Genomic DNA, 56,359 nt, shown 5'->3' with positions numbered 1-56,359 from the left:
TTGCACAATAGACTCAGCTGATTTTTGTATGCCAGCAGCATCCTCTTGATCCATTAGGTCGCGTCCAACAATGTCATACCAAGCCGGCATGACGTAACCACCGTTGACGGTGACTGGCATGCTTGGCGCACTCGGAAACACAAACCGAATACCAGGACAGCCTGTCAGATCCAGTTCGGGAATGATGGGAACAAAGTCATTGCCATCGGCACCTAAGCCATGCAGCCAAAGGACAGCGGCTGTTGGGTTCGGGGCGGTCTCTAGTTCAATGCAAGGTAGTAATTCCATGGGATGTCCAGTAGGTATTGGGTTTTTGATGCATATTTTAATAGGGTAACTCAAAACCCCCCTGGCTAGTCATGAGGGCTTACTGGGGTGTAAGATGTTTTCGTCGGTCTTAAATGTCTTGGAGATTTCGGATGAAACCTTTTTATATTGACTATCCTCAGGAGAAAATTGAGGAGCATCAACATGCTTATTGCTGTCAATATTGCAAGATTCCGACAACGGTAATCTTTGGTTTGCTGGAAAACCATGCGGAAGATTGCCAATACAGAATGCAGCAAAGTAAATGGGCTCAGCTAGAGGCCAAACTGAAGCCCCATAAAGCGCATTTCGATGAACCCCATGCTGACGAGGTGGATTAAATGAAGACCTATCCTATTGCCCTTGAGTTAACTGTTTGGTTTGATCTGGGTTTAAATCAATACGAGGTAGTGATCGATGAGGCCTCTAAGATTTCGATTAAGAGAACAGATGATGTTTTGCATAGCAGGGGACTAACGCCGTCTGAGGTGACAATTTTGCTTGATGCGATTGAGGCAGTCAAAGTGCCCGTTACCGAGGAGTTAGAGGCTAATCCAGAAAACAAAGCGAGCTCTAGCTATGAATTAATCATTGAATCAGCACATTTCTCACTAGAGTTTAATTGGGAAAATGTAGATGTAGAGGCCAGCAGTTCAAACGCCTTTGAATCTGTTGTAAAGCTTGCCAGCCTGGTGCAAAGCTTAGATCTAGATCATTAAGTCAATTTATCTTTCAACCACCACGAATTCACCTAAGGTAACTTTTTCTCTAAACTGAGAAAAAGAAAATAAGGCCCTTATCTTCTTAGTATTGATGACCTCAATCTTTCCCTCGGGAGTTAGATTGGCAAGATATTCGCCCTCCGGAAAGAGTGCCTCAGGAATAACTTCCTTCTCTTGGGCTAGAGCTTGCAGCACGAGACTTTTTGTAATTTTGATACGCATGCCGTATCTTAGGTTATAGAAATTAGCAGTATTTTGTAGTCTGCACAATTTCGAGAATCGGCTGCACCATTTCTGGGTTTTTATATGAATGCTACTTAAGACCTTCAGCAAGGGCTTTGCCTCCAGAGGGGTGGTAATTTTCTGCCAGTTATCGCACTTAAGTAGTGCAAGTCATCTATTTGTCACAATCCAAACCGGTGAGAGTAATGTAGCTACTTTATAGTCACTGTAATCATGACAGTTGGTAATATGAATTCCTCCTATCTATTTGTTTATGGCACTCTCAAATCGGATGCGATTAACGCTAGTGCACATCATTTTCACCGGCATGCTGATCTAATTGGGAATGCAAGATGGCAGGGGCATCTATACCTCGTAAGTAACTACCCTGGTGCAGTTCGAGCTGAGGCAAAAGATGGATTTGTTCTTGGCGAATTGTGGCTGCTCAAAAATCCAGAGTATGTCCTTATATTCTTAGATGAATACGAAGAATGTGCGCCCACCAGTCCACTTCCTCATGAATACCGACGCTCTGTTGAATTGGTAGAGATAAACGGGGAGATGATTCCAGCTTGGTTGTATATTTATGCGCTAGATACCAGCACCCTGCAACGCATTCAAACTGGGAATTTCATGAATGACAATCAAGAAATCATGCGCAGAGCGCTTGCTAACGCCAATATTCTTTTGGCATCCTGAATATGTAGTTCTTCAATCAGCCTGCCATTGAGCACTGCAATACCGGCGCCCGATTGAATAGCCACTTCATAAGCAGCAATTTTTTCTTGAGCTTCACTGATTTCAGTAGGAGAGGGGCCAAATATTTCATTGGCTAAGGCGATTTGATTTGGATGAATCAAGGTTTTGCCATCAAAACCCATATCCCTTCCCTGGATGCAAGATTGCTTGAGCCCTGCCTCATCAGCAAGGGACAGGTGAACACCATCCAGAACACAAAGACCATATGCTCTAGCGGCTAGCACGGAGAGAGATAGTGCCGTTTGAGTTTCTGCTCGGTTCGGGGTATGGCGAGCATGTAAATCCTTTACTAGATCTGAAGTACCCAAGACTAAAGACTCGAGAAGTGGATGCGCGCTAGCAATCTCCTGAAGTTTAAAGATCGCCATCGGGGTTTCAATCATGGCCCAGATGGTCATAGTGGCTGGGGCATTTAATTCCTTGAGTAGAGTAGCTACTGCTTGTATTTGTGCTGCCGACTCTACTTTGGGTAAGACAATAGCATCTGCTTTGCTAGCGGCAAAAGTCCTTAGATCATCTAAGCCCCAAGCGGTATTGAGTCCATTGATTCTGACAACAGCTTCGCGATAGCCAAACCCTGACTCTAATGCCGTGAGAATATTTGCTCTCGCTGCAGCTTTAGTATCTGGCGCAACCGCATCTTCCAAGTCCAATATCAAAGAATCAGCAGGAAGGATTTTGGCTTTTTCTAAGGCCCTGGTATTGGCTCCCGGCATATACAGCACAGAGCGTCTTGGGCGATGAATGTTAATCATTTGTGCTACTTTCTAGATTTAATAAGTCCACGCGAGTTTAAGTAGATTTAGCAAGGGATCTGGACCAAGGGCCATAGGACCCAGGAAAGGATGAATGTAGAGAATCAGAAAATATAAAACCCCGACAATCGTGAGGCCCAAGAATAATATTAAGAGTAGATGAATCTTTGCTGACTTTAGTTTAAAAAGGCATGAAAAGAATAAAAAGACTAGAGAGCTGCTAATTAAGCCCATCCAGGCAGGAGCTGCCAATGCAAAGCGGGCATTGTATACGCGACTGCGGCGTAGATCGGTAGCATCTGTTGCCAAGCGGAGCATTTGTTGATGTGCGTTTGATTGGCCTACGTTTTGAGGTTGCAGGTGAATAACGATATCTTCAATTTTTAATAATTCTTTATAAGCCTTAATGCTAAATTGATCTTTGCTTAATAAAGGCCACTCTTCGTCGACTACTGTTTGTGTATAAGCTCTTAAGGCGTCCCTACCCTTTTTCTCAACATCAGGCGGAAATGCGGAAAATAGACGATACATATTATTCAGAGTGCTTGCTTCTTTCGTAATGGCATCACTCACTCCGTTGTAGTTTTGCCAGACCAATACTGTGACAAAGGCAAAAACTAAGCTGAATACAACACCCATCGCGTTATAAATATAGCCGGCGTACTCGGAGTCATCGCCAAATAGCAAATGCGGAAGCATTTTTTGGAAAAGCCAAAAAACCAGATAACAGAGCAGTAGAACCACAAAGACAAGCTCAAATCTCAAGCCGATATCGGAAAATTGCAGTGCATGTCTTAATAAAGGAAGATCCATGATGGTGCCGTATCAATAAGGGTGAGGGGAGAGGGCTTAAATACAGGGTAGCTTAGCCTATAGCCTAAACTATTTTATGGCGGGAAAAGCAAAAAGATGCGACAGTTCCTGAGGGCTGTATTTAAGATTTGAGCGACTCATAAAACGAGCGCCAGAAGAAGTGACTGGAAGGAGTTAAGATGAGCCATTCTCGCCATGTAGGGAGTCTAAAAACCAATCGATCATTGAGTGCAAAAGATATGAGCAACTTCGCTTTCCAGTTTGACAAAGCCTACATTAATGGCCAATGGGTTGAGGCTGATAACAAAACTACCATTTCTGTTACCAATCCTGCGACAGGGGAGCTGATTGGTACGGTTCCCAATATGGGGGCTGCAGAAACCCGTCGGGCGATTGAGTCTGCAAATCATGCTTTACCAGCTTGGCGCTCAAAGACTGCTAAAGAGCGCGCACGAATTTTGCGTAATTGGTTCGACCTCATTATGAAAAATCAAGAGGCACTTGCTCAGCTAATGACTGCAGAGCAAGGCAAGCCCTTGGTTGAGAGTAGGGGTGAGATTGCATATGGCGCCTCCTTTATTGAATGGTTTGGCGAAGAAGCGAAGCGTCTCTATGGTGAAACCATTCCTGGTCACGCTAGTGATAAAAGATTGATTGTGATTAAGCAAGCCATTGGTGTTTGTGCTGCGATTACACCCTGGAACTTTCCATCAGCAATGATTACCCGCAAGGTGGGTCCTGCATTGGCGGCTGGTTGCACTATCGTCTTAAAGCCCGCTAGTCAAACACCATTCAGCGCTTTAGCGCTATGCCAACTTGCAGAGGAGGCAGGCATTCCACCGGGAGTATTTTCTTGTGTAACAGGCTCCGCAACTGCTATTGGTGGCGAACTATCTTCAAATCCAATTGTCAAAAAGCTCAGCTTTACGGGCTCAACCGAAATCGGCAAGTTGTTATTGGCGCAATGCGCAACAACTGTGAAGAAGGTTTCCATGGAGTTGGGTGGCAATGCACCGTTTATAGTTTTTGATGATGCTGATATTGATGCAGCAGTGAAGGGTGCCATTACTTCCAAATACAGAAATGCTGGACAAACTTGTGTATGCGCCAATCGCATCATGGTACAAGATTCTATCTACGATGTATTTATAGAGAAATTTGTTAGAGCAGTAGGCGCTTTCAAAGTTGGCAGTGGCGCTGAAGCAGGTACTGTGATTGGCCCGCTGATTGATGAGCGAGCTCTAGCGAAGGTTGAAGATCAAGTCAACGATGCCGTCAAAAAAGGTGGCAAAGTGGTGATTGGTGGCAAGCGCCATGTCTTAGGCGGTTCCTTCTATGAGCCTACTGTGGTTTCTGGCGCTACCAAAGACATGCTCGCTTTTAGGGAGGAAACATTTGGACCATTGGCTCCCATATTTAAGTTTTCCAGTGAAGCTGAGGCTATAGAGATGGCCAATGACACTCAATTTGGTTTGGCTGCCTATTTCTATAGTCAGAACATTGCTCGTATCTGGCGTGTAGCGGAAGCGCTTGAATACGGTATGGTTGGCATTAATGAAGGTTTGATCACAAATGAAGTAGCGCCTTTTGGGGGTGTTAAAGAAAGTGGCCTCGGACGTGAAGGATCGCGGCACGGCATCGAGGATTACTTGGAGCTAAAGTATCTTTGTATCGGCGGCATCAAAGCAGCGCAGTGAAGTGAAACACTTGAGAAACAAATCAAATAGAAGAGCTTAAAGATGAAGTCCTTAACGGTAGAAGATGCCATTACCTCGCGCAAGTCCGTGCGGGCGTTTACTAAAGAGAATGTTTCAAAAGAAACCATTACTAAGCTCTTCAATATTTCTGCTAGAGCGCCATCCGGTACCAATACCCAGCCCTGGAAAGCATATGTAGTGGAGGGAGGTGCTCTAGCAGATTTATGTGCGAAGGTATGCGCTGCCTATGACAGTATTGCTACTAATCCAGAGTTAGAAAAAGAATACCAAGCTGGGTATGACTATTACCCTAGTAAATGGTTTAGTCCTTATATTGACCGTCGTCGTGAAAATGGCTGGAGCTTGTATGGTCTTCTCGGAATTGCAAAAGGCGATAAAGATAAGATGCATGCACAGCACCGGAAGAACTTCGAGGCTTTTGGTGCACCTGTATGTATTTTCTTCACCATTGATAAAGATCTCGGTAGAGGCTCCATGCTCGACTATGGGATGTTCTTGCAAAGTCTAATGGTTGCCGCAAGAGGTGAAGGATTAGACACTTGCCCGCAAGCGGCTTGGAATCATTACTCCAAAATTATCCTGCCATTTATTGGTGCAAAAGAGAATGAGATGCTGGTTTGCGGCATGGCCCTGGGCTATGCTGATAAGACCGATATTGTGAATACCTTTCATACGCCTAGAGTTGCCGCAGAAGAATTTACTACTTGGCTTACTTAGTTAATTCTTAATACGAGCACTCTTGCGAGTTCTCTCGTAAAAGTTGTCGGGCTTAGACTTTACCCAAGTAATAAACTTGCCCATCTCTGGATGATTTTTTAGCGTTTCAGCGGTATTAAATTGTTGCGCTAATTCAGATTCTGTAAAAAGAGCATGTATTTGTTTATGACAAATCCGATGTAGATATTCGGTGATCTTTCCACCTTTCGACTTTGGAACTAAGTGGTGAGCATCTTTCTGTGAGTCCGGAATGAGCCTCTCGCAAATTGGGCAAACCAGCCCCTCCTGTCCTTTGAGATGGCGAGGTTTAAGTAAGATCAATTTTTGGCGCACTTTACCAATCATGGGATCTAATCATCAAAATGAATTTCAATAAATTGTGGCTCACCTAGTTTAGTAAATAAGTCTTACACTTGCATGGTGCCAAAGATTTCCAAAAATACCCTGACAGAAGCTGATTTTTCCCGCTTAATTGAGATGGCTTGGGAGGATCGAACTCCATTTGATGCTATTGAGAGTCAATTTGGACTATCTGAATCCGAAGTCATTGAGTTAATGCGCAGTCAGCTAAAGCGCTCTTCATTTAATTTATGGCGCAAGCGGGTTACGGGTAGGGTAACCAAGCATGTAGCCCTACGTAGCAAGTTGGTTACTCGTGCACACTGCCCAACTCAGTACAAACACAAATGAGTCAATCAAAGAGCTTGGTATTGATTCTGGGAGATCAATTAGATCTGCAGGGCGCAGCACTTCAGGGTTTTAATTTTGAGACCGATGAAATCATCATGATTGAGTCGACTCATGAGAGTCAATATGTTTGGTCTCATAAAGCCAAAGTAGCACTCTTCCTATCCGCTATGCGCCACTTTGCTCAGGCGCTTACAGATCTAAAGTATCCGCTCGTTTATATCAAAGAATCCAGACTATCCATTACAGATAACTTAAAAGAGTACATCCAAAAGAAAGGCATTCAACATCTGGTTTGCGTAGAGCCTGGTGAGTATCGACTCAAAATTGCCCTCGAGAAGCTGGCTCATGAACTTGACCTACAGCTGGATATGCGTGAGGACAACCATTTTTACTGCACTCATCAAGAGTTTATCGAATGGGTGGCAAATAAAAAAGAGCTCAGGTTGGAGTATTTTTACCGGTTGATGCGCAAGACTCATCAAATCTTAGTGGATGCTGATGGCAATCCAGAGGGGGGGCAGTGGAATTTTGATCAAGACAATCGCAAGTCCTATCCCAAGAAAGGTCCCGGCATTATTGATAAGCCTCTTTCTTTTCCGCATGATGATATTACGGCGGAGGTAATTGCTTATGTTCGCAAAGCTTATTCGGATCACCCTGGATCCTTGGATGCGTTTGATTGGCCAGTCACAAGAGAGCAGGCGCTAAGGGCGCTGGAATATTTTGTTGAGTATCGACTGAGAAACTTTGGCGTGTATCAAGATGCTATGTGGACTGATACTCCTTTTGGTTGGCACTCCATCCTATCAAGCTCCATGAACCTCAAATTACTCAATCCTAGAGAGGTGGTAAATGCGGTTCTCATTGCATGGAAAAAATACTCTCTAGATCTATCAACGGTAGAGGGCTTTATACGGCAAATACTGGGCTGGAGAGAGTTTGTACGTGGCATGTATTACTTAGATATGCCTCAGATGGCGCAGGATAACTATTACCAGCATGCCAATCCATTGCCGAGCTGGTACTGGACAGGCGCAACTGATATGGCGTGCATGAAAGATGCGATTGGACAAACGCTTCAATACGGTTATGCGCATCATATCCAACGTTTAATGGTTACTGGAAACTTTGCCTTGTTGGCAGAAGTACTTCCAACAGCGGTATGTGATTGGTATCTGGCTATCTATGTAGATGCGATTGAGTGGGTTGAGCTACCCAATACTGCAGGTATGGCATTGTTTGCTAATGGTGGAAGATTTACCAGTAAGCCTTATATTGCCAGCGGTGCCTATATCAAGCGGATGAGTAACTATTGCAATGGCTGCAGGTACAAGCCAGACGTGCGTTTTGGAGAAAATGCTTGTCCAGTCACTACGCTGTATTGGAATTTCTTAATCAAGCATCGTGATCAGTTTGAAGCTAGCCCACGAACTAGATTAATGACGGCAAACTTAAAAAGAATTAGTGATGATGATCAAAAAGCAATCACTCTTCATGCAAAGAAAATCCTGAACAATCTTGATGCGATTTAAGGCATAAGAATGAAAACAAGCTTCAAGGGAAATAAAAGCTTCTTGCCTACCAAGCTCTGTGTGGTTTGCAAGAAAGAGATGACTTGGAGAAAATCCTGGGCAAAGAACTGGGAATCAGTGAAGTATTGCTCGAATGCCTGTAAGCGAAAGAAATTAGATTAAAGGCTCGCCCTAATTTCAGCTGAGCGGTCCCAGAGATTTGGGATTTGCTTGGAAGAATATCCAGAAACAAAGTTCTTTGGGTTGCCGTTGGCCGGATCATAGGTATGACGCTTGACTGCGCCAATATTGGCGCCATACACATGAATGCTGATGGAGGTTTTGTCTGGAATAGCATTACTAACCACATGAATATCACCAATAGTCGGACTAACTGCTTCGATATCACCTTGGCGTAGAACGGTTTCCGGTCCATCCATCACTAATTCGCCGGATGCTAATTGCTTATAGCGTTGCCCTTTTTCCATTCCTCTGAGCATGCCAATCAGGCCCCAGATGCAATGATCGTGGATTGGTGTCTTTTGGCCGGGGCCCCATACAAAGCTGACCACTGAAAATCTTCCTAATGGATCTGCATGAAGTAAAAACTGTTGGTAGAACTCGGGGTGGGGAACAGTACAGAATTCCGGGAGCCAAGAGTCTGTCTGAATCAGGGTTTTCAGTAAATCAGAGCCCTTAGAAATCAAGTTTGATTCAGTAGATTCTTGAGAGACTAAATGGGTCATACCAATCACAAAATCTCTTAGGGGTGCGATGGTGTCTGTTTGATTATTCATTTATCTAGTCTCCTGCTGTATCAAAATTACATCTATTCATATGATGATACCAAGCATAAAAGCAAGCATCGCCATTACCGTTTAAAGAGTGGGGAGTGAATATCAGGGGTTATCCCTTAGGGAGCTTTACACACTAGCATGTTAGATTTTCTTTGCTGTATACAAATACAAAAATCATACCCGGAGACCCATATGAAAATTAGCGTTATTTCCAAAATAGTATTGGTAATTGCATCCTGCGTTGTATTTACTTCTCAAGTACATGCTCAGGCAGCAGCAAGTCCATTTGTCAGCGTGAAGCCTGATCAAGTGGTGTGGGGTGATGCTCCTGCTGGGGTTAAAACAGCAGTTCTATATGGCGACCCCACTAAGCCTGGAATGTATGTTGTCAGAAATATATTTCCTGAAGGAATTATGAGTTCCCCCCATTCACACTCTCAAGATCGTTTTGTAACAGTAATTAAGGGCACCTGGTATGCGGGAACCGATGCAAGTTGGGACCCGGCGACAACGGTTGGATTACCTGCGGGAAGCATGATGTTTCATCCTGCTGGGGTAGTGCATTTTGATGGTGCAATGAAGGGTGCAACAGAAATCCAAATTATTGGTATGGGTCCCGTCTCCACCACTCCGGTCTATCCCAATGAGCCGCGCTTTGGAAAGCCTCACAAACTCAATTAGAGAGCAAATCCTTGTTTATCAATCTTTTGATTTAATAAAAATAAAAATGCCACCCTCTTGGGTGGCATTTGTTCTTGCAAGGTCTAATTTTGGCTTTTATTTATTAAGCAGCTAACGCCTTTTCTGGCTCCACTACTGAAGAGCGAATCAGGTAATCAAAAGCGCCTAATGCAGCCTTCGCACCCTCACCCATAGCAATGATAATTTGCTTATATGGTACGGTGGTGCAGTCACCAGCAGCAAATACACCAGGCATTGAGGTTTCGCCTTTGTTATCAACGATCACTTCACCATGTTTTGATAACTCGATAGTGCCTTTGAGCCAATCGGTGTTCGGCAATAAACCAATTTGCACGAAGATGCCGTCAAGCTCAAGAGTGTGCTCAGAATGATCTGTGCGGTCTTGATACCGCAAGCTACTCACCTTCGTTCCATCACCCAACACTTCTTTGGTGAGTGCGCTCTTGATGATTGTGACATTAGGCAGGCTATTGAGCTTAGTTTGCAATACTGCATCGGCCCGTAATTTGCTATCAAACTCAATTAAGGTCACGTGACTCACAATGCCTGCCAAGTCAATAGCTGCCTCAACACCCGAGTTACCACCACCAATCACTGCAACACGCTTTCCTTTGAACAAGGGGCCATCACAATGTGGGCAGTAGGCTACGCCCTTATTGCGATACTCTTGCTCGCCAGGAACATTCATTTCTCTCCAGCGTGCACCAGTACTCAGAATCACAGATTTACTCTTGAGCACTGCACCATTGACTAACTCAATTTCGATTCCATCATCTGTCTTGCGCAATGCATTGGCGCGTTGCAAGTTCATGATGTCCACTTCATAGCTTTTGACGTGTTGCTCAAGGGCTTGAACCAATTTAGGCCCCTGGGTTTCTTGAACAGAAATGAAGTTCTCGATACCCATGGTGTCCATAACTTGACCACCAAAGCGCTCTGCAACAATGCCGGTGCGGATGCCTTTGCGGGCTGCATAGATTGCAGCAGCTGAGCCAGCAGGCCCGCCACCAACAATCAACATATCAAAGTTATCTTTGGCATTAAGCTTAGCCGCATCCTTTTGCGGGCTATTGGTATCGAGTTTTGCAACCAATTCTTCTACGGTCATGCGTCCTTGGCCAAAGGCTTCGCCATTCAGAATCACGGTAGGCACCGCCATAATTTTGTATTGGTCTACCAGGCCCTGGAAGAGGGCGCCATCAATCATTTCATGTTCGATATTGGGGTTGATAGCAGCCATCAGGTTCAATGCTTGCACTACATCGGGGCAGTTATGGCATGACAAAGATATAAAGGTCTGAAAATGCAGCTTGCCCTCAATTCCGCGAATCCGCTCGATGATGTCTTGCTCTACTTTTGGTGGGTAACCGCTAGATTGCAAAATCGCCAAGATAAACGAGGTCATTTCATGACCCATTGGCAGGCCAGAGAATGCAATGCGAGTGGCTTCTCCAGGTTTGCCAACAGTAAAGCTGGGAACGTTCTTTGATTGGCCCTCAGTTGATACCGTAATGTTGTCTGATTGTTCGGCCACTTCATTTAGGAGCTCGAGCATCTGCGCGGAGCTTTCACTAGCATCTAATGTGGCTGTTAAAACGATCGGGCTAACCATTTTCTCAAAGTAAGTCTTGAGTTGAGTTTTGATATTGGTATCTAACATGATGTTTCCTTAGTAAATTTTTTAGTGAGTCTATTGGGCAGGATCTGATCCTCTCCAATAGACTCTCCGAAGAGAGTCTGATTGGTAAAAGAAAAGTTTCCTATTAGATCTTGCCTACGAGGTCTAAAGATGGAGTCAATGTGGCTGCGCCTTCTTTCCACTTAGCTGGGCAAACTTCACCTGGGTGAGCGGCTGTGTACTGAGCAGCTTTAAGCTTGCGCAGAGTTTCGCTAACGTCACGAGCGATTTCGTTGGAGTGAATTTCAGCGGTCTTGATGATGCCTTCTGGATTGATAATGAAGGTACCGCGCAATGCCAAGCCAGCCTCTGGAATATGCACACCAAATGCGTTTGTCAAAGTATGTGTTGGGTCACCTACCAATGGAAATTTTGCTTTTCCTACAGCTGGTGATGTCTCGTGCCAAACCTTGTGTGAGAAATGAGTATCGGTTGTTACGATATACACTTCAGCACCCATCTTTTGGAATTCAGCATAGTTTTCAGCTGCATCTTCAATTTCAGTAGGGCAGTTGAAGGTAAATGCCGCTGGCATGAAAATCAGCACAGACCATTTGCCTTTGAGGCTTTCGTCGGTGATGGTAACGAACTTACCGTTGTGAAAAGCTTCAGTTTTGAACGGTTGTACTGCGGTATTAATAATGGACATGGTGTTCCTTTCAGGGGTTGAAAAAATTAACAACTGGACGAATTATGGGCCTCTTGCATAGATCATTCAAATGAATTAAAATGATGTTATTAATCGATTTAATAGATAACAGAAAAGGCTCAATATGGCTGCATTGCCCACCATAAAGCAATTACGTTACTTAATCGCACTTAGCGAGACATTAAGCTTCACTAAAGCTGCAGAAAGCTGCTTTGTTGGTCAATCCACCCTCAGCGCAGGCCTAAAAGAGCTAGAAGACACTCTGGGCGTTCAATTAGTGGAGAGGGATAAGCACTCTGTTTCGGTAACCCCGATTGGGCGTGGGGTGGTGGAGCGCGCCCAACGTTTGATCGTGCAGGCAGATGATTTGGTTGACTTTGTAGAGGGTTCAGCTGGATCCATGGTGGGTGTCATTAAGTTAGGCGTGATTCCGACGATTGCACCATTTTTGTTGCCAACATTATTGCCTAAGATGCGTGAGCAATTTCCTAAGCTCAAGGTTGTCCTGAGAGAGGACATGTCAGCCAATCTGATGGAGAAGTTAAATCGTCATGAATTAGACTTCGCGTTGATTGCTCTACCTTACGACACAGATGGCTTTCTCACTAAAGAATTATTTGATGATGAGTTCTGGGTTGTTGGTGGCAAGGATGATCCTGCGCTTAAAAATAAAGAGGTGCAGTTAACTAGTAAATTAACTGATCGCATTTTGTTACTGGAAGAAGGTAACTGCTTGCGTGATCATACGATCAAAGCATGTAAGAGAAGTTCAGCTGCTAATCATTATGGAATTGAGGCAACCAGCCTGCTCACTCTAGTGCAAATGGTGGAGTCTGATTTAGGTATTGCGCTGCTGCCAGAGATGGCAGTGAAGTCTGGTTTGTTGAAACAAACAAACCTCATAGCTAAACCCTTGGCTGCGCCAGCTCCTAAAAGAAGAATTGCTTTAGTGGCCAGACCATCGACTGCCAGGATTGAGGAATTTAACGCCTTGGTAAAGGTGATGAAGGTCTAAAAGTAAAAGCCACTCGAGAGTGGCTTTTGAATTACTGGTGGGTCGGGCGAGATTCGAACTCGCGACCAACGGATTAAAAGTCCGCTGCTCTACCGACTGAGCTACCGACCCGGTAAAACGAAGATTATAGCAAGAAGTTTATGGGTGTTCCTGGGGTATGGGTCGTCTGCCCGTGAGCCCTTGTACTTACAAGTACGTTATGAGTTGAGCCGCCTGGCTACTGGTGGGTTTTTAGAAAAATACTCCTTAATTCCTCTCAAAATAGCCTCTGCAATTCGATCCTGATAGCCATCATCGTTTAATCTGGCCTCCTCTTGAGGGTTGCTGATAAAGGCAGTCTCTACCAGGATCGAAGGAATGTCTGGAGCCTTTAAAACAGCAAAGCTGGCTTGCTCTACCTTGCCTTTATGAAGGGGCGCAAATCCCCCAATTTGCTTCAGAATGGACTGACCTACTTGCATCGAGTCTTTAATTTGAGCTGTTGTGGACATGTCCAGAAGTAAGTTCGCTACTTGCCGATCTTGGGTCTTGATATTGATGCCGCCGATAAGATCTGAAGCATTTTCTTTATTCGCCATCCAACGTGCCATTGAGCTACTTGCCCCCATTTGGGAAAGTGCAAATACAGAAGCCCCTTTAGCCCTAGATTCAATAAACGCATCCGCATGAATCGATACAAATAGATCTGCCTCCACTTTCCTGGCTTTTTGTACTCGTACATGCAGTGGTACAAAGTAATCACCATCTCTAGTGAGGTAGGGACGCATATAGGTTTCGCCCTCAATCTTTTCCTTAAGTCTTCTCGCAATGGAAAGCACGACATTCTTTTCTCGAGATCCTGCAGCGCCTATAGCACCCGGATCTTCACCGCCATGGCCAGGATCAATGGCAATTGTGATTAATCGTTTGTATTTAGCAGATGCTGGCACATCTTTTGTTTCCGGGATCGCTTGGGCTACTGGATTTTTTGGGGCTTCCTTTTCTTTCTTAGTTGCAAATTGTGCAATCAAATCAATTTCTTCATTTGCTTTTTCAAGGGCGCTCTCTTTTTTGGCGCTACTTCTTACTAAAGCCATTAAAGGATCAAGTGGAGTGGTAGGGTATAGATCAAAGACCATGCGGTAGTTGTATTCACCGACGGGATCAAGCGTGAAGAGTTGCGGCTTGATCGGTTCTTTTAAGTCAAATACCAAGCGCACAATGCCTGGCTGAAATTGCCCCACCCGGATCTGCGATACATAAGGATCATTTGGTTTTACTTTGGCAACCAAGTCTTTCAGAGTAGGGTTCAGTTCTAAACCTTGGACATCCACCACCAAGCGATCTGGGTTGGTCAGGATTTGCTGGGTAATCGGTAATGGAGTATCTGACTCTAAAGTAATGCGGGTGTAATCCTCTGAGGGCCAAATACGTACACCTAAGATTTTGGCGCCCCAAGCGATATCTACCTCAGTAAGCAATAGAGCAAAGCTCAAGAACTTGGCTGAGGTCTTGAGATGCTGTCTTCGAGAGTGGTTTACTTTTTTGCCACTCATGTATCTATTGGGCGCTGCTTTATATCAACCACTATTTTTTTGCCTTGCTCAGAAAGTGCATTTAATTCAATGCTACGTTCATTTTCTTGTAAGCCAGCTGTCAGCAAAATCTGAATATCAAAAGCGGGAAGGGTGCCCTCTGCTTTTTCTGGCCACTCGATTAAGCAAAATCCCGGCACATCAAAATACTCTGCAAATCCTGCCTCTTGCCACTCTAGTGGATCACGCATTCTGTAGAGATCAAAGTGATGGGCAGTAAAGGTTTGTTGATTGCTTTGGAGTTCGTAGGGTTCGCACAAGGTGTAAGTGGGGCTCTTCACTTTGCCCCCATAACCGAGCCCCTGAATCAAATGCCTAGCAAAAGTCGTTTTTCCTGCACCTAAATCACCTTCTAGGGAAATGTTGATATGCGCCTCTGGGGTTAGTCCCATCCAGTGCGCCAAGCTGGCAGCGAGATGCTTAGCTAGGGATGCAGTTTCTGCTTCCTGCCTACAATATTGCTTAAATGTTGCTTTGGGAGATGCCTGAGGCGTCTGATTTCCAGTCATTACCCTAGTTTATTCAATTATTGCGCTACATTCTGTATTGCCCATGCCTTTATCTGCCAACCCCTCTTCCTTAGATCAGCAAAAGCTTCGAGCTTGGTTGGGGGAGCAGGCTGAGATCTTTGGTTTTGACGATTTGCGGATTACTGACACCCATTTAGGTATTGCAAGTGAGCGCTTGCAAGAATGGCTAGCAGAAGGGCGTCATGGTCATATGGAGTATATGCAGCGCCATGCAGACTTGCGCTCCAATCCCCAATTATTAGTTCCCGGCACAGCGCGCGTGATTTGTGTCTCGATGAATTATCTGCCTCCCGAAAGCAATTTTGATGCCGAATGGAATCGGTTAGAAGATCCATCTCAAGCAATAGTCTCCATGTACGCCCGTGGGCGCGATTATCACAAAGTACTTCGCAATCGTTTGCAAGATTTTGCCAAAGCGATTGAAGAAAAAATTGGCGCCTTTGGGTATCGCGTATTTACTGATTCAGCACCATTAATGGAGGTGGAGCTCGCTCGCAAAGCAGGTTTGGGCTGGCGCGGTAAACACACACTACTACTGAACCGAGAATCTGGCTCTACTTTTTTCTTGGGCGAGATCTTAGTAGACGTGCCGCTGCCCATTGATGAAGAGCAGGCAGAGCATTGTGGTACTTGCCAATCTTGTATTGATGTCTGTCCTACCCAAGCCATTACCGCACCTTACCAATTAGATGCCCGTCGTTGTATCTCTTACTTAACCATTGAAAACCCTGAAGCAATACCAGCAGAGTTCAGAAGTGCGATGGGTAATCGAATTTATGGTTGCGATGATTGCCAGTTGATCTGCCCCTGGAATAAATTTGCCAAGCGTACCCAGTTGCCAGACTTTGCGCAGCGTCATGGCTTAGGGCAAGCAAGTTTGTTGCATCTTTGGTCTTGGACTGAAGCTGAGTTTGAGCAACGCCATGAAGGCAGTGCGATTCGGAGAATTGGCTATAGTCGTTGGCGTCGGAATCTAGCAGTGGCTATGGGTAATGCACTGGCTAGCCCTAAGACTGGTATTGCTGACAAAGAGTCAATTCGTTATGCCTTGAGTGGGGCTTTAAGTACTGCCGATGGCTTGGTAGCTGAGCATATTGAGTGGGCCCTAAGGGCTGACTAACGGCTTACAATTGAGTCATGTCATCATCCGACCAACCCTATATTGATCCAAGTGAAATAGCGCTAGAGGGTTCAGCGGCTGAGCGCTTTCAGAGTCGTGAAGATGCATTTTGGACTGGTATACGAGATGCGGCTGGCGCCCCAGCAATGGTACTTTTTGCTGGCATGGTGGGTTTTGGTGCAATGGGTAAAACCAATGGCTTTGATGTTTGGTTCACCACCTTTACTTCCTTGTTCATGTTTGCCTTGCCAGGGCAGGTGGTCTTGCTGGAGATGGCAATTACGGGTTCATCAGTTATCGCCATTGCTTTAGCGGTGACATTAACTTCTACCCGTTTCATCACGATGACGGTGACACTCTTTCCGCAGTTTCATCACAAAGACCGTAATCGCAGCTTATATGCTTCGGTGCATTTATTGGCGATGACTGCATGGGCAATCTCGATGCGTGAGTTTCATTCTATCGAAACTAAACATCGCTTAAGTTATTTTGTGGGCCTGGGTTTAATTTGCTGGCTGATTTCTGTGCCAGGAACTATCTTGGGGTTTTACCTTGCGGGCATGGTACCTCCAGCAATCACCTTAGGTCTCGTTTTTATTAACCCCCTTTTCTTTTTGCTAACCTTTACAGAAGTCAATCCTTGGATCAATCGTATTGCCTTAATGTTAGGTTGTATCTTTGGTCCGATTTTCTTCATCGTCGACCGTGATACTAGCCTGCTCACATCAGGTCTTGTGGCCGGAACAATTGCTTACTTTATTGACCGTAAGTTCTTGCGTAAAAAAGCAGGGATTATTGGGTGATGAGTGCGATGGACACCATGGCTAACGCACTCTCTGGCTGGGGTTTATGGATTGCCTTGGTAGGTGCTTGCCTTGGCACCTACTTCTGTCGCGCAATTGGCGTACTACTTTCGAATAGCATTAATCAAGACAGCGAACTGTTTCGTTGGATCGCTGCTGTTACCTATGCGATGGTTGCGGCTTTAACAGTGCGACTCATCGTTATGCCCTTGGGCTTGATGGCAACAGTACCCTTGTGGATACGTATTCTGATTTGCGCTTTAAGTATTGGTGTAATGGTGTCTAAACCAAGCAAGCGATTGGTTCCAGCTTTATTGACTGGAACCTTGCTAATGGTGGGTTATGGCGTTATTCGCTAAGTCCTCTTTAACTTGAACTAGAGATGCGCTGCTAGGATTCTAGCAATATGCACAGCTTCTCTTTGTGTGCCATCCGCAATTTGATGGCGACAACTTGTACCATCAGCTACTACCCAACTATCTGGTGATTTACGGATGGTAGGCAATAAACTAGTTTCAGCCATTTGTTTAGATACTTTAATATGCTCTGCTTCGTAACCAAAACTACCCGCCATACCGCAGCAAGAAGATTCAATGAGCCTGGGCTCTGCTTTAGGAATCAGTTTGAGTAGTTCCATGGCTGGGGTAACTGCTGCAAAAGACTTCTGATGGCAGTGACCATGAAAGAGCACGGACTTACTAGCTTCTTTGAGGTTGAGTTTCAGTGTTCCTGCTTTAGCTTCACCCGCTAAAAACTCTTCCAAGAGTTGAGCTTGTTTAGAAACGCAGATGGCCTTGTCGCCGAAGCCCATGACCAAGGCTTCATCCTTGAGTGTAAAGAGGCATGAGGGCTCTAGACCAATAATTGGAATGTTCTTGTCTGCATAAGGCGCAAGATGATCAATAAGCTCACTCAGCGTCTCTTTGGCTTTGTCAACCATGCCAGCTGCAAGATAGGTTCTGCCACAGCAAAACTCTTTTGAACAAATATTTGTATTTACTGCTTGTTTGTCTCTATTGTTTTGGCTCTTATTGGGTATGTGCACACGGTAACCTGCAGCTTGGAGAACTTTCAGTGCGGCGATGAGATTTTCATCTTCAAAATAGGCATTAAAAGTATCAGCCAGCAAGACCACGCCTTTGCCATTAGTGCTTTGGGCTAATTCTTCGGGCGAGAATTGATAGCCTTGTGCTGTTTGCTGGTTCCAGAAAGTCTTACTCTTCCAGATCGGTAAACTTCTTTGCGCAGAGATACCCATAATCCACTCTTGTAGCTTTGCTACTGGCGCAACGTGATTGCGTAGGTTTAGCAGTGCTGGTAGGAGAGGAATATTGCTAATAGTAGGAGCATATTTAGGCAAGTAAGCTACTGCCAAGTCCCGCAGGGAGTGACCAACCCGTTTCTTGTAAGCCGATAAGAACTCAATCTTCATCTTGGCCATATCTACGCCAGTAGGGCACTCACGACGGCAGGCTTTGCAACTCACGCAAAGCTCCATGACTTCTTTGATGGCATCACTAGCTAGCGGGGATGAATCGATCGTTGATCCACTCTTAATATCGAGTTGATTAGAAAGCGCCAGACGTAATGTATTGGCTCGTCCTCTAGTGAGGTGTTTCTCATCACGGGTCACGCGATAGCTTGGGCACATTACTTCAGCGTCAAACTTGCGGCAGTGACCATTGTTATTGCACATCTCCACTGCTTTTGCTAAACCCATAGCCGGATCACCGCCAGTACCAGGGGTTGTAGTTTCTTCTGTAACGGGGTCATTTTGCACATTCCAAGCAGACCAATCTAATGCAGGCTGTAATGGAATGACCTTGTAATTGGGTGGAAACCTAAAATTGATGGGGTCATCCATCCTCGGCGGATTAACGATCTTGCCGGGGTTAAATAATCCTTTGGGATCAAAAGCGTGCTTGATTTCCGAGAGGGCTTCAGTGATTTTGGGGCCAAATTGCCAGGAGATCCACTCACCACGACATAGGCCATCACCATGCTCGCCGCTATAAGCACCTTTGTACTTGCGTACTAACTCTGAGGCCTCTTCTGCTACAGCACGCATCTTTTGGGCGCCATCTCTGCGCATATCCAAAATGGGGCGCACATGCAAAGTGCCCACTGAGGCATGGGCATACCAAGTACCTCTTGATCCATGCTTGGAAAACACCTCTGTCAATGCTTGAGTGTAATCAGCCAAACTCTCCAGCGGCACAGCGCAGTCCTCAATAAAGCTTACTGGCTTGCCATCCCCTTTAAGGCTCATCATGATATTGAGACCTGCTTTACGCACTTCCCACAAATTCTTTTGCAAGGATGCGTCGGGCATTGGCACTACTGAGCCTGGTAAAACCAAGTCACTCATGAGCTCTTGCAGAGCTTTAAGCTTATCTAGTAGTGGGGCGTGCGCCTCACCAGAAAACTCCACCAAGAGAATTGCTTCTGGTGTTTGGGCGGTGTGATCAATGAGCGCAGTCTCAATCGTTTTCTTAAAGCTAGGATTGCTGCGCGCTAAATCAATCATGGTGCGATCAACTAGCTCAACTGCGGTAGGTCCAAGTTTGACAATGTGCTGAGCGCTATCCATGGCTTTATAAAAGCTCGCAAAGTTCACAATACCCAGTACTTTGTGTTGTGGCAATGGCGCTAATTTAAGCTGAAGAGATTTGAAGTAGGCTAGCGTGCCTTCGCTACCTACCAAGAGGTGCGCTAAATTAACACTGCCATCTTGGGTATAAGGTAATTCGCTTTGGGGATGAAAGATGTCGAGGTTGTAACCTGCAACACGTCGCAAGACTTTCGGAAAGCGCGCTTCAATCTCGGGCTGCAGTGTATTGGCTAAGTCTTTGACAAAGCCGCCGAGTTCTTTGGCAACGCCAGAGCTATTTGCGTAGTTCCCAAATTCACCAACTCTGCCATCTGCTAGCCAAGCTTTAATACCCAATACGTTATGAACCATATTGCCGTAAGCAATCGAGCGGCTGCCGCAAGAGTTATTGCCCGCCATGCCACCAATGGTTGCTTGCCCAGCAGTGGAAACGTCTACCGGATACCAAAGACCGTGTTGCTTGAGTGAGCCATTCAGGTGATCAAGCACGATACCTGGCTCAACTTCCACATAGCCTTTATCGAGATTGAGATCAAGAACATTTCTGAAGTATTGAGTGTTATCGATGACTAATGCTGCGCCAGTGGTTTGACCACACTGACTGGTACCGCCGCCACGGGGAAGAACGGGTACACCAAGCTCTGCCGCAATCTGAATGGCGCTCGCAATATCTTGCGCAGTCTTCGGCACAAATACAGCAACTGGCATAGCTTGATAAATAGAAGCGTCGGTAGCGTAACGACCACGACTTGCGCTATCGGTCATCACATCACCCGAGGTTTCTTGGCGTAAGCGTTTGGCTAGCTTTACCTGATCCACCATCAGCTCTTTAAGGTCAAGAGGTTTATTCATTTGACTGTCTCTGCTAGTTTGGATTCAGCTTTGAGTAACTGCACTACAACATCACGTTTATTTTGTACGTGCTGAATCATGATCTTCCGCATGCGACCGCTGTCTCTGGCTTTGAGGGCGTCAAGCATCTCTTGGTGTTCTTCAACCGCTTTTTCCCATTTAACACCATCTTGATTTGATCTAAAGCGCAGAGCTTCAATTTGCGCGTTCACTTGCGAGAACAGTTTGGCTAGTACGGGATTATTAGCTGCTTGATTAATTAAATGATGAATGCGCAGATTGAGTTTGTAATAAGAAGATAAATCACGTCGCGCATACGAAGCCATCATTTCATATTGGAGCGCTTCTAATTCAGAGAGGGCGGTATCGCTAATATTATTGGCGGCCAACTCGCCAGAAAAACCCTCCAGGTCGGCAATGACATTAAAGGTGTGAATGACATCAGTAATGCTGAGTTGCACAGCAATTGCGCCTCGATTGGCAATGAGTTCTACCAAACCATCAGCAGCTAAGCGACGGATCGCCTCGCGAATGGGGGTGCGAGAAACATTCAGGCTTTCGGCAAGTTCTCGTTCATTGAGTTTGCTGCCAGGGGCAATCTTGCCCTCTACCAACAGCAATCTGAGCTTTTGGAAGATAGCTTCATGTAAGTTCTGCGAATTAGGCTGTTCTATAACTGCCATACTGTAGCTCCCCGAGCTCTAAATTTGTATACAAAAACATTAATAAGCCATGATAAAGCATAAATATAGGCTTTAAACGCTAATTAAAGGGTTTATTTTAAGATTTTATAAAAATATTTTGTATACAAAATAGATAATTGGCAAAAATTGTCTTACACTAGCTAAATTATTCAACCTAAAACCAGCGAGACAAAATATGCTCAAACTCGATAACCACGCATCTGGACGCCATTTCTTACATATTCCTGGCCCAAGCCCAGTCCCCCCACGCGTTTTGCGTGCAATTAGCTATCAAACGATCGACCATCGTGGCCCTGAGTTTGGTCAGTTTGGTTTAAAGGTTCTTGATGGCATTAAAAAGATTTTTAAGACCGAGCACCCGGTCATTATTTATTCCGCTTCTGGAACCGGTTCTTGGGAGGGTGCTTTAGTAAACGTACTGAACCCTGGTGATAAGGTGCTCTTTTATGAGACTGGCCAGTTTGCGAATTTATGGCGTGCACTTGGCAAGCGTCTTGGCCTTGATGTTGAGGTGGTGGGTAAGACTGGACAAGACTCTTGGCGTTGGGGTGTAGATGCTTCGGTAATTGAAGAGCGTTTGCGCAAAGATACTGGGCACGAAATTAAAGCGGTTTGCGTCGTGCACAACGAAACTTCTACAGGCGTTACTTCAAATATTGCTAACGTTCGTAAAGCAATTGATTCTTTAAAGCACCCAGCTTTGTTGTTGGTCGATAGTGTGTCTGGCTTAGGTTCTGCAGATTATGAGCATGATCAGTGGGGCGCTGACGTGACTATCTCTGGCTCGCAAAAAGGTTTGATGTTGCCGCCCGGTATTGGCTTTAATGCTTTATCACCTAGAGCAATTGAGGTTAGCAAGGCCAACAAAATGCCGAAAGCATATTGGGCTTGGGATGAAATCCTCGAATCAAATAAAACGGGTTTTTGGCCAACCACCCCAAGTACTAATCTGATGTATGGCTTGCATGAAGCCATGGATATGATGATGGCTGAGGGTCTCGATACCATTTTTGCACGTCACCAACGTTTGGCTGCGGCCTGCCGTGAAGCTGTGAAAGCATGGGGCTTAGAGGTTCAGTGCCAAGACACCGATTGCTATTCTCCTGTGCTCACTTGTATCGCTACACCTGACGGAATGGATGCCGATGTACTACGTAAACATGCTTTAGAAAAGTTCAATCTTTCTTTAGGTACCGGTCTTGGCAAGATCAAAGGGAAGGCATTCCGCATTGGCCATTTGGGTGACTGCAATGAACTAAATCTCATGGCTGCCTTAAGTGGCGTAGAGATGAGCTTAGGTTCTATGGGCTTTAAACCGAAGGCAAGCGGGGTAGTTGCGGCTCAAGAGTTCCTTAAATAAGAAGTACTTAGGGCAAGTTAGCGCAAATGAGGATGGGTGGAGCTGGGTTCTTCAGGGTTAATCTGGCTACACCCCTTATAATTCAAGTACTTATATAGAAGTGCATTAATTAGACACAACATATTCGAGACAGAAAGATTAAACATGTTAGCTACCAAACCATACTTAACTCAAGCTGATGCGCAAAAGATTTTGGACGCCGCAAACCAATATGCTGCTGAAAATAATTTGGCAGTCACGATTGCCGTTTGTGATGATGGTGGTCATATGTTGGGCTTAATACGCCGTGATGGTTGTGCTCCTGTATCTGCTTATATTGCGCAAGAAAAGGCACGCACTGCAGCAATGGGTAAACGCGAGAGCCGTGTTTACGAAGAAATTATTAACAATGGCCGCACCTCTTTTTTATCTGCCCCACATATTTCAGGCATGTTAGAGGGTGGGGTCAATATCGATGTAAATGGATTTACCATCGGCGCAGTCGGCGTTTCCGGCGTTAAATCGACCGAGGATGCCGCCACTGCTAAGGCCGGCATTGCGGCCATCTTATAAGTTTTCTTTTGACGAATACTGCTACTGAAATAATTTCCTCCACAGGGGCTGACGATACAGTCGCCCCTAACGTTACTCTCGATGCCCCTCCAGCAACAATTACTTTTGCCGATTTTGGTTTAGATCCAAAGATTCAAAAGGCAGTACTTGAGCAGGGATACACCACCCCAACTCCGATTCAAGCGCAATCGATTCCGCATGTTTTAGCGGGAAGTGACTTGATGGGTGCTGCACAAACGGGGACTGGTAAAACAGCCGCCTTTGTATTGCCAATCATTCAAAAGATTTTGCGTCATGCTAGTAGTAGTGCTTCACCGGCCCGTCATCCAATTCGCGCCTTGGTGCTCACCCCAACCAGAGAATTGGCGGTGCAGGTGGCGGAGAATGCTGCAAATTACTCGAAGCATACTGATTTGCGTGCCGCTGTTGTCTACGGTGGCGTGGATATGAAAGAGCAAGTTGCGATTTTGCGTAATGGTGTTGAGATTTTGATTGCAACACCAGGGCGCTTGCTTGACCACATTGGCTCAAAAGTTGCCAATTTGTCTCAGGTAGAAATTTTAGTGCTGGACGAGGCTGACCGCATGCTAGATATGGGTTTTTTGCCAGATCTACAGCGCATCATTAATTTGATTCCAGCGCAAAGACAGACTTTGTTGTTCTCAGCAACCTTTTCGCCAGAAATTAAAAAGTTGGCACAAAGCTATTTGCGAACTCCGGTCACCGTAGAGGTAGCGCGTCAGAATGCTGCTGCTGATACGGTCAAGCAAGTGATTCATATGGTGGCTTCTGCTGATAAGCAGCGTGCCATTGTGAAAGTTTTAGAAGCCCGTACACGCCAAGGTTTATCGCGTCAATGCATCATCTTCACCAATAGTCGTTTGGGCTGTGCCAAGCTATCCCGTGCGCTTGAGCGAGATGGCATCAAAGCGGGCGCGATTCACGGTGATAAGAGTCAAGGTGAACGTACTCTGACATTAGATGCATTTAAGTCTGGTGCTATCGAAGCTTTAGTGGCAACCGATGTTGCGGCCCGTGGTTTAGATATTCCGGACATGCCTTGTGTAATCAATCACGAATTACCATATAACGCAGAAGACTTTATTCATCGTATTGGCCGTACAGGTCGCGCTGGTAGTACAGGCGATGCGATTGCTTTAGTGGATGCCAGTGAAAAGCGCTTACTTGACGATATCGAAAAATTGATGAAGCGTAAGCTCGATATCAAACCTTTGCCAGAGGGGGCTCCTTCACAAAGCAGGCCATCTTCAAGTGGACATTCATCTAGCAGTACACCAGCAAAAATGTCAGACCCATTTTTTTACAAACCTTACGAACCAACTGCTGTCCCTCAATCCGCTGAGAGCGCAAAACCTGAGCAGAAAAAAGTGGGGATTACTCCAGCTAAGCCAGCTGTCGGTGCTTTGCTGGGCGGATTCAAAAAGAAATAAAGTGGTAACTGTATTTGGAAGGCTAATCAGCTTTCCAAGCATGAGTGGCTGCTAAGAGCCACTCTGCAATGCTGACATTTTTACCATCAGGCAAATTTTTCAATCCTAAATGCTTTGCTGCTTTGCGTAATTCCGCAAGAGAATGCTGTCCATCTTCAGTATTAATCTGCGCTGCTAAAGTTTGCTTGCTTAATTTCTCGCCATGTTCATCGAGTACCAAGGGAAGATGCAGGTATTGCGGTGTTGAATACCCCAATACTTTTTGCAAATGAATTTGCCTTGCAGTGTTGCTGAGTAAATCTTCGCCTCGCACTATATGGGTAATCCCCTGCTGCGCATCATCCACGACCACTGCAAGCTGATAGGTATATAGACCATCGTTTCTACGTAGAACAAAATCACCTATTTGCTTATTGAGGTCTTGGCTTTGATGGCCAAGTGCTAAATCCTCAAACTCAATGTGGCAATCTCGCGGGAGGGCAAGTCGCCAAGCAGCTCCGGTGTTGAATAATTCTGGCGAATTGCTTTCCAGCAGATTTGGTCTGCAAGTTCCTGGGTAGACCATTTCTTGGTTGCGGGGGGTTTGGATACCCAACCTTGCCAGGCTAGTGGCAATCGTTTGCCTAGAGCAGCAGCAGGGAAAGACTAATTTCAACTGATTTAGCCGCCCTAAAGCGCTCTGGTAGAGCTCTTGACGCTTGGATTGGTGGGTTAACTCTTCGTCCCAAGAAAGGCCGCAGGCAAGTAGTTGTGCCTGTATTTGCTGGTCTGCCCCCGGGATGCATCTGGGAGTGTCTAAATCCTCCATTCTGAGTAGCCACTTACCCCCATTTTTGCGGGCATCTAACCAGCTTCCAAGGGCAGCAACTAGTGAACCGGCATGGAGTGGACCAGTGGGCGAGGGGGCAAATCGCCCGCGGTAGCCGTCGGCTGGGGATGAGGGGTTTTTGAAGGTGGACACAGCTAAAATCATCTCATGGCTTCACCCCGTTTTGTTCATCTTCGCCTTCATTCCGAGTTTTCGATTACGGATGGCGTCGTTCGTATTGACGATGCCGTAGCAGCAGCTGTTAAAGATGAGATGGGCGCTTTAGCCCTGACCGATCTTAGTAATTTATTTGGTTTGGTGCGTTTTTATACTGCTGCTCGTTCTGGCGGTATCAAGCCAATTGCCGGGGCTGATGTTTGGGTGAGTAATCCCCAAGATCCAGATCAACCGCATCGCCTATTGCTTTTGGTGCAAAACCATTCGGGTTACTTAAATCTATGCGAGTTATTGAGTAGAGCTTCTTTAGATAATCAATCACGTGGTCGTGCTGAAGTTGACTCTAGATGGTTTAGTGAGCCTGCTGCAAAAGCTGAAGATAAAGCTAGCAATAAAACCCTTGCTTATGGATTAATAGCGCTTTCGGGTGCGCGCCACGGTGAAGTGGGTGGCGCTTTATTGGCTGGCCAAGAAGATCAAGCCAAGACTGCTGCAAGACGTTATGAAAAGCTATTCCCGAAGTCTTTCTATATCGAAGTGCAGCGAGGCGGCCATCAGCAGGATGAGAAGCAGCTCCAGCTAGCTTGCCATTTAGCTAGCGAACTCCAGTTGCCAGTGGTGGCGACCCACCCAGTGCAGTTCATGCAAAAGAGCGATTTCACGGCCCATGAGGCGCGGGTATGTATTGCTGAAGGTGAGTTACTGGGCAATCCAAGGCGTACTAAGAAATTTAATGACGAGCAATACTTCTTAACGCAAGCAGAAATGGAACAGCGTTTTGCAGATTTACCTGCCGCAATAGCGAACTCTGTAGAAATTGCCAAACGTTGCAATTTGTCGCTCGTACTCGGTCAACCGCGTCTGCCAGATTTTCCAACGCCCCCCGGTATTACGCTGGATGAATATTTACTGGCTCAATCCGAAGTTGGGTTAGAGCGTCACATGCAGCGTAATTTCCCCGACGCAGAAGAGCGTGCCCAAGAAATGCCACGTTATCACGAGCGTTTAGTGTTTGAGGTAAAGACGATTTCTCAAATGGGCTTCCCAGGCTACTTTTTGATCGTGGCGGACTTCATTAACTGGGCTAAAAATAATGGTGTACCCGTAGGCCCAGGTCGTGGATCTGGTGCGGGCTCCTTAGTGGCTTACTCTCTAGGCATTACTGATCTAGACCCACTGCGTTACAACCTCCTCTTTGAGCGCTTTTTAAATCCAGAGCGGGTATCAATGCCTGACTTTGATATCGACTTTTGCCAACACGGTCGTGACCGTGTAATTCAGTACGTTAAAGATAAATACGGCAAGGATGCGGTGAGTCAGATCGCTACCTTTGGAACGATGGCGGCGCGAGCTGCGATTCGGGACGTGGGGCGCGTTCTTGAGCAGGGCTATAACTTTGTGGATGGCATTGCTAAGCTTGTTCCAAATAAGCCAGGTCAGTACATGACGATTGAAATGGCCAAGAAAGAAGAGAAGCAATTAGCTGAGCGCGAGAAGAATGAAGATGAGGTGCGCCAGCTTCTTTCCCTTGCGCAGCAATTGGAAGGTATGACCCGTAACGTGGGTATGCATGCTGGCGGCGTGTTGATTGCTCCTGGGCGCTTAACGGATTTTTGTCCACTCTATACGCAGGAGAGTAAAGACCAAGACAGTAGTTCTGTCATCAGCCAGTTCGATAAAGATGACGTAGAGGCAATTGGCTTGGTGAAGTTCGACTTCTTGGGTTTAACTACGCTCACCATCCTAGCTGCAGCGGAGCGCTGGATTAAAACACTTCATGATGATCGCAAGGATTGGAGTATTAGTGATATTGCGCTCGATGATGAAAAAGCGTTTGATGTACTGAAGAGGGCTAATACGGTTGCTGTATTCCAGTTAGAAAGCCGCGGCATGCAGGGCATGCTTCGTGATGCAAAGCCGGATCGCTTTGAAGACATTATTGCCTTAGTAGCCCTGTATCGCCCAGGCCCAATGGACCTCATTCCGGACTTTATTGAACGTAAGCACGGTCGTCAAAAAGTGGAGTATCCAGATCCGCGGATTGAGCCTGTTCTGCGTGAAACCTACGGCATCATGGTTTACCAAGAGCAGGTGATGCAGATGGCACAGATGATTGGGGGCTACTCATTGGGCGGCGCTGATATGTTGCGCCGGGCGATGGGCAAGAAAAAACCTGAAGAGATGGCACAGCATCGCAAGATCTTTAGTGATGGTGCAAAAGCGGGCGGTATTAGCGAAGCCAAAGCGAATGAGATCTATGACTTAATGGAGCGCTTTGCAGGCTATGGATTTAATAAATCTCACGCTGCTGCCTATGCGCTCCTCGCTTATCAAACTGCCTGGCTCAAAGCTTACTACCCAGCAGAATTTATGGCGGCCAACTTATCGCTCGCGATGGATGACACCGATAAGGTAAAGATTCTGTATGACGATTGTTTGGCTAATCAGATTCGGGTTTTCTCACCCGATATCAACACGGGCGTATATGACTTCACGCCTTTACGTGCTCCAGATGCCGCTCCTGATTCACCGATTAGTCATATTCGTTATGGTCTAGGCGCTGTGAGGGGCACTGGTGAAGCAGCGATTGAAGCAATAGTGAAAGCGCGCGAGACTGGCGGCCCATTCAAGGACTTATTTGATTTCTGCGCAAGAGTAGATCGCCGCCAAGTCAATCGGCGAGCCATTGAGGCGCTCATGCGCTCCGGTGCATTTGATAGCCTCTATCGCGATTCAGTTCCTGTGGGCGGCAATCTGTATGACATTCGCTCCACCTTGCTCGCTTCTTTGGCAAGAGCAATTGAAGCTGCAGAACAAGCAGAGGCCTCGATTCATCAGGTCAGCTTGTTTGAATCTGCAGGCGAAGAGGATCGCCATCTCCCAGAGTTGGTACGTGAACCCATTTGGTCTGAGAAAAAACGCTTGCAAGAAGAAAAGACTTCTTTGGGACTTTGCCTAACGGGTCATATGTTTGATGCCTACCGTGATGAGACGGCGCATTTCATACGCCAGCCTTTAGCTAAAGTGGCCGAAGGTAAGGATCAATTGATTGCCGGCATTATTACTTCAGCACGCATGCTGACTGGCCAGCGTGGCCGCATGATGATTGCGACGATTGATGATGGCAGTGCTGCTATTGAGGTAACTCTTTATAGCGAAGTGTATGAACCCAATCGCTCCTGGCTTAAAGAAGATGAGATGCTGATTGCTAAGGTCAATGTCACGCCGGATAAATTCTCAGGTGGTATGCGAGTTGTTTCGGAGGCGGTGATGGATATTACGGGCGCACGTATGCGCTTTGCTCGTAATGTTCATGTTTGCATTGATTCGGCAATTGATTTAAAGACGCTGCGTAGTCAAATAGGCCCTTATTTAATGACCAATCGTGTACGTGACCCTAAGTTGGGCCCTACCCCACCAGCAATGCCAGGATCTAATGACGGCGTAAAAGGTTTGATGTTGACTGCCGCTGTAACTACCAATGGCGGGGCCTGCTTAATGCAGTTCCCAGAAGAATTGCGGATCTATCCTGATGACGCTTGTTTACACAGCCTAAATCAATTGCTGTCCTCTAAACAAAAAGACCCCGTTCAGGTTCAATACCACTAAGTCATTTTTATCGTTTGCTCAATTGCTGCAATCACTTGAGCCGGCTTTAATAAATCCAAGCATTCACTATAACTGTCGGCGTGATCAAGACAGCCTGCCTTTCGGCAAGGAACGCATTCACCAGGACCTTGCAAGATCGTGACATTACCAACAGTTTGGGTACGGGCATGCAATTGATAGGGTTGCTCGCCAATAAATCCATTAGGCCATGGGCCAAAGTTCGTTGGTGGAGTGGCGCCAAATAAAGTAATCGTAGGTGTGTTGCAAGCCGCTGCCAAATGGGTGATAGAGGTATCCACGCCAATGTATAAGGCGGCACCCCGTAATAAGGTGCCTGCTTGCGGTATTGACAGCTTGCCTGCAGTATTAATGACTTTTGCAGCAGTCTCATCTGTCAATAGGGATAGGATGTCGTGATTGAGTTGCATATCTTGCTTGGCAGGTGAGGCACTTAATACCACCTGGAACCCCTTGCTGACCAGCCAAGCGATGAGATGTTGCCAATATGCCAGCGGCCAGCGTTTGTATGCAGTGAGCGGCCCCGGATGAACCACTACATAGGGTTGCACCAGCGCATTAATAATTCCTGGAGTCAGCGCCTCACCCTCAGGAGGTGTTACAGAAGTGGGTTTGCTAAATAACTCAGATGGGTTTCTGAAGAAGATTTCGAGTAAGCGCAGCTTCTCAGCGATGACGTGTTGATTGAAGTAATCCACATCTACGGTATGCATACAGATGAGTTTCTTCCAAGCATTCTGCTTCTCACTTTTACTTCTCTTGGATTGATCTTTTGCGTCTTTGCCTTGGGGGTGGCCACCCAAAACACCGACTCTTCTGAGGGCGGCAACTAAGCCGTACACATATGCACGATCGCTAGGCTGAGTCACGATAGCTAAGTCGTAGCGCTGAAATAATCTATTGAAAAGGGAAAGGTATTCGCCAAAACCTGGTCGGTCTGAAGTTTCGATAATCTCGCTAATGTCAGGATTGCCATACAGCATATCGAGCTTACCGCGATAGCCCAAAAAATGAAACTCTGCATCAGGCCACAATTCTCTAGCTTTGCTAATCAGTGGAGTCGTGACCAGCACATCCCCAATTTGCCGAGTGGCAATAAAGAGCAGCTTTTTAGGTTTCAAGTCTGAATAAGCATTCATTTTCGAGCAGGCCATTACATTGCCTTCGCTAAAATTTTTTCACGAACACGACCAGCATTCTCAGCAGCATTACTTTGATCATTGATTTTATGAAAGAGATGTAATACTTCCGTTGCCCATGAGCCTGATTTACGAATAATGTGATGGCGTTGCAGGCGGAAGATGAAATCAGCATCTTCATGACCCCAGCCCGTCATAGCCTCATCAAAACCATTGATTGCCTCGGCATCTGCTTTCCAGCAGGCCATATTGCAACCTTTAATACGACGCCAAACAAATTTTTTGTAATCTCGCCATGAGCCATTTCCAAGTTTCATCTTGAGTGGCCAGTATTTATTGATGCCACCACTCAGGCGCTCAGCTAAAAGGCCAGTGCTAAAGCGTTGAAAGTCCCAATGCGGCCAAGTGATGAGCTCTTGAGTGAGTTTTTCATTAAGCAGCACTCGACTGCCGGTTACTAGATATCCCTCTTGCGCTAAGTCGCGATGACGCGCAACAAAATCGGGTTGCACAATACAATCCCCATCTAGAAAAATAAGGTAGTCACCATGTGCAGCAGCAATTGCTCGATTCAGAATGAGGGTTTTCCGAAAGCCTTGATCCTCTTGCCACAAATGTTCCGTTGGAATTAGGCAAGATTTTTTGAACTGCTCAATGACTTGCTTGGTACTATCGGTCGAGCCATCATCAGCAATGATGATCTCAAAATTGCGATCGGCTTGTGTAGCCAGGGACTCTAGGCAGAGCTTAAGTGCTTGCGGCCAGTTATAGGTGGCCAACAAAATCGAAATCATTTACTGGCGCCCTGATTCAGATGCCACAGCTTGATGTAACGATAGTAGGTGCCTTGGCCATTAGAGATGGCCAAGGCAAATCCTTGGGCACCATCTAAGAATCCAGCACGAATCACATAAGTGCGCAAGAATGCCCAGCAACCATGGAGCACTGCTTTTACAGGGCTACTCGTTTTGCCTTTAGCAAAAGCCTGCTCTGCAGAGGCAGTGGAATAACGATCTAACTTTTGTAGAACTTGGGAGTAGTTCATGAAGCTATAGTGCAGCATCGGATTTTTTAGTTTGGTCACTTGCCCCTGCGGAATTAACCTCTCATGTACTAGGTCATCTGAGAAGCGAGCGGTGCCACGCTTAAAAAGACGATCTACATAATCTGGGCTCCAGCCAGAATGGCGGATAAAGCGCCCGCAATACCAAGATAGCCGCGGAATGGCAAAGCAGTCCACATGGGCGTTGTGGTTTATGGTTGTCAGAATTTCAGTCCGAAGGGCAGGGGTTAGCCTCTCGTCAGCATCTAAAGATAGCACCCACTCACCAGTTGCCAGATCTAAAGAACGGTTCTTTTGGGGGCCAAAACCAGGCCAATCAGGCGGGCTGGCAATAATAGCTCTATAGTTTTTAGCTATCTCTAGGGTACGGTCATTGCTGGCCGTATCGACCACTACGATCTGTTGGGCAATACCCTCCAGGGAGGCTAGACAAGCGTCCAAATTGGCCTCTTCATTGCGGGTGATGAGTATGACTGATAAGGTGGGCATAATTCATTATATGAATGCTCAAGACCGTACTGCCCTAAATCGCTTAATTACCTATCTCAAGCCCCATATTCGGCTGATTCTTGGCTCTTTAGTGGCCATGGCCTTTGTGGCTGCTGCTGAGACCTCAATTCCGGCGCTAATGAAGCCTTTGCTTGATCGTGGTTTCACCGGTCAACTTAATAGCAAACTTTGGCAAGTCCCCGTTTTCTTAGTCGGCTTGGCAATGATCCGCAGCTTAGCCCAGTTCTTTTCTAACTATTTATTGTCAAAAGTTATTAATTCTGTTCTTCTCAAACTGCGCGAGCAAATGTTTGAAACATTGCTGCATGCGAGTACCACCTTTTTCCAAAAGAACTCTGCATCCAATTTAATTAACGCAGTAGTCTTTGAGGTAAATAATGTTCTGACCGTCATGGGTGGAATGTTGATCAGCTTAGTCCGAGATTCTCTCACGGTAGTGGGTTTAATGGCTTACCTAATTTATTTAAATTGGCAGTTAACACTCGTTGTGCTGGTAATTTTCCCAGTCATCGCCTACATCATGAGTAAGGTTAATCGGCGCCTCAGATCCTTAAATCGTGAACAGCAAACACTCACAAGTGATTTGGCATACATTGTTGAGGAGGCAGCTGCTGGCTATAAGATAGTGAAGGTTCATAGTGCCGAGCAATATGAGATGAATCGCTTTCTGGAAAAGGCGGAGCGTTTGCGCCAATTTGCCTTGAAGTCTGCAGTAGCAGGCGGCTTAAATCAACCAATCACTCAACTGATCGCATCGATGGCCTTGTCCGTGGTGCTGGTGATTGCTTTGATGCAGTCAGCCACGGAAGGAACAACGGTTGGAGGCTTTGCAGCTTTCATCACTGCAATGATGCTGGTGATTTCCCCCTTGAAACACTTGGCCGATATTAATCAACCTTTACAACGAGGCCTCACTGCGGCCGAGATGATTTTCGGGCTCATGGATCAACCCTTAGAAGAGGCCGAAGATCGTAGGGTCAATATGAAGTCCTTAGATAAAGCAAAAGGCGGTATTCGTTTTGAGGATGTTGGGTTCTCTTATCAACAAGAGATTGGTCGTCAAGACGCCTTGCGCGGAATTAATCTCGCTATCAAGCCAGGTGAAGTGGTGGCTTTTGTTGGGCCCTCTGGCGGCGGTAAATCTACCTTAGTCAATTTACTGCCTCGCTTCTTTAAGCCAACTAGCGGCCATATTTTCTTGGACGATATTCCTTTGGAAGATATTGTCTTAGCCGATGTCAGAAAACAAATCGCCTTTGTTAGTCAGGATGTGATTTTGTTTAACGATACGATTGCTGCAAACGTCGCCTATGGCGCTCCAGCTCAAGAGGGCATTGATCGCGGACGTGCGATTGAAGCTTTGGAGGCGGCCAACCTGGGTGCCCTTATGAAAGAGTTGCCAGAAGGCATTGATTCAATGATTGGCGATAACGGTAATCGCCTATCTGGCGGACAGCGTCAACGTCTGGCAATTGCTCGAGCTATTTATAAGAATGCCCCAATTTTGATCTTGGATGAGGCCACCTCTGCCTTAGATTCAGAGTCAGAGCGTCAAGTGCAAGATGCCCTAGATCGACTGATGGCCGGTAGAACTACTTTGGTCATTGCTCATCGCCTATCGACGATCGAACACGCTGATCGGATTGTGGTGCTTGAGCATGGTCAAATCGTCGAGAATGGCTCACATGAAGATTTAATCAAAAAAGATGGTCTGTATGCAAACTTGCACCGCATTCAGTTCTCAAACGCTTAAAGGGTAATTAACTCAGAACGATGTCGTACTGCTCTTGGCGAAAGCTACCCTCAGCTTGCAAAGTGATAGGTTTACCAATGAAGTCACCTAGTTGAGCCAAGAATTGGTTTTCTTCTTCCAGGAATAAATCAATCACATCGGGGGCGGCAACGATTCTAAATTCGCGAGGATTGAATTGACGATGCTCGCGCACAATTTCTCGCAAGATTTCATAGCAGATGGTTTGAGCAGTTTTGATCTCACCCTTACCCATACAAGTAGCGCATGGCTCACAGGTGATATGGGCTAGGGATTCGCGCGTACGTTTGCGGGTCATCTCCACCAGACCTAGAGCAGAAAACTCGCTGACTGAGGTGCGTGCATGGTCACGATCTAGATTACGTTTGAGCTCATGCAGAACGGATTCCTGATGGTCTTTGCCCAGCATGTCAATAAAGTCAATGATGATGATGCCGCCTAAATTGCGTAAACGCAGTTGACGGGCAATTGCTTGGGCCGCTTCTAAATTGGTTTTAAAAACGGTGTCATCTAAATTGCGTGCGCCAACATAGCTGCCCGTGTTCACATCAATCGTTGTCATGGACTCTGTCTGGTCAATCATGAGATAGCCGCCAGACTTGAGGTCCACTCTGCGACCCAAAGCTTTATTAATCTCGGCATCGACATCAAATAAGTCGAAAAGGGCGCGTTCACCCCGATGTAAGGTGAGTTTGCCCAAAAGGTTGGGCATATACAAATTGGTAAATGCTTTGAGCTTTTCAAAGTTCTCTGCAGAATCCACCCGAATTTGGGTCGTTTCTTCGCCAGCTACATCGCGCAAGACTCGTTCAGCAAGGCTTAGGTCTTGATAAAGTAGGCTGGGGGCAGCGTTGTGCTTCATGGCTTCCCGAATATTTTCCCAGGTAGTGCGTAAGTAATGCATGTCATGCTGAAGTTCGTAATCAGAGGCATCTTGAGCGCTGGTTCGCACAATAATGCCGCCTTTTTCATCTGCTGCCATCAGACCGGCAAGTCGAGTTTTAATGGCTTCGCGCTCCTCGGGTTGGTCGATGCGTTGAGATACGCCAATATATTTTTCGACGACAGGGTCGCTCCCTGCTGGTGGAAGGTAGACTAAATTGCGGCCAGCGATGCTGAGTTGGGTTGTTAGTCGAGCACCCTTAGTGCCCAGCGGATCTTTCAAGACTTGTACTAAGAGTGTTTGCCCCTCAAACAACAGCTTTTCTATTTGTGCTTGTGGATTGTTTTGGATGATGTCGGCAACGTGCATAAAAGCGGTGCGCTCAAGACCAATTTCAACAAATGCAGACTGCATGCCGGGAAGCACACGCACAACTTTAGCAAGATAGATGTTGCCGACAATGCCACGTTGGCGAGTGCGCTCGATTTGTAATTCTTGAACGGCGCCTTGTTGAATTAAGGCTACTCGCGTCTCTTGTGGGGTGATATTGATGAGGATTTCTTCATTCATATGCATGACACTTGAGCGCGCTTTAGAAGTTGTGCAGTTTCAAATATAGGTAGCCCCATGATACCGCTATAGCTCCCCTCAATTGAGGGAATGAATGCACCCCCAAGTCCCTGAATGCCATAGGCACCCGCCTTCCCAAAGGGTTCAGCACTAGCAATATAAGCATCGATCTGCTCTTGCGATAGATGGGCGAATTGAACTTTGGATACTTGCACTAAGCAAAGTGGCTTTTCGCTGGGGTTGACAGTGATGGCAACAGCAGTGAGAACTTCATGGGTTTTGCCGCTCAACAGATTTAAGATGCGCGCCGCATCAATTGCATCTACAGGTTTTCCTAAAATCTCACCTTCAAGACTATTGGGTAGACTCACAGCGGTGTCTGCACATAAGATCGGTGCCCATGCAAGATCGGTCTTTTGCCAACGTGTTAAAGCAGCAGCACTCTTCGCTAGGGTAACGCGCTCAACATAAGTCCGCGCTTTTTCATGGAGAAGGGGGGTTTCAATGCGCTCACTATCTTCGTCCGGAGTGGGCGCCAACATCTCAAAGCACACTCCCATTTGTTTTAATAGTTCTTGGCGGCGTGGACTTTGTGAGGCAAGGTAGATAAAAGAATGCAAAGAATTACTCACGATGGTAGGGGTGTCCCTGCAAAATAGTCCAAGCACGATAGAGCTGTTCAACCAGCAGCACTCTTGCCATTGCATGCGGCAAGGTAAGGCTAGAAAGTCGCCATATAGATTGTGTATTGGTCTTAAGGCTGGCATCAAGACCATCAGCGCCACCAATCAAGAAGGTCATATCAAAACCCTCTTGGCGCCATGAAGCCAACTGGTTAGCTAGGTCTTGCGTTGTTTGATCTTTGCCGCGCTCATCAAGAGCAATGACTCTTGAGCCTTTTGGAATAGCAGCAACTATCTTGATGGCTTCTTTGGCTGGGGTGAGATCGGGTTTGATCTCCTTAATTTCAATACTGCAATCTACCGGCATCCGTTTGACATAGTCATGCGTTGCTGAGGTAACCCAATCGGGCATTTTGTGACCAACAGAAACAATGGTTAGGCGCATTGACTAGTAAATCAATTATGGGGAAGTTATTTATTCGTCGTCTTCAAGTTCGCTGGCTTTTATTAGCCCTTTGCTACCAGCCAACTTGACGCGCACCGGCTTTGCACCCCACATACCCTCTAACTGATAGTAGGAGCGCAGCATCGGCTGCAAGATATGGACAACGATATCACCGCAATCAACCAAGACCCATTCACCAGTTTCCAATCCTTCAATGGAGATGACCTCACCACCTTTGGCATTGACATCCTCTTTGACAGACATTGCCAGTGATCGTGTTTGGCGGTTGCTTGAACCGGTGGCAATGATCACGCGATCAAATAGCTCGCTTAGTTTTGTGGTGTCATAAACGCGAATATCCTGCGCTTTAACATCTTCGAGTGCATCAATAATGACGCGTTGTAATTTACGTAATTCCATAGTCTTTCAGTGATATTTCTTTAGTATTTAAGGTGATCTTAGCTTGATTACTGGTACAGGCCCAGATTTGTAATGATTTGCAGGGTGTGAGATGAAATTTGCTCTGACTCAATCTGCCCTCGGGCAGGAGTTTTAAGGCGATTGCGCAGATCGGTAGAGGAGAGGTCGACTGATAGGCTTTCATCAATATAGATGAGGCCTGCCGGCTGATTTTCAAGGGCTGCTGGGTCTAATATTTGATGGACTTTTAGTAATTCTTTAATCTCAGGGCTCATCTCAGCATCCAGATCGTAATGCGGCCGACTCGTCACTGCAAAGTGCATAAATTTAAACAAATCACGCCAAGAGTTCCAGCTTGGAAGATGAATGAGTGAATCTACACCCGTCAGCCAAATGAGGCTTGCTTCAGGGCCAAAGCGCTCACGTAGCGATTTAGCAGTGTCAATGCTGTAGCTTGGGCCTGCGCGTTCTATCTCAATTCGGTCAACCCCAATGCGGGTTGGAATTTTTAAATATAAGAATGCTCTGGCTAGATCTATAGCGGCAGCTTCTGTCAGTTGAAAGCGAATTTCTGCCGGCGTAATGTCTGAGCCTTTTTGCCATGGTTCACCACTGGGTATTAGCAGTAATTCATCTAATTGCAGCATTTCTGCGAAATGGCTTGCTAGTTTTAAGTGGCCTACGTGGGGTGGGTCAAAAGTTCCCCCTAGGATGCCAATTTTCTGAATGGTACTCAAGCTAACCAATCGCGCGGTTTGAGATAGTAATCATATAGCTTGGCCTCAGGTGTGCCGGGCTTGGGTTGCCAGTTGTACCACCACTGGACCACTGGCGGCATCGACATCAAGATCGATTCTGTTCGGCCACCAGAATGAAGTCCGAAGATAGTGCCACGGTCAAAGATAAGATTGTATTCAACATAGCGACCTCGACGGTATTCTTGAAATGATTTTTCTTCGGAGGTGAATGCATCTTGATAGCGGCGCTGCACGATTGGTAGATAGGCGCTAATGAATGCATCACCTACGGCGCGAGTCATTGCAAAGCTTTGCTCAAAACCCAGCTCATGAAAGTCATCAAAGAATACTCCCCCAATACCGCGCGGTTCTTCACGATGCTTGAGGTAGAAATACTCATCGCACCATTTTTTAAAGCGTGGATAAAGCGCCTCACCAAATGGATCCAATGCATCTTTGGCGGACTGATGAAAGTGTTTACAGTCTTCATCAATGCCGTAATAAGGAGTGAGGTCAAAGCCCCCACCAAACCACCATACCGGCTCTTTATCTGGAGCTTGCGCAATAAAGCAGCGCACATTCATATGGGTGGTGGGCACTTTAGGATTATTTGGATGAAAGACAAGCGATACTCCCATTGCCTCAAAGCTGCGACCAGCCAGTTCAGGGCGGTGATGTGAAGCAGAGGGGGGCATTTGATCGCCGCGGACGTGTGAAAAGCCAACCCCACCTTTTTCTAAAATATTGCCACCATCCAAAATGCAGGTGCGGCCATAACCCTTAAGTTTGCTGTCTTCGGGTTTATGCCATTCATCGGCCATAAAAGCTTTGCCATCGAGTGCACTCATCGCAGCTGTGATGCGATCTTGTAGGCCTAAAAAATAATCCTTTAAGGCTGTGATATCAATTTGAGTGTGCTGTGTTGACAAGGGAGTGGCTTTGGATGGACTTATTTAATGGCGCGGTAGCCAATATCTTTACGATATTGCATGCCGTCAAACTGAATTTGCTTAATGACTTCATAAGCTTTTTGCTGAGCGCCACGAACAGTATCTGCAAGACCTACGACACACAACACACGACCACCAGAGGTAACTACTTTGCCATCTTGCAATTTAGTGCCAGCGTGAAAAGTGATTTGATCTTCGGTATCGATAGGAATGCCGGTAATGACATCACCGTGACGAGGAGTATCTGGATAGCGATGGGCTGCAAGAACCACGCCTAAGGCCGTGCGACGATCCCATTCTAAATCGACTTCATTGAGCTTGCCATCTATGGCGTGATCCAAGACATTCACCAGGTTGCTACGCAAGCGAGCCATAATGGGTTGTGTTTCTGGGTCACCCATACGGCAATTAAATTCTAAAGTTTTGATCTTGCCGTCTGGCGCAATCATTAAGCCGGCATATAAAAAGCCTGTGTACGGAATGCCATCAGATTCCATACCTTTGACCGTTGGCATGATCACTTCACGCATGGCGCGAGCATGGATTTCTGGTGTAACAACCGGGGCGGGGGAGTAAGCACCCATGCCGCCAGTATTGGGACCTTGATCGGCATCGAGTAAACGCTTGTGATCTTGACTTGTTGCTAAAGCAAGAACGTTCTTGCCGTCAACGAGCACAATAAAACTGGCTTCCTCACCAGTCAGAAACTCCTCAATGACAACACGTGCACCAGCATTACCCAGTTTGTTATCAGCCAGCATCATGTCTACGGCGGTGTGCGCTTCATCTAAGTTCATCGCCACTACAACGCCTTTGCCTGCAGCAAGACCATCCGCTTTGATCACGATTGGTGCACCTTTAGCATCAATGTATGCATGAGCTTCAAGAGCGCTAGAAAAGGTTTGGTAATCCGCAGTCGGAATACCATGACGCTTCATAAATGCCTTGGAAAAATCTTTAGATGATTCCAATTGCGCTGCTAGTTGTGTTGGACCAAAAATACGCAAACCATTATTACGGAAGACATCCACAATGCCAGCAGCCAATGGAGCCTCCGGCCCAACTACAGTGAGATGTATTTTTTCGCGTTTGGCAAAATCAGCCAGCTCTTGCAGATCGGTGATGGGTAGATTCTCGATACCAACAGCAGTTTTTTTAGCGGTGGCAGTCCCGCCATTGCCTGGTGCCACATAAACAGTTTGTACTTGAGGTGATTGCGCAAGTTTCCATGCTAATGCATGTTCGCGTCCACCGGATCCAATGAGAAGAATTTTCATAGCGAGTTGTGACTCAAGTAAGTAAGAGGGTTACAGGGCGGCGTTCGTAAAGACATCTTGAACGTCGTCTAAATTTTCAAGAGCATCTAGTAGTTTTTGCATACCTTCTGCTTGATCACCTTCTAAGGCAATCTCAGTTTCAGGGCGCATCGCAACAGTAGCCAATTCGGGCTTGAGACCTGCTTGATGAATAGCATCTTGTACCTTGGTGAAATCTGGCACTGGTGTAAGCACCTCAAAAGAGCCATCTTCATGGGTAATGACATCTTCAGCGCCAGCATCTAGTGCAACTTCCATGAGTTGATCTTCGCTGGTGCCTGGTGCAAATAGCATTTGGCCACAATGCTTAAACAGGAAAGCAACTGATCCCTCGGTACCCATATTGCCCCCATTTTTATTAAAGGCATGGCGAACTTCTGCAACGGTGCGCGTGCGGTTATCGGTAAGGCAGTCAACAATAATGGCAGCGCCATTGATGCCGTAACCTTCATAACGAATCTCTTCGTAGTTCACGCCTTCGAGTGAGCCTGTGCCCCTTTGAATTGCCCTTTGCACATTATCGTTAGGCATATTGGAGTCTTTAGCCTTATCGATAGCCAAGCGCAAACGCGGATTGGTTGCAACATCGCCGCCACCCAATTTGGCAGCAACAGTAATTTCTTTAATGAGTTTGGTCCAAATCTTGCCGCGTTTTTCGTCTTGACGACCCTTGCGGTGCTGAATATTGGCCCATTTCGAGTGGCCGGCCATACAGGTAATTCCTTTTATTAATTTGGCTAGAAGTCTTCATTTTAAGGTCTTCTAGACCAAAGGTAGAGGCTTACTAGCCATTTTTTGTTACACTCTCATGTCTTAGCAGTAACAAAGTGTCAAAGTTAAGCAGAATTTCCACTGCAAACACCTGCCTCGGTGATGGAATTGGTAGACGTGCCGGACTCAAAATCCGGTGCCGCAAGGCGTGGCGGTTCGAGTCCGCCCCGAGGCACCACTCAAATGACGATTTAGCCTTTGAGCCCCAAATTCTTAAATTTCGTACGAATCTGATTCATTGTTCATCGCTTGCTCGACGATTTTCTTTGTCAAGGTTGGGGAGAAGAGTTCAATGAAGGTGTAAACAAAAGAGCGCAGATAAGCGCCTTGCTTGACGCCAAGATGCGTCACGTTGTTACCAAATAAATGGCCTGCCGGAATGACTTTCAGATTGCGATCCCTCTCAGGATCATAGGCGTGACCTGCGACGATACCGATGCCCATGCCAGTTTCAACATAGGTTTTAATGACGTCCGCATCAATTGCTTCCAAAATAATATCGGGACTTAAGTTGCGCTGGGAAAAGGCAGCGTCAATTTTGCTGCGACCGGCAAATGCTTTGTCATAAGTGATGATTGGATATTTAGCAATTTCTTCTAGAGTCGCCGTAGCTTGGTTTAGTAGAGGGTGGCTTAAGGGCACCATGACAACGTGTTGCCATTGATATCCCGGAAGCGCAAGGACCCCTGGTGTATTCGCAATACCTTCGGTGGCGATGGCGATATCGGCGCGATCATGAATGAGTAGCTCAGCAATTTGTCCAGGGCTACCTTGCTGAATGCTGACGCGTACTTTTGGAAAGCGCTTAGTGAACTCAGTAAGCACTTTAGGGAGTGCGTAGCGAGCTTGTGTATGCGTTGTAGCAATCACAAAGTTACCTTGGTCTTGACTCGCAAAATCCTTGCCAACACGCCTTAAGGTTTCTACTTCATCCAAAATGCGCTCAATAGAGCTCAGAATTCTTTTTCCTGGTTCGGTAAGTGAGCGAATTCGTTTGCCGTGGCGACGAAAGATCTCTACACCCAATTCATCTTCCAGCTCAATAATGGCTTTGGATACTCCGGGCTGCGAGGTGAAGAGCGCCTTAGCGGCGGTTGTCAGATTGAAGTTTTGTCTAACTGCTTCGCGCACAAAGCGGAATTGATGAAGATTCATATGGATTCCTAGCTATATATCAACAGAGATATAGGAATTAAATTCTAAATGAATTTTGGGTATTAAGCTTTAGAAACCCAGCGTAATCCAATAAGGGCCAAGAGGAAATACAGGAGGGGTGGCGTCAAGGCAGTCATAAAAGCAGGCCAGGATCCCAATAGCCCAACATTTGAAAATAGCGAGTTGAAAAGTTGAAAACTCATGCCAAGCATGATTCCACCAAAAACTTTAATACCTACGCTTCCAGCACGCACTTTTAGATAAGCAAAAGGCAGCGCTAAAGCCAGCATCACAAAAATCGTAAAGGGATAAATTACTTTTTTCCAGAAGGCGATAGAGTGACGTTGCGTATCTTGTTTGTTATCGCGAAGATGGGAGATAAAGCGACCCAAGCTAACGATAGACATTTTTTCGGGGCTAATCAGTAGTACATTCAGAATTTGGGGCGTGACCTCAGACTCTAAAGTGAGGATCGGGTGCGTAAAGGTGCGTGATGAAAAGACTGGGTTCAACGGATCACTTTGCTTAGTTTCCTTGAAGCGAGTTTCTATAACATCATTGAGTACCCAGATGCCAGTTTCATCGAACTGACCTGAGGCGGCACTTCTAATCGACAGCAGATGGTATGAATCATTAAATTCATACATCCGAATATTGGTGATCTCATTGTCTTTATCAACTTTGCCTACGTTCACGTAACGCACACCAGGCCGAACTGGCCCGCTACCATCTTCATCACGCAGGCGATCTTTAACCCAAACGCCCGTTCTAAATTGTGATGAGTAGGCAGAACCTAGCGCCTTCATGCGAATTTGATCTGATTTGGCTTCTGTATAAGGGCCAACCCATTCACTCATGATCAGTGTGAGCGCTACCAATGGCAGGGAGATTTTAGTGAGGGTAATGAGCCCACGTTTTACGTCCAAACCAGCAATGCGCAAGATTGTAAATTCGGATTGACTGGCGAGCATCGCAAAAACATAAATACTGCCGATCAGTCCGGCGATCGGAATAATTTCTGAGATGCGATTAGGCGCCTTCAGCAGTACATGGAGTAGTGCAAGGGGCAGCGTATAGCCGCCCTGGACAGAGCCCAGCTCGCTCAATATGTCGAAGAATAAAAATAAGGCTACAAGCGCAAACAAAATAAAACCAAATGCTGCATAAATTTGCTTGGCTAAATAACGCTCATAAATAAAAGGAAAGAGCATCTTCATTTGCTTGCCAGTCTGGCAGGTAATTGACGACGCCACCATTTTAGAGATGGATTAATTCGATTGCGTATCAGAAAAATGGCAATGAGAAGTGCTAGTAAGTGAATTGGCCATATGCCAACTAGCATGCTTACTTTTCCTTTTGCGACAAAGTTTTGTGTGAGGTTTAGTAAGTTGCTATAAATCAAATAAATCAATACCGCATAAAACATGGCGGTGTAGTTACCGAGTCGTGGGTTTACGTAAGCCAGGGGAATGGCAATGAGCACTAATCCAAGGGCCATGAGTGGCAGGCCAATGCGCCAAAGCAATTCGGCTCGATTGGGGTTGATAGTGTCTGGGGTGGATTCATTTAGCAATTCAGAGATTGTTTTTTCCCGATCTCGCGGGGGTGGCGCTAGAGTATCTTTGCTGTGGACTTTGGTTGTGTATTCATCGAACTCTAAAATCCTAAAGTCCGGGTGAGTTGGTTGACCTTCGTAGCGCCGCCCATGATGAAGGATGATCGATTTTTCTCCACCTGCGGAGTTTTGTATAAACCCTGTTGAGGAGACGGCAACACTGAGCCTGCCATTCTTGGAGTCAGCCACGAAAATATTCTTTACTTCGCTTTTATCAATATCGAGCTCTTCAATAAAAAACACACGCTCTGCTTTTGCTGATTCTTTAAATTGTCCGGCACTCACCATGGAAACGTCATCACGTTGTTGAAAGCGTTGACTAATTAGGGTGGATTCGCGATTGGCCCAGGGCCATACAAAAAGTGCGAGTAATGCAATAACAATAATGAGTGGTGTGGCAAATTGCAGTATGGGGCGAATTAAATTCGTGACACTTAGGCCGCTCGTGAACCACACAATCATTTCTGAGTCTTTGTACCAGCGAACCAGGACAATGAGGGTTGCTACAAACAAAGAAACTGTTAGTAAGACTGCTAGGTAGCCGAGAGTGGCTAATGCAATTAAAACCAGGGCATCCTCGGGGTTAACGGCACCATTTGCGGCATAACCCAAAATTCGGATCACCAAGGTGGTTACCATGATGGTGACCAAGACCAAAAAGACGCCACCAGTTGTAAAACTGAGTTCGCGGCGGAGGGCTTGGTTAAAAATCATGTGAAGTGGTTTATCTGGATTCTGGGCTTATTGTTAGGGTTTAAATGGCTTATATTGGTGCAGATAAAAGAAGTTCATAGCATGTCGGAGGATAATGGATAAAAGACTCCTTTTAGTAATTTCCTAACCACTTGAATCGACTTAAACATACCGCAATAGATTATGACCATTCAATTTAGCACCAAGATTTTCCCTCAAGCTGACCTCAACAGCGTAAAAGCTCTGACTTCCAGTCTAAAAAGCCTGCTGGCTCATGGTTCTGACTGTTTAGTTTTGGCCTATTCTAAAGCTGACATTGACAGTTTTGGCGGCCCCAAAGCAGTAAAGCGTAAAGCTGGATTTTTGGCTGAGCTTGACCAATTGCTCGGCGGTTCAGTCAGCCATGCCAATTTACTGGGTGATCTTGACGATAAACAATCATCTGTGTGTATTTTGCGCGCTGATAAATCTTGGGCTGCCAGTGGTGTCAAGGCGAAACGTGTTCTATTGCTGGGTTTGGGTGATGCGAGTGAGCATAATTTGACAAGCTTTTCTAAAGTGGTGCGTGCGGGATTGAAAGCGCTGAGCGGCGGCCCTATTGAAAACGCACTTTGGTTTGTACCAAGCTTTGCACAAAAAACGGAATTGATTGCCGAGGAAGTGCGCTTAACAATTCAGTATGCTGGCGATCAAGCCTATCGTTTTGGTGTGCGCCAGCCCACCATGAAATTCAAAGCCAAAGATAAGGCTGATACTTTCAAGCATTTAGTTTTTGCTGGTAACAATACTTGCGCTAAAGAACTGAAAGCTGCCGTAGAGCAAGGTGTTGCCATGGCGGAAGGCATGCATCTTGCAAAGGATTTGGGTAACCTGCCTCCGAATATTTGTACGCCAACTTACTTAGCAAAGACAGCTCAAGGCCTTAGTAAGAAAGTCGGCTTAAAGGTAGAGGTCCTTGGTCGCAAGCAAATAGAGGCTTTAGGTATGGGTTCTTTCTTATCAGTAGCGCAGGGTTCTGAAACCCCGCCTCAATTTATTGTGATCCGTCATCAAGGCGGCAAAGCTGGGGATGCACCGATCGTCTTAGTGGGTAAAGGCATTACATTTGATACGGGAGGTATTTCATTAAAACCTGGTGAAGCCATGGATGAGATGAAATACGACATGTGTGGCGCTGCTTCGGTCATTGGCACTTTGTATGCAGCTGGTTTAATGAAGCTCAATCAGAATGTGATTGGTGTGATCCCAACATGCGAGAACATGCCTTCAGGAAAAGCAACTCGCCCAGGCGATATTGTGAAGAGTATGTCGGGTCAAACGATTGAGGTTTTGAACACTGACGCTGAAGGCCGTTTAATTCTGTGTGACGCGCTAACCTATGTTGAACGCTTTAAGCCTAAAGCAGTAATTGATATCGCTACCTTAACGGGAGCATGCGTGATTGCTTTGGGTCATGTGCACAGTGGATTATTTTCAGAGGATGAAGATCTCGTTAGGGCCTTGACCAAGGCAGGCAAGGCTTCATTGGATACTGTTTGGCGCTTACCTTTGGATGCTGCTTACCATGAGCAACTCAAGTCAAACTTTGCTGATGTCGCCAATATTGGGGGTCGTCCTGCAGGTAGCGTTACAGCAGCATGCTTCTTATCGCGCTTTACCGAGAAATATAAGTGGGCCCATTTAGATATTGCTGGTACTGCATGGAAGAGTGGGGCTGCAAAAGGCTCTACCGGTCGTCCGGTGCCTTTGCTTGTGAACTTCTTGCTTGAGCAGAAGTAAGCGTTCATCGCTCTATGGCACGGATCGACTTTCATAGCAATGTGGCGGACAAGTTGGAATACGCCTGCCGTCTGACGCGTAAAATTTGGAGTGCCACCCCCGCAGGCCAGGCGGTTCGCAATATTGTGATGGTTGGTGAGATGGCCGATCTGCAAAAACTAGACGAGTTACTTTGGACTTTCAGTAGCAGTGATTTTTTGCCTCATTGTTTTCTTGATGATGAAGCTGCAGCTGAAACTCCCATTGTTTTAACCGATGATTTTTCTTCCCCGGCCTTATCGAGCGTGCCACATGCAGATGTCATGATTCACTTGGGAATGCGGATGCCACAAGATGTAGCCGCCTTAGTCGCGCGCTTTCCTAGAGTAGTTGAAGTTGTTGCAGTTGATGAGGTTGAGCGTTTGGCTGGGCGCGAGCGTTACAAAGCTTATCGAGATCTCGGTCATGACTTACACAACTTTGACCAATCCAAGAGTTAATTATTCATGTTGATTCATCCACAGTTTGATCCTGCCGCAATTCGCATCGGATCATTTGCAATTCATTGGTATGGGTTGATGTATCTCATGGCCTTTGCACAGTTCTTATTGTTGGGCCGCTTACGCATTCGTGCGCCACGTTATCAGGCACTTGGTTGGAGCTATAAAGATCTTGAGGATCTTCTATTTGCAGGCGTCTTAGGTGTTGTTCTTGGTGGTCGCCTAGGCTATGTATTGTTTTATATGCCTGGGCATTATCTTATGCACCCCTTAGACATTTTGAAGATTTGGGAAGGTGGCATGTCCTTTCATGGTGGCTTATTGGGTGTGCTCACTGCCTTGTACTGGTTTGCCAAAAAGCGCAAGACCACTTTTTTTGTTGTGAGTGATTTGGTGGCACCCCTAGTGCCATTTGGCTTAGCCTTTGGGCGACTAGGTAACTTTATTAATGGTGAGTTGTGGGGTCGACCCACTGATTTGCCTTGGGCTATGGTCTTTCCAATGGTTGATAGCATTCCCCGTCACCCATCGCAAATCTACCAATTGTTAGGCGAGGGCGTTTTGCTTGGAGTGGTCTTGTGGATTTACTCCAGCAAGCAACGCCATATAGGCCAGGTCTCAGGATTGTTCTTATTGGGTTATGGCGTCTGCCGATTCTTGGCTGAATATGCGCGTGAACCAGATGCCTTCCTTGGTCTCCTGGGTTTAGGCTTGTCAATGGGGCAGTGGTTATGTGTTCCTATGATCTTTTTTGGTATTTATTTGATGAGTTCATTCAAATCAAATTCTTCTGAATAAAAAATGCTGAACGAAGAAGTTACCCTTCGTAAGCTGGAAATTCTCTGTTCATTTGTCAGGACAGGCAGTCTTGTAAAAACTGCCGAAGAGTTGCACTTGAGCTCAGTGAGTATTCACAAAGCACTTCACTCACTAGAGACCGGTATTGGCTGTCCTTTGTTTATCAAAGAGGGCCGCCAATTAAAGACGCTACCTGCTGCAATTTACCTGGCAGAAGCCAGTTTGGATCTGCTCAGCGACATGGATCGTATTCTGAAGAAGACAAGATCTAAGTCAGGTGTTGAGACTGGTCAAATTCGTTTAGGTTCGATGTACTCTTTGACTGCCAACATCATTCCCAGAATAATTATGGGCACCAAGATTCGAAGACCTGACTTGGATATTGACTTGTATCTTGGCTCAAACGAAGACCTCATGACAAAGTTATCTGAGGGAAGCGTCGATGCAGTGGTGATTGCAGTCCCCTCAATCAATCTGCCGGATGGGGTTCAAGTTGTCCCTTTGTTTGAGGATGATTTGTTTTTAGCTTCATCAAAGAAAAGTAAGCCAACCGAAGCCAGTGTTGACCTATCCCAGTATCGAGACGAGAAGTTTTTGACACTTCAAGATGGCTTTGCAACCACCTCTGGCTTCTATGACGCATTTCAGTTGGCAGGGTTTAAGCCTAATGTGACCATGAAGGTGGGGGACATCTTTTCCCTGATGAATATGGTGTCTGGCGACCTGGGTAGATCTTTATTACCGGGGAGGGTAAAGGCATTAATGGGCAATTCAATTGAATTTACCCCTTTGCTGCCCAAATATCGGGTGATTCAGCGTATTGGCCTTCTCTACCTCCAAGCTAATGAATCTAACCCCAATATTTTGGCTTTAGCGGCTGAAGCCCGCATGTTGCATCGCAATAAAGAATAGCCCCTTAATATCAAAGATTAACTTTAAGTTAATGTTTTATCATTAAGGTTAATTGATTCGAAAAGGCAGTGGTACTAAATTTCATCAGTAGCCTTTTGTCGATTGCATTTCCTAAGAGACCCTCATGCTTGAAAAGTTAGCAAAAGCCCGTTATTTCTCCCGCGTCACTGGCGCGGTTAATCGCCTCATTTCCGAGCGCGGTGAGTCTAATGCGGTCAGCATGGCGGATGAAGTGATTCATAACTATCGCAAGCTCTCCAGAGATCAGCATGCGAAGTTTTTTACTTTCTTATTTCAAAAACTAAATCCAGATCCTGCAGCAGTCATGGCTGCGGCCCAAAATTTTGCTGCTGAGGGCAATGCCCGCAACTATATTAAGTTGCAACGTGTTACCGAGCCACCAAGACAAGAATTATTCCGCCGTTTAAATCGTGCGACAAATGGCACTGCCGCATTGGTGGCAATGCGGCGCGATCTTTTGCAATTACTTGATAAGCAGCCTGAGTTAACGGCCGTAGACTTTGATTTGCGCCATCTGCTTTCTTCTTGGTTCAATCCTGGTTTCTTGAAGATGCATCGAGTTGATTGGAAATCACCTGCAGAGGTTTTAGAGAAGCTCATTCAGCATGAGGCGGTGCATGCTATTGATGGATGGGATGACCTGCGCCGCCGCCTGCAGCCTGATCGCAGATGCTTTGCCTTCTTTCACCCGCAATTGCCTAATGAGCCATTGATTTTCGTGGAGGTTGCTCTCCTGCCAGAAATCCCTGCAGTGATTACACCGCTGGTGGATAAAAAAGCAGAGACAGTTCATCAAACTTCCAATTACAAAGTGGCAGCCTTTTATTCCATTAGTAACTGTGAGCCTGGGTTGCGCGGCGTATCCATGGGTAACTTCTTGATCAAGCGTGTTGCTGAACAATTACACGAAGAGTTTCCTGGCTTGAAGACCTTCGTAACCTTATCGCCTATTCCTGGGTTTATTGATTGGGTTGCTGCTGGTGCCGATATCGGCGGTGAGAAATCCAGTGTTCAGCTCAAGCCTGCAATTCGGACTGCGCGCGAGCAAGCGCTAGAGGCTATTGGTTTAGCGAAACGTCCTTGGACTGAGCGCTTAAGCTCTGGATGGCACCCAGATAATGCGACTGAAAAAGAAAAAGCTGCACTGTTGTGTCTCGCAAGTATTTATTTAGGTCTTGGGTCTGCTGGTCGCAACGGCAATCCTGTTGCTAAGTTCCATTTGGGGAATGGTGCAAAGTTGCATCAAATCAATTGGGCGGGCGATCTTTCTAAGAAGGGTTTGCGCCAATCAGCGGCACTAATGGTTAACTATTTATACGATCTCTCAGCCGTTGAAGAAAACCATGAGCGTTTTACTCGGGGGGAGATCGATTATTCAAGGGCGGTAGGTCGTTTAATGGCGCCCTGATCAGGAGTTTAGGAGGAGACGCCCTAAGGCAGAATTCAAAGAGTATTCGTCTTGGGGTTGATGGAGTAAGCTAGGCGGCATCAGGCAGCAATTCAGAAAATGTTAGAGATGTCTAAATGTTGCACATATAGCTAATTAAAATGGCAAGTGGAGGAGACAAAAAATGTTGAAGCAATTGAGATTTGCGGGCCTTGTAAAGCGGGCTCTATTTTTAGTTTGTGCTGCACCTTTGGTGGTGATGGCGCAAGAGTGGCCTAATAAGCCAATTACTTTTATCGTGCCATTCCCAGCCGGCGGCGGTACTGATGCCTTTGCGAGACCTTTGGCCGCACAACTAACGAAACAATTGGGTAAGCAGATCATCATTGATAACCGCGGCGGTGCTGGTGGAACGCTAGGGGCCTCTATTGCCGCTAAAGCAGCGCCAGATGGCTACACCTTCTTTATGGGCGCCGCGCACCACGCTATTGCACCAGCGATGTACCCTAATTTGGATTACGACATTGAGAAGAGCTTTATTCCAGTAGCAATGGTGGCTAATCCACCTCAAGTTATTGTGATTAATCCCAAGAACGTTCAAGTCAAAGACTTAAAAGAGTTCATTGCTTTGCTGAAAAAGAATCCTGGCAAATTTAACTACGCTAGTGCTGGCAATGGCTCTTCACATCACTTGGCTGGTGAGCAGTTCAAGATGCTGACTAAGACATTTGTTACCCATATTCCATATCGTGGGGCTGGCCCAGCAATGCAAGATCTGATTGCTGGTCAGGTTGATGTTGAATTTGACGGCTTGGGTTCTTCAGCTGCTCAGATTAAGAACGGTTCTATCGTTGCTTTGGCAGTTGCTTCGCAAAAGCGTGCCCCTGGATTTCCGAATGTGCCAACTGCAGCTGAAGCAGGCTTAGTAGGTTATGAAGTTTCCACTTGGTATGGCTTGTTTGCTCCTAAAGGCACTCCTCAACCGATTATCGATAAGATGATTGTTGAAGTGCAAAAGGCCATCAATACACCAGACTTGAAAACGATTTGGACCAACAACGGCTCTGATACTCCGAGCCTTTCGGGCGATGCTTTTGGAAAGTTTGTTAATACTGATATCAAGCGTTGGGCTGCGGTAGCTAAGGCCTCTGGCGCTAAGTTGGACTAATCTTGCATTACTAATCAATATTACTAGTTGGATTTGAGGGTCTCATGAATTTATATTCGCTCTTGGAAAAAGGATTTCCAAAAGATAAAAAAGCATGCGCATTAGAGACGCATGATGGTCTGTATTACTCCTGGGGTGACCTTGAGGGTGCCACTGCGAAGATGGCCAATTTACTCAAGAGTCTTAAGCTTCCCGCAGGTTCACGGATTGCCGTCCAAGTTGAAAAATCTCCCGAGGCCCTCTTCTTATATTTGGCTACGATTCGCGCAGGCTATGTGTATTTGCCTCTCAATACTGCGTATCAGTCTGCTGAAATCCAATATTTTTTAGAGAACGCAGAACCAGCGATAGTGGTGTGCAGTAGCAAGAATTACTCCTGGGTATCCCAGGTAGCAGCGAAAGCAGGTACCAAGCATGTCTTTACTCTTGATGAAAATCGTACCGGGACATTACTAGAGCGCGCGGGTGGTTTGAGTAATAAATTCAAAACAGTCCCAGCTAAAGATGACGATCTCGCAGCGATTCTATATACCTCAGGTACCACGGGTCGCAGCAAAGGTGCAATGCTCACTCATAAAAACTTGGGTAGTAACGCGCAAGTCTTGCAAAAATTCTGGGGATGGAAAAAAGGTGACGTGCTATTGCATGCATTACCTATCTTCCACGTGCATGGTTTATTTGTTGCTGCTCATGGCGCATTAATTAATGGCAGTAAGATGATTTGGTTGCCACGCTTAGACACGGCTCAGCTGATTAAGTATATGCCTCAGTCCACAGTCATGATGGGCGTGCCCACTTTCTATGTGCGCTTGTTAGCCGACAAGGGCTTTAATAAGCAGGTTGCACGCAATATGCGTTTGTTTGTTTCTGGTTCAGCACCATTGCTTACTGAAACATTTAATACCTTTAAAGAGGTCATTGGGCAGCCAATTTTGGAACGCTACGGGATGAGTGAAACGGTGATGTTGGTTTCTAATCCCTACAAGGGTGCTCGCGTTGGGGGTTCTGTTGGCTTGCCGCTTCCTGGCGTTAAAGTGCGCGTTGTTAATGAAAATAATAAGCCATGTAGCGTTGATGAAATCGGTAGTATTCAGGTCAAAGGGCCAAATATATTCAAGGGCTACTGGCGTATGCCTGAGAAGACCGCAGAAGAATTTACGAAAGACGGTTGGTTCAAGACTGGTGACGTTGGACGTTGGGGCGGTGATGCCAATGGCGGCAAAGCCCCAAAAGACTATTTGTGCATCGTTGGGCGTAGCAAAGACTTGATTATTTCTGGTGGCTACAACGTGTATCCAAAAGAGATTGAAGGCTTCATTGACGATATGGATGGCGTAGATGAGAGTGCAGTGATTGGTATTCCACATCCTGACTTTGGTGAGGCTGTTATGGCAGTGGTGGTGCCTAAAGCTGGTGCAAATTTAAATGCTGAGGCAATGATTGCTACTTTAAAAACGCAAATTGCAAACTTTAAGATTCCAAAGCGCTTAGAGATTGTTGCTGACTTACCGCGCAATGCAATGGGTAAAGTTCAGAAGAATATCTTGCGTCAGCAATACACGCAGTAATTAAAAACCAAATGCCTTGCGGCTCTCATTAAACATGAAGGCTGCAAGGAAAAACAACATCACACCGAAGATGCGTTTGAGTTGTGCGATATTCAACTTGCGTGCCATTTTTGCCCCTAGTGGAGCAGTAAAAATGCTGATTGCTACGATGCAGGCAACGGCTGGAACATAAACAAAACCAAGTGAGCCTGCGGGCAGATTGGGGTGGCCCCAACTGCCGTACATATAACCTATCGTTGCAGCCGCAGCAATCGGAAATCCCAAGCCTGAAGAGCTGGCCATTGCAGTGTGGGGCTTCACGTTACACCAGAGCATAAATGGGACGGTGATAAATGCACCGCCTGCGCCCACAAGGCTAGCGAGGGCGCCGGTAAATGTGCCAAAAGAGAATAATCCCAGTGGGCCTGGCAACTCTCGTCCTGCGCTAGGCTTTTTATTCAGAATCATCTGAATAGAGGTGTAAACAATGAAGATGGCAAAAAAGAGTGAAAGCCATGAGGTATTTAGTGCCTCAAAAATTTCACTTCCACCGATGAGGCTGCCTACTACCAAGCCTGGGCTAAGAGAGGCAACTAACCTCCAGTCAATAGAGCCATGTTTATGGTGCGCCCAAATTGCAGAGGTGGTGGTAAAGAGGATGGTGGCCATGCCGGTTGCAATAGCCATATGGACGATGACGCTTTGATCAAAATGCAAGTTGTTGAATACCAAGATCATGAAGGGCACCAGAATCATGCCGCCACCGATGCCAAGCAGGCCCGCTAAGAAGCCCGCAACACCACCGCACAACAAGAGCATTGCAATATCACTGATTAACATGAATTCCCCGCCTTAGCCGCTAGGCCGTCATCCTGAACCCTAAGGTTCAAGGTGGAACGGCTACTCTGTTTCGGGTGCATTAAGAGATTCAGGGAGTAACCAAGTCTAAGTTGGCACTGTGAACCTGCAAAGCGCTCACGCCCACAAGGTAAAGATCGTTCCGGATGCTTGCGCATCGGTTCAAGGAACTATTGGCCTTGGCGAACCAGGCAGGGAAAGGGTTTGCATCAAAGCATCAACCTGATCTTCGAGGGTATGGATCTCCGCTTGAAGTCTTGCAACTTCATCAGAACTGACATTCGAAGAGGGGCTTTGTTGCGATTGTTTTTGTAGCTTGATGAGGTCGCCAGCAATTTTGAGTGCAGCCATCATGCTGGCGCGCTCAATGCTGCGGTTGCCACCGCTGATCGCTAGTTGAATTTGCTCATCTACCAAGACACACGCTGCGCGAAGTAATGGCTCATGCTCTGCGCTCGTAGCAAGAGTAATCTTTTGCCCAGCTAGGGTTACTTCAATGCGTTGTTGGCTCACTATCGTCCTCTGCGTTGGTAGGTGGAATAGCTTCGCCAAGCAAGTTCATTTGGCGACCATCAGTTTGCTCTGGTAGGCGACTTAAAATATGCTGAATACGTTTTTGCGCGCCCTCAATTTTGCTTTCAAGTTCAGCCCGGTTCTGCGTTAAGTTTGTAACTTCTTCGGTAATCGCCAGGACTTTGTCGCTCAAGCGTTTTACGGACGTGCTGATAGACTCGATTTCGGTATCGGTCTGATCAGTGGAGAAACGGGTTTGCTCGTTCATATTGGCATTGTAGCCTTGAGATTGAACTTACTTTCCTAATTTTGGAAGACCCTTAGTAAGGGCTAGCCCCAGTATTGGAAACCGCCCCTTAGAAAGTGTATTTGGTGCTTAGGTAAAACGCTCTACGGTCACTTGGGTAGTAATAGTAACTGTTGTTAAAGCTTCCATTGGCGCCCATCAGACTGGCGTATCCACCCGAAGTCGCATAAGAGGTATTGCCTACGTTCTTAATGGTAAATTTGGTATCAAAGTTTCCTGTTTTATAGTTCAGGAAAACATCGCCAACAGTATATGAAGGCATTTGATTAAGGGTGTTGTAGTAAACCGGGCTTGCGTCGTAATGCTGGTTGCTGACATAGTTCACCACACCCCCAAATGACCAATTCATGTCGATTAAATAGTTCGCTCTTGCATTGAGCAATAAATTTGGTGCAAGTGGAATAGCATTGCCTGCATATGGACCGTCTGCATAATAGGAGTTTTGAATCTTTCCTCCACCAGCTAGCATGAGTTTTTTGGTGATATTGGATGAGGAATCTAAAACAACCCCGCGCCTATTGACGTTGTATTGAGAGTTGTAATTGAATCCGGAGGATGGGTTATACATAATTTCATTCTGCGATGTAGATGAAAAAATAGAGCCGTTCACTCTCAAGCTGCTCAACATCCAATTGCCGCCGATCTCATAGGTTTGTGCCGTCTGTGGTTTCAGGATGCCATTAAATACTTGGGTAGAGGTATTGTTGTCATATCCCCAGAATTCATCAATGTTTGGAAAGCGATAAGACTGATTCCATTTGATGTAGACCTTTTGATTATTTGCATAACTGAAATTGAAGGCAGCATCCCCTGCATTAGCCGAGTATGTTTTATTGGCACTTGACGGCCCGCTTGAGGAGTAAACATTGGTGTCATAAGTACTAGCTTGCTGCGCCTGATGTCTCGCGCCACCATCCAGACTTAATCCATTAACGATTGGAAGCTTCAGAATTCCATAAACGGATTGATTTAACAGTGATGCACTTTGTCCGTTATAGGTAAGCCCGTTTGGATTGCTAATATAACCATTTGGAATCATGACGTTATTCAATACTTCAGATCCGTAGGCGTTATTTGATCCTTGACTTGCTTTATTGAATTCATAACCCAAGATGCCCGTACCAAGAGATTCAATAAGTCCCTTAATGCGCGGGGAAAGGTTTAGCTGCCAACCAGAAAGTGTCGAGTTGCTTGCCCCAACTATCGGGTATGGAGTGACATTAAGTGCCGCACTGCTGTCATAAAAAGGGTTGTAATAGAAGACGTTTCTATTGGTGTAGGAGGCGTCTAGCTCGCCGATATAACCTGCTGCCAACCCTTTTGTGCCACCAAATCTCACGCCCGCATTATTAGTGCTTGTATTTGATCCAACGTTATTGAACTTGGCCGCTTGAGGATCTCCAGATCCAACTTGTCCCACAACGCCACCAGGATTTTGAGCATTGGTATAGCCATAAAACAAATCTGTATAGATTCTGTCAATCCCGCCAAACTTTTGAATGACTTTTGCATCAAATGCATAGGCATTGGCCGCTGAATTCTGTCTCCAACCATTAGTGTTGGAAGTGTTTGCTGTGAGTTGGTAGGTAGTATCTTGATAAGTATCGCGAAGGATTGCATTGTTCACGAGGGTGTTATAGCTGCCATAGCTAACACTAGCCTGATTAAGCTTGGAGGTATTGCCATTGGTAATGATGTTGATGACGCCGCCTACTGCACCATTTCCGTACTGAACGCTTGCACCACCCTGCAGCACTTCAATTCGTTCGATTGAATCTAAGGGGATTGAGCCCCAGCTGATTGATGATGAATCAATTGAATTCACTCTTTGGCCATCAATCAAAATCAATGTTGTGCTGTTGGCAGTTGCTCCATACCCACCCATATCCACCGTTGCATCTAAGTTAAGCTGTCCTGGATTGAGGCTACGCACATTCAGACCGCCAATTTGGGATAGAACATCAGGAATATTGTTGGATGTTGAGCTGGCTATCTCATCGCGCGTAATAACTTTGACATTGGCTGGAACCTCATTCAAGTTTTCCTCAAAGCGTGACCCAGTGACAACAATAGTTGATTGGGCACTTTGTGCAAATACAAAAAGGGGGTTACTGATGATGAATAACGCGCCACAAAGTAGGGCGATTTTTTTCTTGCTGAACTGCTTTTTCATGAAACACTTTCTGTTATCGAGTGCTCAGCTCACTTCCCCGTAAGCTGGGTCGAACAGAATTTCGCGTGCAGGAGTTCAGGCGTCAATTAGGCGCAGGATCGCAAGACCGAGCGCTATCATCGGCGCGCGAAGGTCCCCGTCCGCGAAATTCCACCTGTCTTGGCCGGTATCCGGGCTAGTAAATATCAGAATCTGGCCTTCCCATGCGATTGACGCGCACAGTGGCCTTGTCAGATTCCTGACGCCTAAAAATTGAGCAAAAGGCGTATTTACCTACCGTTGCGGGGGCAGCACACGTTTAGTGTTTCCCGTTTAACTCTATTGCACTGCAATAAAGCACCACGACCCTTCAATTCTAGTCCATCTTGAGGTTTTGACCCTGAATTTAAAGGTAAAAAAGCCTACAATAGAGGGTCTAGGATTAAGGATTCATGACTGTATTAGATAAGCACCCCGAAAAAAACCTGATTCGTTTGCAGCTGAGTCAAAACTCAGTCTTAAAAAGCTTGGATCCGGAAGCAATGGCTGAATTA

At 46.1% G+C, this 56,359-nt stretch carries 55 protein-coding genes, 2 tRNA genes, 1 other RNA gene, 2 pseudogenes and 1 riboswitch (2 of these 61 only partly in view); of the genes and pseudogenes, 27 read left to right on the top strand and 33 right to left on the bottom strand.

Going from position 1 to position 56,359, the window contains the following annotated elements; translation table 11 throughout:
- Positions 1-288, bottom strand: partial view of an alpha/beta hydrolase gene (locus AOC07_RS06890; protein ID WP_215357254.1) — the beginning only. Its footprint begins 384 nt before the window's first position; the window shows 288 of its 672 coding nt (coding positions 1-288); it begins with the start codon at positions 286-288; its stop codon lies beyond the left edge, outside the window.
- A 131-nt stretch (positions 289-419) separates the two neighbouring features.
- On the opposite strand from AOC07_RS06890, the gene AOC07_RS06885 reads away from it, so the two are divergent.
- On the top strand, positions 420-647 hold the full coding sequence (locus AOC07_RS06885) for a hypothetical protein (protein WP_215357253.1): 228 nt from the start codon (positions 420-422) through the stop codon (positions 645-647).
- Positions 648-1,025 carry a hypothetical protein gene (locus AOC07_RS06880; protein WP_215292571.1) on the top strand — a complete coding sequence of 126 codons (378 nt, stop codon included), beginning with the start codon at positions 648-650 and terminating at the stop codon, positions 1,023-1,025. It abuts the gene before it with no gap.
- Between the two features lie 6 nt (positions 1,026-1,031).
- Here AOC07_RS06880 and AOC07_RS06875 read toward each other — a convergent pair whose 3' ends face one another.
- Positions 1,032-1,250, bottom strand: coding sequence for a hypothetical protein (locus AOC07_RS06875; protein ID WP_215357252.1), 219 nt, complete (start codon positions 1,248-1,250; stop codon positions 1,032-1,034).
- Between the two features lie 234 nt (positions 1,251-1,484).
- On the opposite strand from AOC07_RS06875, the gene AOC07_RS06870 reads away from it, so the two are divergent.
- Positions 1,485-1,949: a gamma-glutamylcyclotransferase gene (locus AOC07_RS06870; protein ID WP_215357251.1), complete on the top strand. Its 465-nt coding sequence runs from the start codon at positions 1,485-1,487 to the stop codon at positions 1,947-1,949.
- Here AOC07_RS06870 and AOC07_RS06865 read toward each other — a convergent pair.
- On the bottom strand, positions 1,895-2,764 hold the full coding sequence (locus tag AOC07_RS06865; RefSeq protein ID WP_215357250.1) for a CoA ester lyase: 870 nt from the start codon (positions 2,762-2,764) through the stop codon (positions 1,895-1,897). The genes AOC07_RS06870 and AOC07_RS06865 overlap by 55 nt on opposite strands.
- Before the next feature lie 18 nt (positions 2,765-2,782).
- A complete protein-coding gene (locus AOC07_RS06860; RefSeq protein WP_215292564.1) occupies positions 2,783-3,577 on the bottom strand; it encodes a DUF4239 domain-containing protein in 795 nt (264 codons plus the stop codon).
- A 239-nt stretch (positions 3,578-3,816) separates the two neighbouring features.
- Between AOC07_RS06860 and AOC07_RS06855 the strand changes: the two genes are divergently transcribed.
- Both AOC07_RS06855 and AOC07_RS06850 read left to right on the top strand, forming a co-directional pair.
- Positions 3,817-5,274, top strand: a complete 1,458-nt coding sequence (locus AOC07_RS06855; RefSeq protein WP_215358509.1) for an NAD-dependent succinate-semialdehyde dehydrogenase — start codon at positions 3,817-3,819, stop codon at positions 5,272-5,274.
- Between the two features lie 42 nt (positions 5,275-5,316).
- The gene (locus tag AOC07_RS06850) at positions 5,317-6,012 is read left to right on the top strand and encodes a nitroreductase (protein ID WP_215357249.1); all 696 of its coding nucleotides are present in this window, start codon (positions 5,317-5,319) and stop codon (positions 6,010-6,012) included.
- Here the strand turns inward: AOC07_RS06850 and AOC07_RS06845 are convergent, their stop codons facing one another.
- Entirely contained in the window at positions 6,013-6,345 is a 333-nt protein-coding gene (locus AOC07_RS06845) for an HNH endonuclease (protein ID WP_371816712.1), read from the bottom strand. It lies immediately after the preceding gene.
- 84 nt (positions 6,346-6,429) lie between these two features.
- Here AOC07_RS06845 and AOC07_RS06840 point away from each other — a divergent pair, with 84 nt between their 5' ends.
- The 3 genes from AOC07_RS06840 to AOC07_RS06830 are packed head-to-tail and all read left to right on the top strand — an operon-like array spanning position 6,430 to position 8,396.
- Positions 6,430-6,702 (top strand): TIGR03643 family protein, encoded by a 273-nt coding sequence (locus tag AOC07_RS06840; RefSeq protein WP_215357247.1) that lies wholly within the window; start codon positions 6,430-6,432, stop codon positions 6,700-6,702.
- The gene (locus tag AOC07_RS06835; RefSeq protein WP_215357245.1) at positions 6,699-8,234 is read left to right on the top strand and encodes a cryptochrome/photolyase family protein; all 1,536 of its coding nucleotides are present in this window, start codon (positions 6,699-6,701) and stop codon (positions 8,232-8,234) included. Before AOC07_RS06840 ends, AOC07_RS06835 begins: the two co-directional genes overlap by 4 nt.
- A gap of 9 nt (positions 8,235-8,243) precedes the next feature.
- Complete coding sequence (locus tag AOC07_RS06830) at positions 8,244-8,396, top strand: DUF2256 domain-containing protein (RefSeq protein WP_215357243.1); 153 nt, start codon at positions 8,244-8,246, stop codon at positions 8,394-8,396.
- On the opposite strand, the gene AOC07_RS06825 is transcribed toward AOC07_RS06830, so the two are convergent.
- On the bottom strand, positions 8,393-9,010 hold the full coding sequence (locus tag AOC07_RS06825) for a cysteine dioxygenase (protein WP_215357241.1): 618 nt from the start codon (positions 9,008-9,010) through the stop codon (positions 8,393-8,395). The genes AOC07_RS06830 and AOC07_RS06825 overlap by 4 nt on opposite strands.
- A 192-nt stretch (positions 9,011-9,202) precedes the next feature.
- On the opposite strand from AOC07_RS06825, the gene AOC07_RS06820 reads away from it, so the two are divergent.
- A complete protein-coding gene (locus tag AOC07_RS06820) occupies positions 9,203-9,691 on the top strand; it encodes a cupin domain-containing protein (protein WP_215292550.1) in 489 nt (162 codons plus the stop codon).
- 103 nt (positions 9,692-9,794) lie between these two features.
- Here AOC07_RS06820 and ahpF read toward each other — a convergent pair whose 3' ends face one another.
- Positions 9,795-11,372, bottom strand: coding sequence for an alkyl hydroperoxide reductase subunit F (gene ahpF, locus AOC07_RS06815; RefSeq protein ID WP_215357239.1), 1,578 nt, complete (start codon positions 11,370-11,372; stop codon positions 9,795-9,797).
- 103 nt (positions 11,373-11,475) lie between these two features.
- Positions 11,476-12,039 (bottom strand): alkyl hydroperoxide reductase subunit C, encoded by a 564-nt coding sequence (ahpC, locus tag AOC07_RS06810; RefSeq protein ID WP_215292546.1) that lies wholly within the window; start codon positions 12,037-12,039, stop codon positions 11,476-11,478.
- Positions 12,040-12,163: 124 nt separating this feature from the next.
- Here ahpC and AOC07_RS06805 point away from each other — a divergent pair, with 124 nt between their 5' ends.
- Positions 12,164-13,054, top strand: coding sequence for a hydrogen peroxide-inducible genes activator (locus AOC07_RS06805; protein WP_215292544.1), 891 nt, complete (start codon positions 12,164-12,166; stop codon positions 13,052-13,054).
- Between the two features lie 35 nt (positions 13,055-13,089).
- Here AOC07_RS06805 and AOC07_RS06800 read toward each other — a convergent pair.
- The 3 genes from AOC07_RS06800 to tsaE all read right to left on the bottom strand — a co-directional run bounded on the left by AOC07_RS06800 (position 13,090) and on the right by tsaE (position 15,137).
- Positions 13,090-13,165 (bottom strand) — tRNA-Lys (locus AOC07_RS06800).
- An 86-nt stretch (positions 13,166-13,251) separates the two neighbouring features.
- Positions 13,252-14,589, bottom strand: a complete 1,338-nt coding sequence (locus AOC07_RS06795; RefSeq protein WP_215357237.1) for an N-acetylmuramoyl-L-alanine amidase — start codon at positions 14,587-14,589, stop codon at positions 13,252-13,254.
- The gene (gene tsaE / locus AOC07_RS06790; RefSeq protein WP_215357235.1) at positions 14,586-15,137 is read right to left on the bottom strand and encodes a tRNA (adenosine(37)-N6)-threonylcarbamoyltransferase complex ATPase subunit type 1 TsaE; all 552 of its coding nucleotides are present in this window, start codon (positions 15,135-15,137) and stop codon (positions 14,586-14,588) included. Before tsaE ends, AOC07_RS06795 begins: the two co-directional genes overlap by 4 nt.
- A 43-nt stretch (positions 15,138-15,180) precedes the next feature.
- Here tsaE and queG point away from each other — a divergent pair, with 43 nt between their 5' ends.
- From queG to AOC07_RS06775, 3 genes are read left to right on the top strand one after another with little or no spacing between them, the layout of a single operon-like run.
- Entirely contained in the window at positions 15,181-16,278 is a 1,098-nt protein-coding gene (queG, locus tag AOC07_RS06785) for a tRNA epoxyqueuosine(34) reductase QueG (RefSeq protein WP_215357233.1), read from the top strand.
- Between the two features lie 17 nt (positions 16,279-16,295).
- Entirely contained in the window at positions 16,296-17,081 is a 786-nt protein-coding gene (locus AOC07_RS06780) for an AzlC family ABC transporter permease (RefSeq protein ID WP_215357231.1), read from the top strand.
- On the top strand, positions 17,081-17,440 hold the full coding sequence (locus AOC07_RS06775; protein ID WP_215292528.1) for an AzlD domain-containing protein: 360 nt from the start codon (positions 17,081-17,083) through the stop codon (positions 17,438-17,440). The genes AOC07_RS06780 and AOC07_RS06775 overlap by 1 nt, the downstream gene beginning before the upstream one ends.
- 17 nt (positions 17,441-17,457) lie before the next feature.
- Here AOC07_RS06775 and AOC07_RS06770 read toward each other — a convergent pair whose 3' ends face one another.
- Both AOC07_RS06770 and AOC07_RS06765 read right to left on the bottom strand, forming a co-directional pair.
- Entirely contained in the window at positions 17,458-20,544 is a 3,087-nt protein-coding gene (locus tag AOC07_RS06770) for an FAD-binding and (Fe-S)-binding domain-containing protein (RefSeq protein WP_215357229.1), read from the bottom strand.
- Positions 20,541-21,227: a GntR family transcriptional regulator gene (locus AOC07_RS06765; RefSeq protein WP_215357227.1), complete on the bottom strand. Its 687-nt coding sequence runs from the start codon at positions 21,225-21,227 to the stop codon at positions 20,541-20,543. Before AOC07_RS06765 ends, AOC07_RS06770 begins: the two co-directional genes overlap by 4 nt.
- Positions 21,228-21,423: 196 nt before the next feature.
- Between AOC07_RS06765 and AOC07_RS06760 the strand changes: the two genes are divergently transcribed.
- From AOC07_RS06760 to AOC07_RS06750, 3 genes are all read left to right on the top strand, one after another.
- A complete protein-coding gene (locus AOC07_RS06760; RefSeq protein ID WP_215292522.1) occupies positions 21,424-22,608 on the top strand; it encodes an alanine--glyoxylate aminotransferase family protein in 1,185 nt (394 codons plus the stop codon).
- Positions 22,609-22,752: 144 nt separating this feature from the next.
- On the top strand, positions 22,753-23,160 hold the full coding sequence (locus AOC07_RS06755) for a heme-binding protein (protein WP_215292520.1): 408 nt from the start codon (positions 22,753-22,755) through the stop codon (positions 23,158-23,160).
- A gap of 8 nt (positions 23,161-23,168) precedes the next feature.
- Positions 23,169-24,611 carry a DEAD/DEAH box helicase gene (locus tag AOC07_RS06750; RefSeq protein ID WP_215357226.1) on the top strand — a complete coding sequence of 481 codons (1,443 nt, stop codon included), beginning with the start codon at positions 23,169-23,171 and terminating at the stop codon, positions 24,609-24,611.
- A gap of 22 nt (positions 24,612-24,633) precedes the next feature.
- Here AOC07_RS06750 and gluQRS read toward each other — a convergent pair whose 3' ends face one another.
- Positions 24,634-25,584 carry a tRNA glutamyl-Q(34) synthetase GluQRS gene (gluQRS, locus tag AOC07_RS06745; protein ID WP_215357225.1) on the bottom strand — a complete coding sequence of 317 codons (951 nt, stop codon included), beginning with the start codon at positions 25,582-25,584 and terminating at the stop codon, positions 24,634-24,636.
- Positions 25,585-25,587: 3 nt separating this feature from the next.
- Between gluQRS and dnaE the strand changes: the two genes are divergently transcribed.
- Positions 25,588-29,205: a DNA polymerase III subunit alpha gene (gene dnaE / locus AOC07_RS06740; RefSeq protein ID WP_215357224.1), complete on the top strand. Its 3,618-nt coding sequence runs from the start codon at positions 25,588-25,590 to the stop codon at positions 29,203-29,205.
- Here the strand turns inward: dnaE and AOC07_RS06735 are convergent.
- The 3 genes from AOC07_RS06735 to AOC07_RS06725 are packed head-to-tail and all read right to left on the bottom strand — an operon-like array spanning position 29,202 to position 31,914.
- Positions 29,202-30,377 (bottom strand): glycosyltransferase family 9 protein, encoded by a 1,176-nt coding sequence (locus tag AOC07_RS06735; RefSeq protein ID WP_251371653.1) that lies wholly within the window; start codon positions 30,375-30,377, stop codon positions 29,202-29,204. The genes dnaE and AOC07_RS06735 overlap by 4 nt on opposite strands.
- Positions 30,377-31,156 carry a glycosyltransferase family 2 protein gene (locus AOC07_RS06730; RefSeq protein WP_215357223.1) on the bottom strand — a complete coding sequence of 260 codons (780 nt, stop codon included), beginning with the start codon at positions 31,154-31,156 and terminating at the stop codon, positions 30,377-30,379. The genes AOC07_RS06735 and AOC07_RS06730 overlap by 1 nt, the downstream gene beginning before the upstream one ends.
- On the bottom strand, positions 31,153-31,914 hold the full coding sequence (locus tag AOC07_RS06725) for a glycosyltransferase family 2 protein (RefSeq protein WP_215292510.1): 762 nt from the start codon (positions 31,912-31,914) through the stop codon (positions 31,153-31,155). Before AOC07_RS06725 ends, AOC07_RS06730 begins: the two co-directional genes overlap by 4 nt.
- Positions 31,915-31,924: 10 nt before the next feature.
- Here AOC07_RS06725 and msbA point away from each other — a divergent pair, with 10 nt between their 5' ends.
- Positions 31,925-33,688, top strand: coding sequence for a lipid A export permease/ATP-binding protein MsbA (gene msbA, locus AOC07_RS06720; RefSeq protein ID WP_215292508.1), 1,764 nt, complete (start codon positions 31,925-31,927; stop codon positions 33,686-33,688).
- A gap of 7 nt (positions 33,689-33,695) precedes the next feature.
- On the opposite strand, the gene rng is transcribed toward msbA, so the two are convergent.
- The 8 genes and pseudogenes from rng to AOC07_RS06680 all read right to left on the bottom strand — a co-directional run bounded on the left by rng (position 33,696) and on the right by AOC07_RS06680 (position 40,361).
- On the bottom strand, positions 33,696-35,159 hold the full coding sequence (gene rng, locus AOC07_RS06715) for a ribonuclease G (protein WP_215357222.1): 1,464 nt from the start codon (positions 35,157-35,159) through the stop codon (positions 33,696-33,698).
- Positions 35,156-35,779 (bottom strand): nucleoside triphosphate pyrophosphatase, encoded by a 624-nt coding sequence (locus AOC07_RS06710; protein ID WP_256437859.1) that lies wholly within the window; start codon positions 35,777-35,779, stop codon positions 35,156-35,158. Before AOC07_RS06710 ends, rng begins: the two co-directional genes overlap by 4 nt.
- A gap of 4 nt (positions 35,780-35,783) precedes the next feature.
- A complete protein-coding gene (rlmH, locus tag AOC07_RS06705; RefSeq protein WP_215292504.1) occupies positions 35,784-36,227 on the bottom strand; it encodes a 23S rRNA (pseudouridine(1915)-N(3))-methyltransferase RlmH in 444 nt (147 codons plus the stop codon).
- Positions 36,228-36,260: 33 nt separating this feature from the next.
- Positions 36,261-36,647 (bottom strand): annotated as a pseudogene (gene rsfS / locus AOC07_RS06700) (ribosome silencing factor); the annotation flags it as partial.
- Between the two features lie 47 nt (positions 36,648-36,694).
- Positions 36,695-37,384, bottom strand: coding sequence for a nicotinate-nucleotide adenylyltransferase (locus tag AOC07_RS06695; protein WP_215292500.1), 690 nt, complete (start codon positions 37,382-37,384; stop codon positions 36,695-36,697).
- Complete coding sequence (gene hemF, locus AOC07_RS06690; protein ID WP_215358505.1) at positions 37,381-38,292, bottom strand: oxygen-dependent coproporphyrinogen oxidase; 912 nt, start codon at positions 38,290-38,292, stop codon at positions 37,381-37,383. The genes AOC07_RS06695 and hemF overlap by 4 nt, the downstream gene beginning before the upstream one ends.
- Before the next feature lie 41 nt (positions 38,293-38,333).
- On the bottom strand, positions 38,334-39,611 hold the full coding sequence (gene purD / locus AOC07_RS06685) for a phosphoribosylamine--glycine ligase (protein ID WP_215357220.1): 1,278 nt from the start codon (positions 39,609-39,611) through the stop codon (positions 38,334-38,336).
- A 30-nt stretch (positions 39,612-39,641) separates the two neighbouring features.
- On the bottom strand, positions 39,642-40,361 hold the full coding sequence (locus AOC07_RS06680; protein ID WP_215292496.1) for a YebC/PmpR family DNA-binding transcriptional regulator: 720 nt from the start codon (positions 40,359-40,361) through the stop codon (positions 39,642-39,644).
- Positions 40,362-40,514: 153 nt separating this feature from the next.
- Between AOC07_RS06680 and AOC07_RS06675 the strand changes: the two genes are divergently transcribed.
- A tRNA-Leu gene (locus AOC07_RS06675) sits at positions 40,515-40,599 on the top strand.
- Positions 40,600-40,634: 35 nt separating this feature from the next.
- Here the strand turns inward: AOC07_RS06675 and AOC07_RS06670 are convergent.
- From AOC07_RS06670 to lptF, 3 genes are all read right to left on the bottom strand, one after another.
- Positions 40,635-41,576 (bottom strand): CysB family HTH-type transcriptional regulator, encoded by a 942-nt coding sequence (locus AOC07_RS06670; RefSeq protein WP_215357218.1) that lies wholly within the window; start codon positions 41,574-41,576, stop codon positions 40,635-40,637.
- A gap of 62 nt (positions 41,577-41,638) precedes the next feature.
- On the bottom strand, positions 41,639-42,793 hold the full coding sequence (gene lptG / locus AOC07_RS06665) for an LPS export ABC transporter permease LptG (protein WP_215357216.1): 1,155 nt from the start codon (positions 42,791-42,793) through the stop codon (positions 41,639-41,641).
- Entirely contained in the window at positions 42,790-43,905 is a 1,116-nt protein-coding gene (gene lptF / locus AOC07_RS06660; protein ID WP_215357214.1) for an LPS export ABC transporter permease LptF, read from the bottom strand. Before lptF ends, lptG begins: the two co-directional genes overlap by 4 nt.
- 162 nt (positions 43,906-44,067) lie before the next feature.
- Here lptF and AOC07_RS06655 point away from each other — a divergent pair, with 162 nt between their 5' ends.
- The 7 genes from AOC07_RS06655 to AOC07_RS06625 all read left to right on the top strand — a co-directional run bounded on the left by AOC07_RS06655 (position 44,068) and on the right by AOC07_RS06625 (position 51,996).
- Entirely contained in the window at positions 44,068-45,663 is a 1,596-nt protein-coding gene (locus AOC07_RS06655; protein ID WP_251371652.1) for a leucyl aminopeptidase, read from the top strand.
- Between the two features lie 14 nt (positions 45,664-45,677).
- Entirely contained in the window at positions 45,678-46,142 is a 465-nt protein-coding gene (locus AOC07_RS06650) for a DNA polymerase III subunit chi (RefSeq protein WP_215357212.1), read from the top strand.
- A 6-nt stretch (positions 46,143-46,148) separates the two neighbouring features.
- Positions 46,149-46,940, top strand: coding sequence for a prolipoprotein diacylglyceryl transferase (gene lgt / locus AOC07_RS06645; RefSeq protein ID WP_215357210.1), 792 nt, complete (start codon positions 46,149-46,151; stop codon positions 46,938-46,940).
- Between the two features lie 3 nt (positions 46,941-46,943).
- A complete protein-coding gene (locus AOC07_RS06640; protein WP_215292482.1) occupies positions 46,944-47,852 on the top strand; it encodes a LysR substrate-binding domain-containing protein in 909 nt (302 codons plus the stop codon).
- A 124-nt stretch (positions 47,853-47,976) separates the two neighbouring features.
- Complete coding sequence (locus AOC07_RS06635; RefSeq protein WP_215357208.1) at positions 47,977-49,281, top strand: malonyl-CoA decarboxylase domain-containing protein; 1,305 nt, start codon at positions 47,977-47,979, stop codon at positions 49,279-49,281.
- Positions 49,282-49,444: 163 nt separating this feature from the next.
- Positions 49,445-50,428 carry a tripartite tricarboxylate transporter substrate binding protein gene (locus tag AOC07_RS06630; RefSeq protein ID WP_215292473.1) on the top strand — a complete coding sequence of 328 codons (984 nt, stop codon included), beginning with the start codon at positions 49,445-49,447 and terminating at the stop codon, positions 50,426-50,428.
- A gap of 44 nt (positions 50,429-50,472) precedes the next feature.
- Positions 50,473-51,996 carry a malonyl-CoA synthase gene (locus tag AOC07_RS06625; RefSeq protein WP_215357207.1) on the top strand — a complete coding sequence of 508 codons (1,524 nt, stop codon included), beginning with the start codon at positions 50,473-50,475 and terminating at the stop codon, positions 51,994-51,996.
- Here the strand turns inward: AOC07_RS06625 and AOC07_RS06620 are convergent, their stop codons facing one another.
- From AOC07_RS06620 to AOC07_RS06600, 5 genes and pseudogenes are all read right to left on the bottom strand, one after another.
- Positions 51,997-52,815, bottom strand: a complete 819-nt coding sequence (locus AOC07_RS06620; protein WP_215357206.1) for a sulfite exporter TauE/SafE family protein — start codon at positions 52,813-52,815, stop codon at positions 51,997-51,999. It abuts the gene before it with no gap.
- Positions 52,816-53,034: non-coding RNA, 6S RNA (gene ssrS, locus AOC07_RS06615), on the bottom strand.
- Between the two features lie 99 nt (positions 53,035-53,133).
- Positions 53,134-53,346 (bottom strand): annotated as a pseudogene (locus AOC07_RS09465) (cell division protein ZapA); the annotation flags it as partial.
- The gene (locus tag AOC07_RS06605) at positions 53,327-53,614 is read right to left on the bottom strand and encodes a hypothetical protein (RefSeq protein WP_215292467.1); all 288 of its coding nucleotides are present in this window, start codon (positions 53,612-53,614) and stop codon (positions 53,327-53,329) included. The pseudogene AOC07_RS09465 and the gene AOC07_RS06605, both read right to left, overlap by 20 nt.
- 88 nt (positions 53,615-53,702) lie before the next feature.
- Positions 53,703-55,826 carry a TonB-dependent receptor gene (locus AOC07_RS06600; protein WP_215357205.1) on the bottom strand — a complete coding sequence of 708 codons (2,124 nt, stop codon included), beginning with the start codon at positions 55,824-55,826 and terminating at the stop codon, positions 53,703-53,705.
- A gap of 143 nt (positions 55,827-55,969) precedes the next feature.
- A riboswitch (cobalamin riboswitch) is annotated at positions 55,970-56,185 on the bottom strand.
- 72 nt (positions 56,186-56,257) lie between these two features.
- On the opposite strand from AOC07_RS06600, the gene AOC07_RS06595 reads away from it, so the two are divergent.
- A protein-coding gene (locus tag AOC07_RS06595; protein ID WP_215357204.1) for a Crp/Fnr family transcriptional regulator crosses the window boundary here: on the top strand, positions 56,258-56,359 show its 5' portion. It continues 516 nt past the right edge of the window; the window shows 102 of its 618 coding nt (coding positions 1-102); its start codon is at positions 56,258-56,260; its stop codon lies off the right edge, out of view.

This window comes from Polynucleobacter sp. UB-Raua-W9 (assembly GCF_018687435.1).
GTDB lineage: Bacteria > Pseudomonadota > Gammaproteobacteria > Burkholderiales > Burkholderiaceae > Polynucleobacter.
This window is presented reverse-complemented; position numbering and strand designations above follow the sequence as displayed.

Excerpts from the sequence above, each read along its gene's own strand:
- AOC07_RS06650 (WP_215357212.1), top strand. The coding sequence starts at position 45,678 with ATGGCACGGATCGACTTTCATAGCAATGTGGCGGACAAGTTGGAATAC.
- queG (WP_215357233.1), top strand. The coding sequence starts at position 15,181 with ATGCCTTTATCTGCCAACCCCTCTTCCTTAGATCAGCAAAAGCTTCGA.
- rng (WP_215357222.1), bottom strand. The coding sequence starts at position 35,159 with ATGAATGAAGAAATCCTCATCAATATCACCCCACAAGAGACGCGAGTA.
- AOC07_RS06840 (WP_215357247.1), top strand. The coding sequence starts at position 6,430 with ATGGTGCCAAAGATTTCCAAAAATACCCTGACAGAAGCTGATTTTTCC.
- AOC07_RS06775 (WP_215292528.1), top strand. The coding sequence starts at position 17,081 with ATGAGTGCGATGGACACCATGGCTAACGCACTCTCTGGCTGGGGTTTA.
- AOC07_RS06780 (WP_215357231.1), top strand. The coding sequence starts at position 16,296 with ATGTCATCATCCGACCAACCCTATATTGATCCAAGTGAAATAGCGCTA.
- AOC07_RS06755 (WP_215292520.1), top strand. The coding sequence starts at position 22,753 with ATGTTAGCTACCAAACCATACTTAACTCAAGCTGATGCGCAAAAGATT.
- ahpC (WP_215292546.1), bottom strand. The coding sequence starts at position 12,039 with ATGTCCATTATTAATACCGCAGTACAACCGTTCAAAACTGAAGCTTTT.
- AOC07_RS06725 (WP_215292510.1), bottom strand. The coding sequence starts at position 31,914 with ATGCCCACCTTATCAGTCATACTCATCACCCGCAATGAAGAGGCCAAT.
- AOC07_RS06680 (WP_215292496.1), bottom strand. The coding sequence starts at position 40,361 with ATGGCCGGCCACTCGAAATGGGCCAATATTCAGCACCGCAAGGGTCGT.
- AOC07_RS06640 (WP_215292482.1), top strand. The coding sequence starts at position 46,944 with ATGCTGAACGAAGAAGTTACCCTTCGTAAGCTGGAAATTCTCTGTTCA.
- AOC07_RS06625 (WP_215357207.1), top strand. The coding sequence starts at position 50,473 with ATGAATTTATATTCGCTCTTGGAAAAAGGATTTCCAAAAGATAAAAAA.
- AOC07_RS06770 (WP_215357229.1), bottom strand. The coding sequence starts at position 20,544 with ATGAATAAACCTCTTGACCTTAAAGAGCTGATGGTGGATCAGGTAAAG.
- AOC07_RS06855 (WP_215358509.1), top strand. The coding sequence starts at position 3,817 with ATGAGCAACTTCGCTTTCCAGTTTGACAAAGCCTACATTAATGGCCAA.
- rlmH (WP_215292504.1), bottom strand. The coding sequence starts at position 36,227 with ATGCGCCTAACCATTGTTTCTGTTGGTCACAAAATGCCCGATTGGGTT.
- AOC07_RS06670 (WP_215357218.1), bottom strand. The coding sequence starts at position 41,576 with ATGAATCTTCATCAATTCCGCTTTGTGCGCGAAGCAGTTAGACAAAAC.
- AOC07_RS06635 (WP_215357208.1), top strand. The coding sequence starts at position 47,977 with ATGCTTGAAAAGTTAGCAAAAGCCCGTTATTTCTCCCGCGTCACTGGC.
- AOC07_RS06860 (WP_215292564.1), bottom strand. The coding sequence starts at position 3,577 with ATGGATCTTCCTTTATTAAGACATGCACTGCAATTTTCCGATATCGGC.
- AOC07_RS06605 (WP_215292467.1), bottom strand. The coding sequence starts at position 53,614 with ATGAACGAGCAAACCCGTTTCTCCACTGATCAGACCGATACCGAAATC.
- purD (WP_215357220.1), bottom strand. The coding sequence starts at position 39,611 with ATGAAAATTCTTCTCATTGGATCCGGTGGACGCGAACATGCATTAGCA.
- AOC07_RS06875 (WP_215357252.1), bottom strand. The coding sequence starts at position 1,250 with ATGCGTATCAAAATTACAAAAAGTCTCGTGCTGCAAGCTCTAGCCCAA.
- AOC07_RS06620 (WP_215357206.1), bottom strand. The coding sequence starts at position 52,815 with ATGTTAATCAGTGATATTGCAATGCTCTTGTTGTGCGGTGGTGTTGCG.
- dnaE (WP_215357224.1), top strand. The coding sequence starts at position 25,588 with ATGGCTTCACCCCGTTTTGTTCATCTTCGCCTTCATTCCGAGTTTTCG.
- tsaE (WP_215357235.1), bottom strand. The coding sequence starts at position 15,137 with ATGACTGGAAATCAGACGCCTCAGGCATCTCCCAAAGCAACATTTAAG.
- AOC07_RS06735 (WP_251371653.1), bottom strand. The coding sequence starts at position 30,377 with ATGGCCTGCTCGAAAATGAATGCTTATTCAGACTTGAAACCTAAAAAG.
- AOC07_RS06820 (WP_215292550.1), top strand. The coding sequence starts at position 9,203 with ATGAAAATTAGCGTTATTTCCAAAATAGTATTGGTAATTGCATCCTGC.
- AOC07_RS06765 (WP_215357227.1), bottom strand. The coding sequence starts at position 21,227 with ATGGCAGTTATAGAACAGCCTAATTCGCAGAACTTACATGAAGCTATC.
- msbA (WP_215292508.1), top strand. The coding sequence starts at position 31,925 with ATGAATGCTCAAGACCGTACTGCCCTAAATCGCTTAATTACCTATCTC.
- ahpF (WP_215357239.1), bottom strand. The coding sequence starts at position 11,372 with ATGTTAGATACCAATATCAAAACTCAACTCAAGACTTACTTTGAGAAA.
- AOC07_RS06730 (WP_215357223.1), bottom strand. The coding sequence starts at position 31,156 with ATGATTTCGATTTTGTTGGCCACCTATAACTGGCCGCAAGCACTTAAG.
- AOC07_RS06865 (WP_215357250.1), bottom strand. The coding sequence starts at position 2,764 with ATGATTAACATTCATCGCCCAAGACGCTCTGTGCTGTATATGCCGGGA.
- lptF (WP_215357214.1), bottom strand. The coding sequence starts at position 43,905 with ATGATTTTTAACCAAGCCCTCCGCCGCGAACTCAGTTTTACAACTGGT.
- lgt (WP_215357210.1), top strand. The coding sequence starts at position 46,149 with ATGTTGATTCATCCACAGTTTGATCCTGCCGCAATTCGCATCGGATCA.
- AOC07_RS06880 (WP_215292571.1), top strand. The coding sequence starts at position 648 with ATGAAGACCTATCCTATTGCCCTTGAGTTAACTGTTTGGTTTGATCTG.
- AOC07_RS06630 (WP_215292473.1), top strand. The coding sequence starts at position 49,445 with ATGTTGAAGCAATTGAGATTTGCGGGCCTTGTAAAGCGGGCTCTATTT.
- AOC07_RS06795 (WP_215357237.1), bottom strand. The coding sequence starts at position 14,589 with ATGAGTGGCAAAAAAGTAAACCACTCTCGAAGACAGCATCTCAAGACC.
- lptG (WP_215357216.1), bottom strand. The coding sequence starts at position 42,793 with ATGAAGATGCTCTTTCCTTTTATTTATGAGCGTTATTTAGCCAAGCAA.
- AOC07_RS06850 (WP_215357249.1), top strand. The coding sequence starts at position 5,317 with ATGAAGTCCTTAACGGTAGAAGATGCCATTACCTCGCGCAAGTCCGTG.
- AOC07_RS06870 (WP_215357251.1), top strand. The coding sequence starts at position 1,485 with ATGACAGTTGGTAATATGAATTCCTCCTATCTATTTGTTTATGGCACT.
- AOC07_RS06825 (WP_215357241.1), bottom strand. The coding sequence starts at position 9,010 with ATGAATAATCAAACAGACACCATCGCACCCCTAAGAGATTTTGTGATT.
- gluQRS (WP_215357225.1), bottom strand. The coding sequence starts at position 25,584 with ATGATTTTAGCTGTGTCCACCTTCAAAAACCCCTCATCCCCAGCCGAC.
- AOC07_RS06655 (WP_251371652.1), top strand. The coding sequence starts at position 44,068 with ATGACCATTCAATTTAGCACCAAGATTTTCCCTCAAGCTGACCTCAAC.
- AOC07_RS06830 (WP_215357243.1), top strand. The coding sequence starts at position 8,244 with ATGAAAACAAGCTTCAAGGGAAATAAAAGCTTCTTGCCTACCAAGCTC.
- AOC07_RS06760 (WP_215292522.1), top strand. The coding sequence starts at position 21,424 with ATGCTCAAACTCGATAACCACGCATCTGGACGCCATTTCTTACATATT.
- AOC07_RS06835 (WP_215357245.1), top strand. The coding sequence starts at position 6,699 with ATGAGTCAATCAAAGAGCTTGGTATTGATTCTGGGAGATCAATTAGAT.
- AOC07_RS06885 (WP_215357253.1), top strand. The coding sequence starts at position 420 with ATGAAACCTTTTTATATTGACTATCCTCAGGAGAAAATTGAGGAGCAT.
- AOC07_RS06805 (WP_215292544.1), top strand. The coding sequence starts at position 12,164 with ATGGCTGCATTGCCCACCATAAAGCAATTACGTTACTTAATCGCACTT.
- AOC07_RS06600 (WP_215357205.1), bottom strand. The coding sequence starts at position 55,826 with ATGAAAAAGCAGTTCAGCAAGAAAAAAATCGCCCTACTTTGTGGCGCG.